Here is a 44,028-nt window from a genome sequence, read left to right on the forward strand (position 1 = left end):
GCCCCAGATAAACAGCTGAATTAGTTTGAAATAGATGACCTGGAATAATGTGCTAGTTTACAATATTGTAAGGAAAATAATATTGAACTTGTAGAAATATTTATAGAGGAACCTGCATCTGGGGAGAGTTTTTCAAATAGACCCAAATTTAAAGAAATGTTTTATAATGTTTTCCAAGAGGAGAATAATATTGATTCAATCATCGTATTTAAGCAGGATCGCATATCACGTAATTCTCTAGATTCCCAATATATCTATAGACGTTTAAAAAACGCTAACAAGAATTTAATCTCTATTGCTGATAATATCGACACAAACGATCCTAACTCAAAATTAATATACCAGATATTGGGACTTATAGCAGAAGTCGAAAAGGATCTAATTGGCTTTCGTACGTCACTAGGGATGGAGAAAACATTTGAAAATGGCTACTTTAACGGTGGGAGAGTATTTGGTTACGATTTAATCAACAAGAAATTAGTAGTTGATGAAGAGGAAGCAAAAGTAGTTAAATACATTTTCGATTGCTACTCCAATAAAATGTGGGGTTATAGAAAAATAGCTAGTAATTTAAATATGCAAGGTATCAAAACCAAAAAAGATAATCATTGGTCAATTACTGCTGTTAAAACCATTCTCAACAATAAAATCTACATTGGATATGTTAAATGGAAAGGTAATTATAAAGAAGGCAATCATTATCCAATTATCAGTGAGGAGCTTTGGGAAAGAACCCAAAAACTTCTATCGCTTCGTAGTTATACCCAAGAAAAATTACACAACGGATCATTTCCATTATCAGGTCTATTAAAGTGTCCTACTTGTGGAGGCGCAATGGTACAAGGGAATGCAAACAAAAAATACAAATATTACGTGTGTGGCCGTTTTAAAAACAGCGGCTCTAAAGCATGTAATTCGAATCTTGTAAAAAAGGAATATGCGGAACAAGAGGTATTATCGCAGGTTATGAATTACCTTAACAATCTAAACCTCTCTGTACCATTACAAACAGTTGTTATCGATAATCTAAAAAGTGAACTTGAACCAATTGAAGACGAACTTAAATCACTAGAAAAAAGTTTAAGAGAACTAAAAAGAGAGAAACAGGAACTCTTGCAGCTCTATACGAAGAAAATAGTAGACATAGATACACTTAGTGATGAAATGAAAAGAGTTCAAAATCAAGAAAGTGAACAAAAGGAATTTAAAATACTACTAACAAAGCAGATAGAATTAAAGAACAACAATGACTTATTACCAGTAATTAACCACATTACTAATGATTTTAATTCATTTTATAACCTATTAGATGACTATGATAAAAAAGAATTACTCCGGTTTCTTATCAAGGAAATTCAAGTAAATTCTGGAGAAAAGCCTAAAGATCGAACAATCAAGAAAATAGTATACGAGTTTGATCAAGAGTTATTTGAGGAGATAAGTGGTGAGGTTGTTTAACAACTTGTGGGGATTTTACTGTAGATGTGTATAATTCTTTGTCTGAAACGAAATTAGCAGTCTATTTTCAAACGAATAGACTGCTATATTATTAGCTTTTTACTTATCCTCTTCTACATATGTGATTACGGTAATTGATTTTACCACCCTTGCCATGTCCTTTACCAGTTGTTCGCCGATGAATTCACCACTTGTTGCAACAATTTCACCAATGGGGTCACGTCAAGAAAGTGCGGAATTACAACGTTAAAGATTATGAGAGATAAACGCCTAATCCCTCCTTATTTTTCGCAAGGAATTAGGCTTTTATCTTAAACATTCGCGTTTCTTGAATAACAAATTTTAAACTTAAATATTTAATCCAATCGTTGCTGAAACAACACCTGCAATAATAGAAGTTATGACATAAATTACGGCTAATTTTACTTTGTTTGATTGTATTAAAGTAATGGTTTCGTTGCCAAAGGTGGAGAAGGTCGTATATGCACCACAAAAACCCACGCCACCAAAAAGCCATAACCACTCGCCAATTTGGTTTGCAAGGTGAAGCTGAGCCAGTAACCCAAGTAAAAATGACCCTGTAATATTAATAATCCAAGTCCCTATTGGAAATGGATATAATTCTTGTGATTTTTTACTAATCAAATTTCCTAATATAAATCTAGCCACAGCACCTAAAGAACCACCTATTCCGATTATCCAAATCATGTGACATCACCTAATTTCCTTTAATAAAGCTAATTTGTGACCTAAATAAGTCAACAGTAAGCCCAATATTGTGGTAGCCAAAACATAGAATAATCCCCAAAAGACAAGACCTTGTTGAAATAAGTTAATGGTTTCTACCGAAAAGGTGGAGAAAGTTGTAAAAGAGCCAACAAACCCGGTTCCAAATATCAGAGCAAATTCGGCTCTAACCTTTTTCTTTTGATTTACATATGTGAGAAACCATCCTAAAACGAAACATCCAGTGAGGTTGATGATAAAAGTTCCTAAAGGAAATCCGTTGTCTATATGTATCCATTCACCTAAAGCAAACCTTGACATAGCCCCAAAGAAACCACCAATCATCACTAATAAAAAATTCACTTGAATCACCTACCTTGTCATAAAAATAAAAAACTCCTGCCAAAAGACATAGGTATCCCCTATTATCTTTGGCAGGAGTCATTAGGCCTTCACATAGGCGGTTATGGTGAACTCCATCACCTATTTAATCAAAAATTATAGATATATTATTCCCTACTTTCAAAAAAATATCAACTATAATAAAATCTTTCTTTCGTTTATTAGACTTAATGTTAACTAAATGTAAAAATCTTTATAGTTTAGTAAAAGGTATTGAATCACAAAATAAAGTATGTTACTTTTTTATAAGTATCGAAATCCGATATCAATTTACAATATCATATTTCGATAATGAAGGGAGTCGATTAAGCTGGAAGATAAAGTACTGAGAAAGCTCTTCTTAGGATTTATCCATATCCACATTCTACACCATGCCAAGGAACATCCTATTTATGGTGCTTGGATGCACGAAGAACTTCAGGGACACGGATATGAAATTAGCGCAGGAACTTTATATCCAATCCTTCACAGTATGGAAAAAGACGGGCTTTTACTGAAGGAAGAGCGAAACGTGGGAGGAAAAATAAGGAAATATTATACAGCAACTGGCAAAGGGGAGGAAATTCTTGATCAAGCCCGTGCAAGAGCCTATGAATTGTTTAAAGAAATTAAAGATTAGATAAGGTGGTGCAACCATGAATCAAAAAAAAGACAATAAGTTAAAAACATGGTTAGAAATCTTAATCGTTTCTACCAGACTTGGACTGACTTCATTTGGAGGACCTATTGCACATTTAGGTTATTTTCATGAAGAATACATTCGAAGAAGAAAGTGGATGGATGAAAAAAGCTATGCAGATCTAGTTGCACTCTGCCAGTTTTTACCCGGCCCTGCAAGTAGTCAGGTTGGAATTGGTATTGGTGTCATGCGTGGTGGAGTATTAGGGGGGATTATTTCCTTTCTAGGTTTCACACTCCCTTCCGTGATTGCACTAATTATCTTTGCCTCACTACTTCATACGTTTGGAATAGAGGATGCAGGATGGATAAGTGGATTAAAAATCGTTGCAGTTGTTGTTGTTGCTCATGCAGTTTTAGGAATGGCTAAAAAGTTAACACCAGATCTCCAAAGGAAAACCATTGCATTATTTGCATTAGTAGTTACATTATTATGGCAAACAGCATACTCACAGATTGGAGTAATTTTATTAGCTGGAGTTGTTGGTTTCCTTCTTTACAGACAGCAAACTGTCGGTGATGAACAAGCAGTTACACATTTCCCTATTTCACGTCGTTTTGGATATTTTTGTTTAACCTTATTCTTTGGATTACTGATAGTTCTACCAATACTACGTAACCTTACATCGGTAGAGTGGGTCGCTATGCTAGATAGTTTTTATCGCTCTGGATCTCTTGTTTTCGGTGGTGGTCATGTTGTATTACCTCTATTGGAACAAGAATTTGTTCCTACAGGTTGGTTAACCGAACAGGAATTCCTTGCAGGATATGGTGCAGCCCAAGCAGTACCGGGGCCACTATTTACGTTTGCAGCATATATTGGTGCTGTTGTTAATGGATGGCAAGGTGGTTTGTTTGCTACGTTCGCAATCTTTTTACCCGCATTCCTTCTAATTTTAGGTACATTACCATTCTGGGATGCCTTACGTAGTAACCCGAAAATTAAAGGGGCATTAATTGGAGTAAATGCCTCAGTCGTAGGTATCTTAATATCCGCTCTTTACAATCCGATTTGGACTAGTTCTATCCATGCACCAATCGATTTTGCGCTAGCTGCAATTCTATTTAGTATGTTGGTGTATTGGAAATTACCGCCTTGGATTATTGTATTGTCTGGGGCCGTTGGTGGTTTACTAATCTCATATATATAAAATCGAGGAGAGGAGAAATGTATGAAACTTTCTAGTTTAATTCCCACATTGCTAGGTCTTGTAAGTTTATTTTTCATCTCTTTAGGTCTATGGTTTGGAAGTACGTACAATTACGCTCCATTCCTTGGTTTTGTTCTAGGAATAATTTTCTTCCTGCTAGCTGGGCAAGTTTCGGGGAAATTGAAAAAACGAGAAGAAAAGCGAAATGAAGAAGAGAAGAGAAATGGAGGATTATCATGTCGGATTATAATGAACTAGTGAAAGATAGAATATTTATTGGTGGAGCTGATGATGTTCAAGATGCAATGAAAGAAAAGGATATAGATGTAGTGATTGATTTAAGATCTGAAACGAATAAGTCGAATAATGATTCGAAGCATCATACGGTTCACCAACCTATCCTTGATGATGCCGAAAATCAAGATGAATCTGTAAAGAAAGCTATTAATAGTGTTACTAAGGCATACAATGAAGGTAAAAATGTGTTTTTCCACTGTTCTGCGGGGAGAAATCGTACTGGTACGGTTGCTATTGGTACATTACTTGAGTTAAATCTCGCAAAAGACCTAGAGGAAGCAGAGGAGAAAACAAAATCAATTCGTTCTAAAATTGAAATCAAACCTGAAATGAAAGAAAGCATTAAGAATTTATATGATAAATAACAAGCAATTAATAAGGTTATTTCAAAACAAAGCAAAGGCTATCCCAAACTGATATAGGATAGCCTTTCTTTATTTTTTATTCAATGCCCTCCCTGTTAATTTAATCTTTCAAATCAGCCCTAATACACGTACAAAGGTCACTCCAAAAAAACATTTCTTCTAGCAAATTTACTATGATATTTAAAGTGCATTATAGTCTGTTTCCCCTTCTATTATTTACATTGTATTATAAAGGTAAAGGAGGACAAATATGACAACAGAAATAAAAAGTGTGGCAATTTATGCCCGTGTAAGTACAGAAGAACAAGCAAAAGAAGGTTTCAGTATAACCGCACAACTTCAAACACTTCGACAATATGCTCAAGTTTATAACATGGAAGTTATAGATGAATATGTCGATGAGGGAATTAGTGGTAAGTCCGTAAAAGGACGACCAGAAATGAAGAGATTAATCAAAAATGTAGAAAATGAAAAATTTGATGCTGTAATAGTATGGAAAATTTCTCGACTTTCAAGAAATATGTTGGACACACTCACGATTCTAGATAAGTTTGAAAAATACGATGTGAAATTTATATCTTACTCTGAGAACTTTGATACCAGTAGTCCTATAGGTCGTCTAGTACTTCAAATTATGGCTTCTATAGCTGAAATGGAGCGTAATACTTTAGCAGAAAACGTAAAACTAGGAATGAAACAACGAGCATTAGAAGGACGATGGAATGGTGGTATTGTATTTGGGTATGACACTATTAAGAAGGAACTTGTTATCAATGAAAGGGAAGCAGAAGTAGTACAGCTAATCTATCATATGTATGCGGATGGTAAAGGACTAAGAGCAATTTCTAACCACTTAAATAAAGCAGGGTATAAGACGAAACGTAACCGGTATTTTTCCATCAATAGTGTAGCACAAATCCTAGACAATGTAGTATATAACGGTAAAATCAGCTGGCTAAAAGTTGAGAACTGGGACACCAAACGAAGAAAAGGAAAAAACCCTAATCCCATCCTTGTTGAAGGAAAGCATGAAGCTATTATTTCGAATGAATTATGGAACGTTGTACAAGCAAGAAGAAAAAGTAAATCGTTTAAGCAACGCCAATCAAATGAGCCATTTTTACTTAGTAAGCTATTACGTTGTCCAGATTGTGGTCAAGGAATGGTCCCTTCTATCACAACATACACCCTAAAAGATGGAACGAAACGAAAACATCGTTATTACGTCTGTAGTGACTTTCATAATAAAGGATCTGCTGCTTGTAAAGCTAATTCCATTAAAGCATATGAAGCAGAGGATACAGTTATCAAGAAAATTGAACAATTTAGTTCTAATAGGAAGAGGTTATATAAGAAGCTTACGGACATTAGCTCTAGTTCTGCTCATTCGATAAGCCAACTGAATAAGGAGCTAGGTGACATTGAAAAACAATTAAAAGAAATTGAACAATTACAAGGGAAGTATATGGAAGCCTTTGAGAAAAACACTCTCCCTGTAGATATTTTACAAGAAAGATTACAAAAGGTCTCCAATGATAAAAGGGGGTTAGAACAAAAGAAAAATGAGATTATAATACAATTAGGTTCTATCGATTCAAAAGTAATCCAACCAGAATTAATCGAAAAATTACTAAAAAAATTCCTATCTGTTTATAGGAAGTCATCTAGGGAAAATCAAAAACAATTACTTCAGTTGTTAATTGATAATATCACAATCAAGGAAATAGATAAATCCAGATCGATTAATAACATAGAACTTGATTTTGACTTTACTGAAATGAACATCTCGAAAACCTTTACGCTAATTCACTTGCTATATCGTGAAACGGATAATGAACACACATTTTCAATACCCGCTTCCGATAAAGAATTACCACCTTATCTACAACAATTTTTGCCTCTATTTGTGGTACGGTTCCCCCCTAATAATCCTAAACCCCCGATAAACCTGTTCCAACAACACCAATCGCATCAACTGATGAGGAAACGTCAGCTTCGAAAAGGACAGCGCAAAATCACTCCGCTTCTGCACTTCATCACTAATCCCAAGCGACCCACCAATCACAAAAGCAACCTTACTCTTACCATACGTCGCAAGCTCATCCATTTTTGCGGCAAGACCTTCCGATGTCAGCATCTTTCCTTCAATCTCAAGCGTGATGACATACGTATCGGGTTTAATTGCACCAAGGATTCGTTCGCCTTCCTTACGTTTCACCGTTTCCATCTCCGCTTCACTCATCGTTTCCGGTGCTTTCTCATCAGCTAGTTCGACAATGGAAACGTCGGCATAGCTTGATAGGCGCTTCAGATATTCCTGAATGCCTTGCTTGAGATATTTTTCCTTTAATTTACCGACAGAAATGATCGTTATTTTCATCTTCGTTCTTCCTCTCTATTTCCACGCGTAGTCACTCTTATTATCTATCATATCCTGTTTCAGCCAAGATAGTAACGCATCTGTTTCATCACGTTTAAAGGTAGGGTACGCAGCCGCCTTCTCTAAAGTAGAAGGAGACAAAACCGCTTTTATATTCTCCACTCCGTCAAGAAGAATCCGATCCTCTTTCTCTGACAAAAGCACTAGCTTAGGAAATGGCTGATCCTTAAATCCTTCCACGATGAGTACATCTATTTTCATAAAAGCATAAAAATCAATAAGCTGCTCCAGTGATAAATCAGGAGCTGAAAATTGAAAAACTCCTTCTCCTTCGACTCCTGCGATAGCCGCTCCGGCCTTGCGATGTTTTTCACTATCGGTATTACTAAATCCAAGGGAGATGCCACCATGCCCATGGTGCTTAAGGGAACCTACTTTTAGGCCTGTTTCTGTGAACATTTCAATTATTTTGGTCGAAAGGTTTGTTTTACCGCTATTTTTGTATCCGGTAATTTGGATGATTTTCATACTGTTTCCCTCCTGATTCCTGCTGTAAAGCTATTTTCCCTTTAGTTAAAGAAGTATTTTGTTTACTTTTATTAAAAACGGTTAATATACATAGTATCACTTTAAAGGAGTAATGCGTTTATCGCGGACCTGAAAGATAGATTGGTGGTCCAGATTGAGAATAAGCGATTGAAAATGTACGAGGCCTATACGAATGATGCCACTTATGAAAAACTAATAAATATATCACAGGAACTTGACCAATTGCTTAATCAATTAGCGACACTCAATCAAAAGAGAAAATAAGAAAAATAACTTCGTTGTAGGAATCATGTAACAGACTAGAGAATCGGCCTACATAGAAAATAAACCGAACAAACATCTTGATTTGTTCGGTTTTTTCCTGACTATTTTTCAACTCCATGACAAACTAGGAAAATTGACAGGTATGTATTACTATTTTACAATCTGCACTTTCCGAATGGTACGATCTTCTACGTTGAGGATTTTAAAGGTAAGATTGTCGCGTTCGAGTGTGTCGCCGGCTTTTGGAAAGTCTTTGAACTCACTTAGTAAGTAGGCGGCAAGGACATCTTCTTCCTCTGGGATTTCGGTCTGGAATATCGTATTTAAGCGGTGTAACGTGACTTTCCCGTCACAGACTACTTTCGTCGGTGTGAGCTTTTCAATCAATACTTCACTTTCCTCATCCATCTCATCATGAATCTCAAGTCCAATCATTCCCTCAATAATATCCTCGTGGGTGATGATGCCCTCTGTTCCGCCATATTCGTCCAGCACGATAGCTAAATGTCTGCGCTCTTTCGTCATCATTCGGAAAATCTCCTCAATCGGCTGAAATTCATAGACGATTAGTGGTTCGGAATCAATAAATTCCTCCAATTTTCGGCTCGGGTTCACAGACCAAGAGAGTAAGTATTTCGTATGCATGATTCCGACAATATTATCGATATCTTCATCATATACGGGAAAACGAGTAAATCGGTTATCAATTGCAAAATCGCGCACTTCTTCATAGGTGGATGAGATCGGCAAGGCGACAATATCCACACGAGGGGTTTTCATGACGTCACGGACATTTAAATTGTAGAAGTCAAGTACACCCTTAATCCGGTATGATTCATCCGCCCGGAATGTCCCTTCCAGTCCGGCGAGATCCACTAGTGTCCGGAGCTCATCTTTTGACATAGAGGCTTCCTCTACTCCTTCTTTATGAAAACGGTTGGCGATAAGTTGCGATATTTTCTCAAGTAACCAGATAATCGGTTTTAGTATTTTGATAATGCCTTGAATAATCGGGGATACAGCTGATGCAATTTCCTGCGGGATCGCTCGTGCTATTGTTTTTGGAATGATTTCAGCAAAAATAATAATCGCCAAAATAACAAAAGTAACAGCAAGAATCGTGTTCATATTCGTATCCAATGTCCAGTAAACGACAAGGGCAATGATGGAAAGATCGACAATATTATTGCCGATCACGTTCACGATATACAATTCACCCGGATTTTCAATAATTCGCAGGAGCTTCTGTGCTTTTCGGTCCTCATTTTTTGCCTGGGTCTGTAATTTTACCTGATTTAACGAGGCAAACGCTGTCTCACTCACAGAGAAGAAAATCGACAGAACGAATAGTAGAACGATGATCGCAATGATCACTTATTTTTCCTCCTTCAAGATACTTAAATCACGTCTAGGTAAAGAAAAGAAAACCCGGTCCCGAAGGAATGTGCTTTCTTGTGTTCAAAAAGGAGGATAAAAAGGACCGAGAAGTTCGAGGCGGCGCAGCTTTGAGTGGCGGAACGTATGCAGTTGATACGTGAGCATACGAAAAGCAAGCCAACGAAGAAATTCGAAGTGTCATTTTTACCGGACTTTTTGAACATCCTCTATTAGAATAAATTTTGAATGAATAGGCGAATGACATCTGCTCCGGCAACAAATGTACCTAAGGCACTGCCAAGGTTCGCCAATACGATGACAAGCAGGACGCGGGTTACTTTATTATCCCAAAATCCTTTAACACTTGTCACGTCATCCGCTAACGTTTCAAAATCTCGGACGATTGGCTTTTTCATCCATGCTTGGACTAATCCGGCAAACCAACCAGCTGCAAGAAACGGATTTAATGATGTAAATGGTGCTGCAACGATGGCCGTGAGTACGGCAAGTGGATGTCCAAGCGCAATAATCGTCCCAATACCTGCAAGCGACCCATTCCAGAGCAGCCAGCTCCAGACTTGCTGCATACCAGCATCTGGGTTTTGGAAAAAGGTCAACACAACGAGGGCGATAATAACAATTGGGATTGTCCAGCCGATGATTTTTGGGGCCTTTGATTTCGGCGGCCGCTTCGTCAACGCCTTCAGATCTTGATCTTTATGTATTTCTTTTGTAATTCCAGGGACATGTGCCGCTCCTAGCACAGCAACGACCTTGTCACCTGGTGCTTCTTTAATCTTCTGTGCCAAGTATTGGTCGCGTTCATCGATCAATGGTTTTTTAAGTTTCGGGAAGCTCTCGGTAATCTCTTGGAGCATCGCATTGATTGTATCCTGCTGCTTCATCTTCTCCAGTTCTTCTTCGGTAATTGTTTCATTACTGAAGATGCTAAAAATGATTTGGCTAAGCAGAGTTGCTTTTCCTTTGAAGCCGATATTTCCCCAGATTCGTGAAAAGGTGACTTGAATATTCCGGTCGGCGAGGACCAATTCCGCTCCGACATCTTTAGCTGATTCAATTCCTTGAATCATTTCCTGACCTGCATTGATGCCAAACTGTTTTGCCATCCGTTTTTGGAAAGAGGAAATGGCTAGGTTCATAAGCAGTAAGGATGCCTTCTTTTGCTTAATGACTTTAAAAATATCCGTATCCTGCCATTTGTTCCCATCGGATATCGATTGATAGCGCTGTTCGTCCAGTTCAATACAGACGGCGTCGGGTTTTTCTTGTTCAATAACATCTTTTACCTGTTCGGCACTCTGTTTGGAAACATGGGCCGTTCCGATTAGGATGATTTCTTTTCCGTTTATTTCTAATCGCGTTATATTATCCACAAGTATAGATTCCTTCCTTTAATTAATCCTAGGCATGATTATAAAACGAAACTCATTCAGTGGAAGTCTTTGCTTTTTCCCCTGAATGTTAATGGAGTAAATCAGGGTGTTAGTGGCCGTTTCTTTCGCTAAAATAGATTTGATTTCTTTCCTTATATCATAACGAAAGATTTACGGACAATGGCACCGTGAAAAAATGTTTATTACTTCTATAATAAACTAGCGTTGCTTGAAATTGAAATAAAATGTGCTTTTTTAAACGGTTCTTTTTTAAATTAGGTCTTTCTTTTTAAGAAGGAAATTTGTATGATTGAGATTAAACAGATAGCTTGGTAAAGGGTATCGGCATAAAGAGGGGGAGTAAGATGCTTGAATTAGCGTTGGATGAAGAAATTACATTAAGGCATATTCAGGAATCAGATGCGACTGAATTGTTTAATCTGACGGAAAAATCACGTACGGAGCTTCGGGAGTGGTTACCATGGGTCGACGGGACACGGACAAGGCGAGATAGTTTAAAATTTATTCAGCATACGCTTGACGCTTACAATGCAAAAAGGGCATTGAACTGTGGAATTATTTATAAAGGAAGGCTTTGCGGGATGATTGGATTTAATTTGGTTGACTGGTCAAACCGTGTCGGTCATATTGGCTACTGGCTCGCTACAGATATGGTAGGGCGCGGAATTATGAGCCGGGCGGTGAGCGGGTTGATGCACTACGGTTTTTATGAGCTTGATTTGAATCGGATGGAGATTCGTGCAGCTGTCGAGAATCGGAGAAGCCGGGCGATTCCAGAACGGCTCGGATTTAAGGAAGAAGGAACAATTCGTGAGGCTGAGTGGCTATATGATCATTTTGTCCACCATGTTGTCTACGGCATGCTGCGATCGGAATGGGAATAGAAAGTCTGACCTGTCCCAGGGTTTTGACGATTGTTGTCGAACGAATTATCGGTCCGTTTCTTGAAATTTGATGTCGATGACTTCCTCTGTTTTTTTCGTATAGCGGATGTCGATATAGACACCGAATTCCCGATCTTTCCCGCGAAGCCAAAGTTTAAATTTTTCCGTCGTCTCGCCGTTTCTTGTAATCGCACCGATATGCAAGTAATCGATGATTTTAGCATCCGGATATTTTTCCTTCGTTTTCTTCATGGCAACTTGGCCCCATTTGGCATAAGGAGGGGCTTCTTCTGCCGTAGCAAATTCGCTTGGTGATTGATTTGTCACGATACCAATTGAGAAAAGCATGAGGGGAATAGTGAGTAGTAATTTCCACATATCATCAGCTCCTTTTTTATATAGGTTGTGTTTTTTAGAGACAATTTATGAGGAAAAAATAGAAAAAGCATATCCATCTCTATTTAAAGAGAGGTGGATATGCTTTTTCTTAATTCATTTGGACGTTATGGAGCCTTGCAAAAATGCCATTTTGTACAATTAATTCGTCATGGGTTCCTTGTTCTTCAATTCCATTTTTCGTAACAACCATGATACGGTCTGCATTTTTAATCGTTGCAAGACGGTGGGCGATAACAAGTGTTGTCCGATTTTCCGCTAACTCATTCAGAGATTCTTGAATAATCCGCTCGGTCTCTGTATCAAGTGCAGATGTCGCTTCATCGAGAATAAGGATAGGCGGATTTTTGAGGAACATACGAGCAATCGCGATCCGCTGCTTCTGTCCACCAGAAAGCTTGAGTCCACGCTCACCGATCTGTGTTTCATAACCGTTTGGAAGTTCTGCAATGAATTCTTCCATATGAGCACGGCGGGCTGCTTCATAAATTTCCTCATCGCTCGCATCAAGATTACCATAAGCGATATTTTCCTTTAGTGTCCCTGTAAATAGGAAAACATCTTGCTGAACGACGCCGATATTTTTACGAAGAGACTCTTTCGTCATATCGCGGATATCCATACCATCTATAAAAATACTGCCGTCATCCACATCGTAAAAACGCGGAATCAAGGAAGATATCGTCGTTTTACCGGCACCTGATGGACCTACGAAAGCCACAGTTTCTCCTGCGTGTACGTTTAAATTTAAATTATCGAGTACAGCTGGCTTATTTTCCTCATAACCAAAGGTCACATTTTTAAATTCAATATTACCTTGAAGTTTTTCGACTTCCACTGCGTCTGGTCTATTCTTCACATCCGGGTCCACATCAAGCATTTCGGTGAATCGTTTAAAACCAGCCATACCTTTCGGATACAGCTCAAGAAGGGCAGTGATTTTATTGATCGGGGTTGTGAGTACGTTCGTTAAAAGAATAAAACTGACTAGTTCCCCGTACGTTAAGAGGTTATTGAAGGTGAGCCAGGCGCCAAATACGAGCACAAGCAGCGTCATAAGCCGCATGAGCAGATAGATGTTCGAGTGAACCGTCGCCATCACGCGGTACGCTCCCAGTTTTGCGCGGCGGAACTTTTTATTATTTTCATTGAACTGGTCCATTTCAAACTGTTCATTCGTGAATGCTTGAACGACACGCACACCGGAAACAGCATCTTCCACACGGGCGTTCACATCCGCAATATCCTCATACATCTTTTTCCACGAACGATTCATGCGAATATTCCCGTATGAAATGAGGAATATGAGGATTGGAATGGTAATTAATACAATAAGTGCGAGCATTGGGTTAATCGTGAACATAATAAAGAATGCACCGAGAAATGTCATAATCGAAATGAAAAAGTCCTCTGGCCCATGGTGGGCAAGTTCTCCGAGATCAAAGAGATCTGTCGTAATCCGGCTAATCATATGGCCGGTCTTCGTATTATCGAAAAAGCGGAAAGACTGCTTCTGTACATGATGGAATAATTCATTCCGCATATCCGTTTCGATATTTACTCCTAGCTTATGGCCAAAGTAAGTTACAACATATTGAAGCAGGGTGCTGACGATGTAAACAACCAAAAGCAACGCACCAACTGTTAGTATGATATTCCAGTCGTCACCCATCAAGAGGTCATCGATAAACCACTGGACGGCGAGTGGAAAAGCAAGCTCGAGAATAGCCACAATCATCGCTGCCGAGAAGTCGACAATAAATAGCCGTTTATGTGGCTTATAATAAGAGAAAAAACGTCGTATCAACGTGATGCACTTCCTTTTCCTTTTTTATTGTATAAGAAACTATAAAGTAAAAATGCTGTGATAACTTTTGTATGGAGGGCTAGCCACGTCCGGCGCAAGCGCCTTTGTTAAAAAGTCTACTTGAAATTATATGCTTTGTTAGAGGGAGATTCAAGAAAGAAGGTTATTGGTTGTGAGTAAGTGAAAAGTTGTTGCATGTTATTCACGTTGGGGAAAGTTTTCCCGTGGATAAATCGTGGATAAGCAGTTTTTCCTGTTGAAACCATGTGATTATCCCCAAAGTTATCCACATATGCACAAGTGTTCCTACTTATTTTGTTACGCAACAAGTTTTTACTACTATATATAGATTCTGCGTGGAATTTTATCCACGGAATGTTAATAAGTTCGCTTTTTCTGTGGATAATAGGGTGTGTTTGACAGAAAGTTCAGTGGATAAGGTGCAGTAATTTGGATTACTGCACCTCTTTTTTCTGGGACAAATGCTCTGACCCCATGTCCCACTACTGAGCGGTGAGGGTTGCTTCGGTTTCGTGTAGCTGGCCGCCGCGGTAGTAGGTGATGGTTAGGGTGTCGCCGATTTCTTTTTCTTGGAAGAGGATTTTTCTTAGATCAATGACATTCGTAATTGGTTCGCCGTTTAGTTCAACGATAACATCGAGCCGCTCGAGTCCGCTTTGATCGGCAGGGGACAGTGGCTGGACACTCCAAATATATACACCCCCGGTTACATCACTTGGCAATGATAATGTATTTTCCCATTCTTGATGGGGGATTTCATCTAACGAATAAACTTCAACTCCAAGGAAGGGGCGCTCGACTACTCCCGTTGTTTCAAGCTCTTGCATGATTGGCAAGGCATGGTCAATCGGAATTGCAAATCCAAGTCCTTCTACAGCTGCTTCATTTATCTTCATCGAATTAATGCCAATGAGCTGGCCGTAAATGTTGATAAGTGCGCCTCCACTATTTCCCGGGTTAATCGCGGCATCTGTTTGGATAACCTCTGCTTGCCAGTCAGGGCGCCCGTCCATGTCAAAGTCTTGGGGGATTGTTCGCTCTGTACCGCTAATTACACCTTGCGTAACCGTGCTGGAAAACATAAGCCCAAGAGGGTTGCCAATGGCGATTGCCGGCTCACCAACCTTTACATTGCCGGATACGCCAATTTCAATTGCCTCCTGAACGTTATCACTTGGCATCCGAATTACTGCTAGATCACTGAATAAATCACTGCCAACGACTTCCGCATCGAGATGGGTATCATCATAGAGGACGATCTCAATCTGATCGGCTCCTTCCACGACATGGTGATTCGTTACAATATACGCATTTCCATCTTCTATTTTATAAATAACTCCTGAACCAGTTCCAGCTTCAACGGAACCTTCCTCCAGCCAATAATGATTCTCCTTTTGAATATTTGTTACACCGACAACGGCCGGGGTAACCCGATCCACGACCTCCGTTATTTGGGTGGAGACGTCGACGCTTACAGATGTATTTTGCGGCTGTCCATCTAGCCCGTCATGAATTGTTTCTGTCATTCGGTCTGTTGTTGTTTGGGGAATCAGATTTGCTTTCATTAGTTCGGGAAGCGCGACTGAGACAATTAAAATACCGATAATGACACCTAAAAGCAGGGGAGTGAGCCAGTATAATTTCCTGCGCTCCCTCGATTTATAATAACCCATGCCCTAACCTCCTCTATATCTCTCTTTACTTACATGTAGTATTACCAAAAATCGCTTCTTCATAACGCCTTTTAGACTGGGACATTTGGGGTCAGAGCATTTGTCCCAGTGGGACAAGTGCTCTGACCCCAATGTCCCTGCAAAAAAACAGGCCAAGCAGGGGATTCCTGCTTAGCCTGTTCATATTACACTACATCATATAATTGGGTTGGTTCTTTTGGATCGGTGTCACATAGTTCGATATGGATGCCGCGTTCTTCCAATATACGGGAGACGGACATGCGGGCAAGGTCTTTCATATTATTGTCCAAGCTCAAGTGAGCAAGATAGATCCGCTTCGTATTATTGTTAATGACGTCAGCTAGTGCGAGCCCTGAATCTTCATTGGACACATGACCAGAATCGCCTAGGATGCGTTGTTTTACACTCCATGGATATCTTCCCATCCGCAGCATGTCCACATCATGATTCGCTTCAAAAATATAAGCATCTGCATCTTCCACTGTTTTCTTAATCCGTTCTGACACATAACCTAAATCCGTAACAAGCGCTACTTTTTTTCCGCCACTATGAAACGTGTAAAATTGTGGTTCCGCAGCGTCGTGGGAGACACCGAAAGATTCAATGTCCATATCACCAAAGGTTTGAACTTCTTCCCGGTTAAAAACAAACTTTTGGTCAACAGTAAGCTTTCCGATCGAATGCTCCATCGCCTTCCACGTCTTTTCATTTGCATAGATCGGCAAATTATATTTCCGCGCAATTATCCCAAGCCCTTTTATATGATCACTATGTTCATGGGTTACTAAAATGCGGGAAAGCTCGCTCGGGTCAAGATGAGCTTTTTCAAATAACAAATCAATCTGCTTCCCACTCAAACCCGCATCGACAAGGATTTTTTCCTTTTTCGATTCAATATAAAAAGCATTCCCTGTACTCCCTGATGCGAGTACACTAAAGCGTAAACTCATTCTGTTTCACTCCGATTATCTAACTCTAATCTTTCTTCTAGAATAGGTAAGAAATTTTCCCTTAAATCATTTTCCTCATCCAATATATTCACCCGCATCATATGTTCACCAATGACGTTCAGTAAAAATTCCGTCTGATTGCTTTCATAAATGAGGCCTTCTATCGCATTGACAAAATGATCGCGCTCCTCATTCACTGACACTTTCCATGTCGGGGCAAATACTTGAATACCTTCTGCGGTAATCCGAGAATAATAGCCGATTTCTATATCCGACACATTATCTCCACGATGTAAATAATTTGCTTTGAAAAGCTGACCGATCACCTGCGTCGGCTGGTTCAACTGCACTGGCTCACCTTGCACTTCTGCCTTTCCAAGAATCGTCTGGCTATAGTGGGTTACTTCATTATCATCGTTCAGAAAGACGAGTAGCAAGCCATTTTCATTATAGTAAATGGGCCGGTTTTCCTTCTCTTGGAAAAACATCAATATATTCAATTCCTCATTCCACTCGGCAAAAACATATTCGTCCCCGTAAAGCACGTGAGGGAGAACCGCCGCTTCCAGCGCATCTTTGGACTTATTCGGTGAAAGCTTAACCGGACTATCCAATTGACTTATAATTAAATTATTATTAAAAACTTCTATCGTCTGACCTTCTAATTCATCCAATTCCTCAAGATCCTTATCTGATAATTCCCGTTGGACGACCGATATATAGGCAAGTTCGGTTACATCAACCGCTTTTGAATCATCGGTTATTTGTTCTGAAGCGAGCTGGTCTTCAATCGGTAATTCCTGATTGTCGAGATATCCGACATCTTGCTGTCGGTCGATAAAGGCAAAGATCAAATATATATTGAGGATGAGGAAGCTAAGGATGAATAATGTCTTAATATTTCCCCACTGCATCCTTAGTTCCCTCCCATTGGTTGCTTTTCTTCATCAAATATAATTTTTTGCCATGAATTATTTTCCTTTTTGTACCAAGCTGGAACCATCTCAAAGTATTCACTATCCTGTTCATCCTGCTGATATTTCAGTTCATAGCCTATTTTAACATCTTCTATATTCTCCATCGTAACATCCACATCGGATTCTAAAAGGTCAATGATGTTTTCTCCCGATGGCAGTTCATTTTCTCGCAGTTTGAATTCACTATCGAATAAATAAAGCGGCCGGTCATATTCAATCAGCTGCATACCATTTTGATAATTTCCCCATCTTTGCTGGATGGTGGCGAGCTTATGAATATTAAATACGGGATAACTTTTATAATACATTTGGTATGTTACTTGATTGTTATTCAAATTAACATCATCCAAGCGATAATCTTGGTTCAAGCGAGATGCATACGTCCAACCGCTATGATTATTAATATTGTTGATACTGCGATCAAGCAAATCCAGTTCACTAATAACACGATCCGGTTCGTCAGTTGACGGTGAAATATGACTAATATATTCCATCCGTTTGCCATTCTGATAGACACTCATCTGCCGGTTATCCGTAAAATAAGCTTCTCCAATCGTCTGTGAGTTGGTTTCCCGTACAACAGCAGGATTCGTGAATAGGATATTAACGAACAAAGCTGGTTGAATTTGAGTTGGTGTAATAGAATAGGAATCCATTTTTATCTTGCCGGCTGGAATATATACCGGGTTTGTCTGTTCATTTATAACAAGGTATTCCTGATATGTTTCTTTATCCAAGGTCTCCGTGTTGCGCCATAATTGATCATAGATCTCTGCATCATTAATCAAAGCGACGGCACGCTGGTCGGAAGTATCCGAACTAAACTCCAGCTGTAAGGACTTACTGTCATGAATAAAACTAATGTATATCCGCTTCATCGACCAATTCGGAAAAATAATATCATCTGACCCAAAATTAAACAGTGTGCCGAGCACTTTCATAGGAATTTCATCGGCAAATATGAGTTCTATTTTTTCCGGGGAGCGCTCAGTCGCTTCTTCACTATCAAGAACCTCATAATTGGAAATAACCCAATCTTGCATCTGATGAAACATTTGATCTTTGGATTTCGAATCTTGAAATCCAAAATAACCTGCGTCAGTGTGGAAAATAATATCTACAGGTTTAATCAGACTCCGCTTCGTTTCGTCATTTGATCCCCCTGCATCAATCTCACTATTTACAAACTCACTGCTAATCGTTTGGTTGGAGTTCGGTTGATAACTCCATAGCGTGTAAGATAAGAGAATACTGATTCCAATTAAGACAATGAGGATGAATGTTTTTACGGTTTCGAATTTCATCTGACGTCCCTCCGCTTCCTCTTAATGAGTGGGAGTGTAAAGTAAATCGTTGTCCCATGACCTTCTCTGCTTTTCGCCCAGATTCGTCCATGGTGAGCTTCGACGAGTTCTTTTGTAATGGCAAGTCCAAGGCCTGTACCACCAAGCTTCCTCGTTCTCGCCCGGTCCGCCCGGTAAAAGCGGTCGAATATTTTTTCCAATCGGTCGTAAGGAATTCCCATCCCTTCGTCTTGCACCGAGATGAGCAAGTAATGGCGTTTATTTTCTACCCGGAGAACAATTTTGCCGCCTTCTGGAGAATACTTAATCGCATTTGAAATAATGTTATCAAGTACTTGAGTCATCTTATCTTTATCAATCCATACTTGATAATTCTTATTCGGCAATTCCCGTTTGATTGTCGTCGTCTCCGGCAAATTCATTTCAAAACGGTCGATGATCTGGTGGAAGTAATCGATAAAATCTGTTTCTTCCTTGTGGAGCTGGTATTCCTCTGCATCCATTCTGGAAAGCTGGAGAAGATCATTCACCATCCGGATCATCCGGTCGGTTTCATTTTGGGTAACTTCAAGGAATTTCGGTGCGATTTCCTTATCTTCCCAAGCTCCGTCCGCCAATGCTTCGAGATAACTTTTCATCGTCGTAAGCGGTGTCCGCAATTCATGAGAAACATTGGAAACAAAATCCCTGCGCTCTTGTTCAACCTTTTCATCTTCCGTTACATCATTCAACACAGTAATAAAACCATTTATTGCATCTTGGTCATCTTTTACTGTGGAAAAGTTAGTTCGGATGAGAAACGGCTGGTGATCATCGCTGAAATCAATAATCATCGAGCTATTCTCCCGGAGTTCAGATATATCGACAAGCTTTTCATCAAGCTGTAAAACATCAAGTAAATCATCACCAATCAAATCGTCCGGATTTTTCCCGAGGAGAATTCCCGCAGCTTCATTGATTAACGTGATTGATCCTTCTTGATCGGTTGCAATAACACCGTCTGACATATTGGATAGCACTGAACTGAGCTTAAAGCGTTCTTCTTCAATTGTTGCATAGGAATGTCTCAGTCGGCTGTTCAAGTCATTGAATGCTTCTGAAAGCTGACCGATTTCGTCTTTTCCATATACATTTACTTTCTGGGTGAAGTCACCTTTCGCCATTGCTTGGGCTTGTCTGCGCATTTCCTTAATCGGCTTCGTGATCGAGCGGGCAACAAGCACCCCAATAATGGCAGAGATTGCAACCGCAAGTAATGCCCCTTGTAAAAAGATTTTATTAATTTCATCCAGCTGCTTATAAACGCCCTCTAAGGACGATTCCAAGTAAATCGCACCGACTACGTTGTTCTCATTATCAAGAATCGGGTCGACGCGAACATAAACATATTCTCCGTTTTCATTGATGAAATCATCTTCCTTTGTCATATCAAAGAAAAGCACCTGTTGGATGATATCTCTCGTAATCCGCTGATTGATTTCCACGAGATTATTGTTCGTACCGATGATTCTACTTTGGCTGTTTACGACAATTACGTTCGTAAGGTCATCGGTGCTGAGCTCATTAACAATATCTTGAACTTCTGCCTCCGGACTCATTCCCTCTTCCGTTTCCGTCTGTTCACGGTTGTAAACACGTTCGAGATTATAGCTAAGAAGTTCCATTCGGCTGGAGACATTGTCCTTAAAGCTTTCTTCCAGGTTTTTGGAAAGCTGCCCGGTAAAAAATGTTCCGATGAGCTGGACAGCAAGTATCAGCAAGAGAATATAAATAATAATGAATTTTAATTGTATCGAACGAAAAAATCCGACTTTATGCATCACAACTACTCCTGATCAGGATTACGTAAATAATAACCAACTCCGCGCCGTGTCACAATCCAGGCCGGGTTACTTGGGTTCTCCTCAATTTTCTCACGCAGTCTTCTCACCGTAACGTCAACCGTACGCACATCTCCGAAATAGTCATAACCCCATACGGTTTCAAGTAAATGTTCTCGGGTCATAACTTGTCCAATGTGACGTGCAAGGTAGTGTAATAATTCGAACTCCCGGTGGGTCAGTTCGATTTGTTCTCCATCACGGGAAACAACGTAAGCATCCGGGTAAACGGTAAGACTTCCGATAACGATGTTTTTCGTCGGTTTCTCGGTTTCTTCCGGTAACTGCTGTCTACGCAAGTTCGCCTTCACCCGGGCAATGAGCTCGCGGTTACTGAATGGTTTCGTCACATAGTCATCCGCACCAAGTTCCAGGCCGAGTACTTTATCGATTTCCGAGTCCTTTGCGGTCAGCATGATAATCGGCATACTCTTTGTTTTCCTTACTTCACGCAGTACTTCATTTCCATCTTTATTTGGCAGCATAATATCGAGGAGGATGAGTTCGGGGTCTTCCTCTTCCGCCATACGTATTGCCTCGTCACCGTCATTGGCGACAATCACTTGGTAGCCTTCCTTTTCTAAATTAAACTTTAATATATCTGCAATTGGTTGTTCATCATCTACAACTAATATTTTTTGATTCATTTTTGCCACATCCTTTTCATGTAACGCTTTCCTCTATTTTAACGTACTTTTGCCAATCTGTCTGTACCTATTTGGTCGGAGAGCGGGGCCAGTGGGGTCAGAGCATTTGTCCCAGTCAAATGGGACAAATGCTCTGACCCCACTGGCCCACTCCAAGTCAAAAAAGCACGAGGCTTGTGCTCGTGCTTTATGCTTGGACGGGTGCTTGGGGAATGTCTTGTTCACTGTAGCGATATTCCAAGTCAACGAATTTGTTGTATTCTTTTACAAAGGCAAGTTCAACGGTACCGGTTGGACCGTTACGTTGCTTGGAAATGATGATTTCGATGATGTTTTGCTTTTCCGATTCCGAGTCATAGTAGTCGTCACGATATAGGAAACCAACAATATCGGCATCTTGCTCAATACTTCCAGATTCCCGGAGGTCGGACATCATCGGGCGTTTATCCTGACGGGATTCGACACCACGGGAAAGCTGCGATAGTGCGATTAAAGGCACTTCCAACTCTCTTGCCAGTCCTTTTAGAGAACGAGATATTTCGGAAACTTCCTGCTGTCTGTTCTCCTGGGAGCCGCTGCTTCCTTGGATAAGCTGTAAATAGTCAATCATAATCATTCCAAGACCATGTTCTTGTTTTAACCGGCGACATTTCGAACGGATTTCACTGACACGAACACCCGGTGTATCATCAATAAAAATCCCGGCATTTGATAGAGAACCCATCGCCATTGTCAGCTTGCCCCAGTCGTCTGCTTGGAGCTGGCCGCTCCTAAGTCGTTGGGAATCAATATTTCCCTCAGCACAGAGCATCCGCTGTACGAGCTGGTCCGCTCCCATCTCAAGACTGAAGATCGCGACATTATTTGCTGTTTTTACCGCAACGTTCTGCGCGACGTTCAGAGCAAAAGCTGTCTTACCAACAGAAGGGCGGGCGGCAATAATAATCAAGTCGTTGCGCTGGAAGCCACTCGTAATTCGGTCCAGTTCCTGATAACCAGTTGGAACACCGGTTATGTCTCCCTGATTTTCATGGAGCTGCTCAATTTTATCGTAAACGTCGATGAGGACGTCTTTAATATTTTTAAAGCCTTCACTGTTTTTTCTTCCGGAAACTTCGAGGATGGTCTTCTCCGCTTCATTTAGAACGTCATCGACCTCGTCCTCCCGCTCGAATCCTGAAGTTACGATATCTGTCGCGGCACGAATGAGTCGGCGCAGCAATGCCTTCTCTTCTACAATACGGCTATAATACTCAATATTCGCAGCGGTCGGTACACTTTCAGCTACTTGGGTGAGATACGTAACTCCACCTGCTTCTTCCAGCTGCTTCCGGTCATTTAAATAAGTGGTAACGGTAATAACGTCTATTGGCTCACCGCGGTCTGCCAGTTGCAACATCGCAGCGAAGATCCGTTGATGGCTTGCCCGGTAAAAGTCTTCCGGCATCAAGATTTCTGAGGCACTGGAGAAGCTTTCAGGCTGCAGAAAAATTGCTCCGATAACCGACTGTTCCGCTTCAATATTATGCGGCGGTGTACGGTCGATTGGTCCTTGATCCATGGTAGTTCCTCCTCTCTTTGTTGATTCATGAAGTAAAAAAGGACTCACGTGAGATTCGTGAGTCGCAGGGCCGACTGATCAGAGTTTTCTGGGACAGTAGCTCTGACCCTAGTCCCACTATTTTTGTTCGGTGACGTGGACTTTGATTGAACCGGATACTTCTGGGTGGAGCTTGATTGGTACGGTTGTGTAGCCCAGAGCTCGGATTGGTTCGTCTAGTTCAATTTTTCGTCTGTCGATTTTATGTCCATAGTCTTTTGCTAACTTTTCTGCGATTTGTTTGTTTGTAATTGATCCGAATAGGCGTCCGCCTTCACCAGATTTTGCTTGCAATTCCACTGTTAAATCAGCAAGTTTATCTTTTAATTGAATCGCTTCTTCTTTTTCTTTCTGTTCTTGCTGGGCGTTCTTACGTTTCTTCGCATCAAGCGCCTTTAAATTTCCTGGTGTTGCTTCAATCGCCAATTTATTTTTTAAGAGATAGTTTCTTGCATAGCCTTCCGCTACGTCTTTTACTTCCCCTTGCTTTCCTTTACCTTTTACATCTTTTACAAAAATCACTTTCATTTCGTTTCTCTCCCTTCGAAATATTCATCAATGATATCTTTTAACAATAATTCAACGTCTTCAACGCTTGTATCTTCTATTTGGGTTGCGGCATTCGTTAAATGTCCACCGCCATTCATTCGTTCCATAATGATCTGGACATTGATTTGTCCTAGCGAACGGGCGCTAACACCAACCCGGCCGTCCTCCCGCTCGGAAATAACGAAGGAGGCTGTCACCCCTGTCATTGTCAAGAGCGTATCGGCAGCTTGTGCAATCAGTACAGGGCCGTACGTTTCTCCAGGCTCTGCAGCAACAATTGCAATTTTGTCTCGGTAGATTTCGGTCCGTTCGATTAACTTGCTCCGCTGTAAATAAACACGGAGATCTTCTTTAAGTAATTGTTGGACGAGTACCGTATCTGCCCCCTTTGCTCGTAAGTAAGAGGCTGCATCAAACGTACGAGAACCTGTCCTTAACGTAAAGCTTTTCGTATCTACTATAATACCAGATAACAAGGCGGTTGCTTCAAGCATTTTTAATTTAATTGTTTTGGGCTGATATTCCAATAACTCCGTCACAAGCTCGGCGGTAGAAGATGCATATGGTTCCATATAAACAAGTGTCGGATTATCAATAAACTCTTCTCCACGGCGATGGTGGTCAATAACCACTTTATATTCCGTCTTAGCGAGTAAAGCTGGCTCGGCGACCATAGACGGCTTATGCGTATCGACAATTACAATTAGACTCTGACTTGTAATGATATCTTCCGCTTTATCGGGGTCAATGAATCGTTCCCACAGTTCTTCATCTGCCTGGATCGCTTCGACTAACCGTTGTACACCTGTATCCACATCATCCGGATCAAAGACAATATAACCTTCGACACCATTTGCTTTTGCGATATTTAAAATCCCGATCGCTGCACCGACAGAGTCCATATCCGGTGATTTATGCCCCATAATAATGACTTTGTCGCTCACCTTCACAAGATCTGTCATTGCGTGGGAAATAACTCGCGCGCGGACACGGGTCCGCTTTTCCATTGGATTCGTCTTACCACCATAGAAACGAACCTTACCTGCTTCATCCCGAATTGCTACTTGATCCCCACCTCGGCCGAGTGCTAAGTCAAGACTAGATTGGGCAAGTTCACCAAGCTGTGGCAATGGAACGTCTCCTTGACCGACCCCGATACTTAGCGTGACATTCGTACTCTGTTCCCCGGTAATCTCCCGGATTTCATCCAGAATATCGAATTTCACTTCTTCTATCTGTCTTAAAATCTCTCTCGTTCCAATTGCGAGGAAACGTTCCTGGGAAGTGCGCTTCATATAAAGGCCATTCCGCTTCGCCCAATCATTAATGAGAGAGGTGACTTCTGAATTCAACAGACTTTTTGCCGTGTCATCCATCGGCAAGGTAATATCTTCATAATTATCGAGAAAAATGATAAACAAGACAGTCTTATCATTTTCATAAACGGTACGCAGTTGCTCCCGCTCCGTTTCATCAATGAAATAAACTAAGCGCTCATTTTTATTAATCTTTGTATGAAAATAGTATTCATCTAACTGAACAATCGTATCTTTTCTGTCTTCTTTAATGTCGGTAACTAATTCCTCGGACAAGAAATTAAGTGAAGAACCGATTACTTCGGCTTCATCCGTATTAAATTGTCGCATATAAGGATTCGCCCATTCGATTTTATAGTTCTCATCGTAAAGCACAATCCCAAAAGGAAGCTCACTTAAAGCCTCTTTGCCTACCATTTTTACGCGTGTTGAAATTAGCTTAATTTCATCTTGCAGCTCTTCCATTCGCTTATTTTCTCTTTGTATACTATAAGCTAATGAAGCGAGCAGCAGAACAGCCCCTACTATTCCAATTATCCACTCGTAATAAAAAAGGACGGCAAGCAAAATGGCGGATAGGATATAGATAATCCATATATGATTGTCTAATAATCGCTTCCTTTTCAACTCCGGCATAACTGTTCACTCCAATTTTGCTTCCATTAAAGGTTATTTATTTTTTTGAAGACGAGCCCTCAAATTTAACCCTATATCAATTATACCTAAGATTCTAACGAAATAAAGGAGAAATAATGGAAACAGGATGGTCAGCACAATACTTAAGATAGGAATTACCTTCGACCACTTCTTATAATGCGTAAAGAAGAAGATGAAAGAAAATCCTTGGATTACAAGCAGCATTTCTAAAATAATCAGTGCATTTTGTACACCGACATACATAATACTGTTCGGATCGGAACTGATCAAGGATGCGATAATGACGATTAAATAGAGCCAAATAATCGACGTCGGCAATTTTAAACTTCTAAATGGTGGAAAGTATAATTTTTTATTGTACATTCGGTTCAACAATTTATAACTAATCCACTGTGTTAGAAACGCTAAGAACACCGCGCTGATTGCAATGAAGGCTGGCATGAGCTTAATAAAGTACTGAATCTGCTCGATAAATAATGCCTCCATATCCACGGCTTCCCCTGATTCAAGACCTACCCCTTCCATAAGGGAAATATACCAATCCACTTGATCTGTTGCAATCGTTTCGATTTCCTGGACGAAATTCACACCCAGTAGAACTTGCGTGAAAGCAAGCGTAAATAACAGGCCCCCGATAAATCCTAACGTCCCGTAAGCCCATGTTTCATAAGCAGTCCGCTCTTTATTTATTGCATGTCCTATTAATAAACCTGCCGCTCCCATCATCAGTGTGAGCGGTAAGTAGATTACCGTCAGAATCATACTAATAAGAGAAGCGAAGACAACTACAAGCATTCCAGGCTTCACTCCATGTTTGGACGTATAGATGACAAAGGGAATTGGGAGTAGCACCATCATAAAGGTTGATAGAAAAGGTACTAAGGTACCGAACAGGAGAATAAGATATATTCCTGCTAGGAGTGCTCCTTCTGTCAGTTTTTTTGTATTGTTCATTTCTGGCATACACCTCAATTTTATATCTAATTATCACGGTACAACTATTCTTTAACTGCCCGCATCCAAGTAAGTGGAATCAAATCTACTCAGGCAGTAGAACACGGATAGTAACACCCTGATTAACTCCATTAGCATTCAGCTGGGCAATAAAACGCTCGCTGAATGAAGTTTTATTTTATGCTGTCCTCTTATCATAACATGAAAGCTATTTTTCTTTCGTGGTTAACGGTCGGAAATCTCAAACACGAACGAACAGATTTTTATTATTTTTATTGGGAAATCATTTTGTCACGTATTAACGGTCTGTAATACCCCCCACTTCTAAACATGAGAATAGCCTACATGTGAAGGTGGGGGAGGTACAGTCCGTAAATACCTGATTCGGTTCAACTAACATTCAGTGGGGAGGGAAGGAACCCCACTGAATGAAGTTTCACTTTATCCAAATGCCTCTATTTATTTCTTGTCGAAATTTCCCGAAATTATTTCCCGGGTAATAATTTACCGCATGATTTAACAGAACATTCATTCTAGTTGGATAGGTTTCCTTGGAAATAATTAATCACAATCAGAGCATTTCCTGCTGATTTCATCTATAATTAAGATGTATAAGTATGTTTAAATAAGGATGGAGCCAATGATTCTCATAGATGCATTTATTAATAGTTTAAAATTACCTAATAAAAATGCGATGTTCAAATTAAATCGAGTCGGAATGGATATCGTCGTATTCTACTTATTTATTTTGATTCTTATCGTCTCAATCCCACATCTTGTTCTGCAACTGCAAATGACAGATGGGCTTGCAGGTGGATTGCCAGTTATATTAAAATTAATCTATTTCTTTATGTTCTATTATTTACCACTGACAATCGCCGTATTCCTATTTATTTCCATCATGGCATATGTTGGGGTTGCAATTGCCAAACTGATGAAAAGGAAATTAAGGTATCAGATTATTTGGAAGCTGCTCGCTTTCACAACAACGATTCCTTTCTTTGCATATATGTTACTTGCATCACTTTTTCCAATCCGTGACAAGTACCTGCTACTAGCAATTGTTTATTCTTTCATTATGCTCATCTTCATGATCCTGAAATATCCAAAACGAAGAATAAGGAAGAAAGCTAAATAGAAATTTCTAGTTGGGGGTGTCCGTAAATTCAACCAAGGCAATTATTTATCTATATTATTTCAGTCTCACTTAATGCGTTAGGAAATAGTTTCATGATTGTAGCAAACTTTGGAAGTGCTCCCTGGACTTCCGCCGGAGAAAACTTAGCATATATCTTACCATTTTCCGTTGGGGTCTGTGTCATTATATTACATATGTTTTCCTTCCTGCTTAGTTACTTGATGAAAGTTAGACTCAGTTTGAAAATGATTGCTCAAAGTCTCATCCTCGCTTTTATATTTGGAGGCTTTATTGATTTATTCTTATACCTTCATCAGTTGGTCTACATTCCGGGTGATATGTTCATGCGTGGTTTGTACTTGTTTGTCGGCCTTAACTTCATTGCAATCGGAGTTAGTATTTATTTTCAAGCTGGATCTATTTACTTACCGACGGATTATTTATTGAAAGCATTCGGCAAGTTAATGAAAAATTATACAGTAGGAAATATCTTTTTTACAGCCGTACCGTTAGTAATTAGTATCGTCATTATTTTATATCGTTCAGAAATGACTGGGATCGGTATTGGTACTTTATTCTTCATGTTTGGGCTCGGATTTTTAATGGATATGTATAACCGGCTAATCCGTATCCGGAACATGGAAGTAAGAAGTAGTGATTAAGAAAGATAAAAACACCTCAAAACGAAGCGAAATCGTTTTGAGGTGTTTATTTTTATCTTACTCCGCAACAAACGGCAGAAGTGCCATTTGGCGAGCACGTTTGATAGCTACTGTTAGTTTACGCTGATATTTTGCAGAAGTTCCAGTTACACGACGAGGAAGAATTTTTCCACGTTCGGAAATGAAACGTCTTAATAAATCAACATCTTTATAGTCGATATGGGTAATACCGTTAGCTGTGAAATAACAAACTTTACGACGTCTACCACCACGTCCACGACGAGCTGCCATGAGCGATTACCTCCTTTGCTTTATTGTTTATTGTATTATTGATGTTCATCACGAACAGTTAAGTTAATTTTACAAGTGATTCTAATTACTATTAAAATGGCAAGTCATCATCCGAAATGTCAATTGGTTCTCCATTATTGCGGAATGGATCTTCCGTTGCTTGACCTTGACTCGGACCCTGGCCTTGATTTTGGTTCGGGCTTGGTTGGAACTGGCCTTGTCCACCAAACTGACTTTGATTTTGATTTTGAAATTGGTTCTGGTTCGGCTGGTATCCTGGTGCACCACCGCCTCTATCTTGAGAAGCATTTTTTGACTCCAGGAATTGAATGCTGTCTGCAACAACTTCAGTTACATAAACGGTTTTACCATCCTGACCTTCATACGTACGTGATTGCAAACGGCCATCAACACCGATCAAACTGCCTTTTCTCATAAAGTTTGCAAGGTTTTCCGCTTGGCGGCGCCACACGACACCATTAATAAAATCTGCCTCACGTTCTCCCTGCTGATTAGAAAAAGGACGGTTCACTGCGATATTGAAGTTAGCCACTGCTATTCCGTTTGGTGTATAACGTAAATCAGGATCCCTTGTTAACCTGCCTACTAATACGACACGATTTAACATCAGAACCACTCCTTATTATTGTTCATCTCGAATTGTCATATGACGGACAATATCATCAGAGAACTTAGCTAGACGGTCGAATTCGTTAACTGCTTCTTCACCGCCAGTGAAGTTAATGACAACATAATATCCATCGCGGTACTCATTGATTTCATAAGCAAGACGACGCTTGCCCATCTCATCAACTTTTGTGATCTCCGCGCCATTATCTGTAAGAATTTTGTTGAAACGCTCAATTAAGTTTGTTTGCGCCTCTTCTTCAATGTCTGGGCGGATGATATACATGGTTTCATATTTGTTCATCCGTTACACCTCCTTTTGGTCTTAGCGGCTTCCAGAATAACTCTGGGAGCAAGGAGCAATTTATAAAATATAATTACTCACAATAAGATATTATACCAAACTATTTTTCATTAAACAAGGTTTCGAGATCCTTTTTTTACGTTTATCCTAGAGCATTACACATTAAAGCGGAAATGGATCACATCGCCGTCCTGAACAATATAATCTTTTCCTTCTAAACGGATTCTCCCGTTTTCTCTTGCAATTGCCATTGAACCTGCTTCTAACAAATCATCATAAGATACCGTCTCAGCACGGATAAATCCTCTCTCAAAGTCTGTATGGATAATTCCTGCTGCTTGCGGTGCTTTAATTCCTTTTCTAAACGTCCAAGCGCGCACTTCCTGCTCACCTGCAGTAAAGTATGTGCCGAAGCCTAATAAATTGTAGGAGGCTTTGATAAGCTTATCAAGGCCTGACTCTGCAATGCCCAGTTCTTCTAGGAACATGTCCTTTTCGTCAGGATCCAGTTCAGCAATCTCTTCTTCAATTTTTGCACAAACGACTATGACTTCTGCATTTTCTTGCGCGGCATATTCTTTCACCTTTTGCACATTTTCATTCGCATCAGGGTCAGCAACTTCATCTTCTTTCACATTTGCAACATATAGGATTGGTTTGTTTGTAAGGAGATGCAGTCCTTTTACAATTTTATCCTGATCTTCATTGAATTCGACTGTACGTGCTGGCTGGTCATTTTCGAGTGCTTCTTTTAGCTTGGACAATACTTCGAATTCCTGTAGTGAATCTTTATCCTTCTGTCTAGCCAGCTTTTCCACCCGCTGATAACGTTTCTCTACAGTTTCCAAGTCTGCTAAGATTAATTCTAAGTTAATGATCTCGATATCATCAATCGGATCGACTTTTCCAGATACATGGGTAATATTCTCATCTTCAAAACAACGGACGACCTGACAAATAGCATCCACTTGACGAATATGGGATAGGAATTGGTTACCAAGTCCCTCTCCCTTACTTGCCCCTTTTACAATTCCAGCGATATCCGTAAATTCAAATGCGGTCGGTACCGTTTTCTTCGGTTTTACAAGTTCAGTTAATTTATCTAGACGCTCATCAGGTACTTCCACTACACCGACGTTTGGATCGATTGTTGCGAACGGATAGTTTGCTGCTTCAACCCCTGCCTGTGTAATAGCGTTGAATAATGTAGATTTTCCAACGTTCGGAAGCCCGACGATTCCTGCTGTAAGGCTCATTAAAATTCCACTCCTTAAGGATTTCTTTCGTGACGAACGCGTTCGTTACTCTAAGTATAGTATAAGTAATAGGAAAAGGAAAAAACTAAAAAAAGAAAAATAGGTAACAAATTGTACCTACTTTTATCATTTGCGTGCAATATTTACGTTTTCCTAGACTACTCTTCTATTATCATACTATCTAATTCAGATATTTATCAAATTTAATTCTTTTGCGGAAAAATTAGAGGGACAAATGTTCCAACCCTCTTGTCCCGAATTTATTCGGCTTTCTCGAGGACTTTTTTCAGTTTTTTGGTAAATTCCCGGCGAGGGATCATGACGCTGTGATCGCAACCTTGGCATTTGATTCGGATATCCATACCCATACGGATGATCTTCCAGCGGTTTTCTCCACAAGGATGCGGTTTTTTCATTTCGACAATATCATTTAATGCAAACTCTTTATCCGCCAATCTGATGCCTCCTTTTTCATTCGTACAACGTGAAATAGTCTATCTCTATTATACCTATGTTTTAGTGTTTGTTACAATTAATATTCACCTATTATCCTTCCCTATTGGATAAAGGAGTAATTTTACTAATATATATAAATTCAATATTCCGTATAGTGGGTAAATAAAAGCAACAAGTTGGGTAAAGCTGATGAGACTGAATGGGAGCATAATCACTAACATAATCGTAGCCATTTTTAATAAAGAAAAACCGTATTTTTTATTTACTCTAGTAATCATTCCGAGTAAGGTCGCTGCAGCCGTTGTGTATATTGCAAGCCAAAGCATGAGCATCATCACGACGATTACAACTTGTCCATAATTATTAATGATTAAATAAAGCGGGATAGCAGGTAATTCCACTTGTTTGGCAAGCTCCGTTAAGCTTGTATTATAAATAAACGTGATAAACCCAAGAATGAGACCACTTGAAATCGAAGCAATATATATTTCCCCTTTGGATTTAATTCGATTGCCGATTGCCCCCAGAACGGCAATTAACGGTAAAATATTTAATGCAGTAAATGGAAAAGCGGCCGTCCAGTTATCCTGACTATCCCAATTACTTTGAAATGATATCTCTTCTCCTTTTATGAAAACAAGTAAAATAACAAAAAGCGCAATTATCAATAATGGCATTAATAATTGATTAATATTTAATAATTCACCAATTCCTTTACTAAAAATAATCATAAGACCTGCAAAAATAAAGATAGTTCCCCACCAGAACGGGATTCCAAATGACTCAAACGTCGCCCCACTCCCAGCAATCATCACGACAGTTACACAAAAAAGATAAATGAAGATTAAATAATCATAAACAACTGCCAACTTCTTTCCTGTTAATTGATGAAGAACTGGCACATAATTCGTACTCTGTAATTTATAACTGATATTTAAAATCGTTATCGTACATAATATAAAGAAACCCGTGAACAAAAGAATAGCAAGTCCACTTCCCGCACCAAAAAATTGCCAGATTTCCCTCCCAGACGCATAACCAGCCCCCATTACTGCACCTGTTATTAGAAACATATTTTTCATCCCTGCACGAACCATCCTTATTCCTCCGCTCACGATGTATAGTTTTCAGAAAAATGCCATATACTATACCAATATGTTTTTGGAGGATAAGCTATGAATCAGAAACCGTCCGAGCAAAAGAATTTCAACTATCGAATTCACTATAATGAAGAACAAGTTATCGATAAAGTTAGCGAAAAGATTATTTCCTGGTTCCCTAGATTACCGCGCGAATACATTGTCGTCTGTATTGGAACCGACCGTTCGACTGGGGATGCGCTTGGACCTTTAACCGGCACATTACTGACCGCAAAAAAACCACAACACTTTAATATTTATGGCACCCTCCATCAACCGGTTCATGCGACAAATTTAATGGAATATATCGCTGAAATTAAGAATAAGCATCGACATCCATTCATTATTGCAGTCGATGCCTGTTTAGGGAGAAATACGTCGATTGGGCATTTAATAACAGGTATTGGACCTTTAAAGCCTGGTGCAGCTTTAAAGAAAGCACTACCGGAGATTGGGGATATTCATCTTACAGGGGTTGTGAACTCTGGTGGTTTTATGGATCACGCAGTTTTACAAAGCACAAGATTATCGATGGTGATGGACATGGCGGAAACGATCGCTGAATTACTTAATATCATCGATCAACAACTAAGTCCTAGTTTTATCCGCCCTGCTGTTCTACGCAATCATCCGGAAAGAAATCAAATGATTTAATATCATTTACCCTACTCTTCCTTGATTTCAACTTTATTTATTTGTATTCTCTTGTTAGAGTCATAGATAATAGTACACTTTATTATCTAAAAAACTCTGACTGGAGGTTTTATCATCAATATAGAATGGGTAGTTATCGTTTCATTAATCATGAACGGTGTTCTTCTTCTGCTTATTTATGGACAAAGTAAACAAATAAATCGATTGGAGGAGCAGAACAAACAATCGCTTCACATAGAGAATGATGAGGAATTCATTCAATCGGTAAAAGAAAAGATTGCCACGGTTGGCGATGTGAAAACTGTAAAGTATGTACGTGAGGAAAAAGGTCTCTCGTTAATTGACGCTAAAAAATTCGTAGATCAGTTAAAATAGACAAAAAATAGAGCCACATTGTATAGTGACTCTATTTTTGTCTATCTTATGTAATCTAAAACAATTGAAAAGCATAATAAATCAGTACAACAAGTAATAGTGCAGGCATTAAGTTGGCAACTCGGATTTCTTTGATTTTCAATAAATTTAAACCGATTGCAACAATCAGCAAACCCCCGACCGATGTTATTTCAAGTATTAATCCTTCCAGCATAGCTTCTGGCACCCACTTTTCAATCTGGGTAGCAAATAAAGTAATCGCACCTTGGTATAGTATAAGCGGGATAACGGAAAAGAGAACGCCAAATCCTAATGTCGTCGTTAAAACGAGTGCTGTAAAACCATCAATAATACCTTTTGTAATAAGAACTTCATGGTCTCCCCTTATTCCACTATCAAGTGCTCCAATTATCGCCATCGCACCGATACAGAAAATCATCGTTCCTGTAATAAATCCTTGAGAAACACTGATTGTATCATCTTTTGTCGTGAATTTACTTCCTAACCACATACCCAATCTGTTTAAAGCATCCTCTATCCGAAAGAACTCCCCTATTATTGCACCAAACAATAAAGAAATGAGGACAATTACAATATTCTCAGTGGAAAAGGCCATTTGTAAACCAATCAAGATAACAGCAAGCCCAATCCCGTGCATAACCGTTTCTTTATATTTCTCTGGAATGCGAGTAAAAAACATCCCAAAAATACTTCCGATTACAATTAATAATCCATTCACAATTGTTCCAAACAGTACCATCATTTACACCTTCATGTTATTTACTTGTTCCACGTGGAACATAAAAAGAAATGCTTACACCTATCCGAATGTTTCACGTGGAACATCTTTAATGATCAGTTCACTTTTAAAGATTGCCTTTGGGCTGACCGCCTTTGATCCTTACGTGATTTTCATTTAAATGGATAAAGAAGGACCAACAATGGAGTCGTTGGTCCTTCCTCTTATTTTTCAAGAAATTCGATGATGCGTTGCAAATCATCATCATTGTAAAATTCAATTTCAATTTTACCTTTTTTCTTTCCTTGTTTTATCGTGACAGATGTTCCTAACCGATCACGCAGAATTGCTTCTCGTTCTTGAATAAATACGTTTTTCTTCGGTTTTTCCTTGCGCACCTGCTTCTTCTCATTTAATTCTATGACAAGTTTTTCCACTTGCCTTACATTCAGCTTCTCTTTACGGATTTTATCAACAAGCTGCATTAATTTACCTTTATCTTTTAAACCAATTAATGCTTTGCCATGGCCCATGGACAACTCACCATTATTAATATAAGCAACAACTTGTTCCGGCAAAGATAATAATCGAACAGTATTAGCAATGTGGGACCTGCTCTTCCCAAGACGTTTTGACAATTCTTCTTGAGTGATTTTGAGCTCATCCATTAGATTGCGATAAGCATGGGCTTCTTCTATCGGAGTCAAATCTTCCCGCTGCAAGTTCTCTAGCAAAGCAAGTTCCATCATTCGCTCATCGGAAAGTTCTTTTACGACGACTGGAATAGTTTCCATGCCAGCTTCTTTCGCTGCACGAAATCGTCTCTCCCCTACTACGATTTCATAACCTTTGATGCTTTTTCGTACAATTAAAGGCTGGATAATTCCGTATTCTAAAATACTTGTCTTTAATTCTTCAATCGCATCCGCATGAAATGTTTTCCTTGGTTGATACGGATTTGGGCGACATTCACTGATTGCTATTTCTTCGACCCTATGTTCTTCTTGCTCACCCATATCGGGAAAGTACACTTCTAGACCTCTACCCAACCCTTTCGCCACTCTGCATCACTTCCTTTGCTAATTCAAGATACACTTCTGCTCCCTTTGACTTCGGATCATAGTTTATAATTGGCTGGCCGTGACTCGGTGCTTCACTCAATCTTATATTTCGTGGAATGATAGATTTATACACCTTTTCCTGGAAATATTTTTTCACTTCGGCTACGACTTCAATTCCAAGGTTTGTTCGTGCATCAAGCATTGTTAGTAAAACACCTTCAATCATCAAATGCTTGTTTAAATGCTTCTGTACAAGTCTAATGGTGTTTAAGAGCTGACTTAACCCTTCTAAAGCGTAATACTCACATTGTACTGGAATGATGACGGAGTTGGAGGCGGTTAATGCGTTAAGCGTAAGAAGACCTAATGATGGTGGACAATCGATAATGATATAATCATATTCCTCTTGAAGTTGTTCTAATGCTTTACTCAACCGCATTTCTCTCGACATAATCTGTACTAACTCTATTTCTGCTCCAGCAAGTTGAATCGTTGCAGGTATTATATCTAAGTTGACCATATCAGTGGAAACAATTACATCTTCTGCAGGAACTTCTTCAACAAGTACGTTATAAATACAGTGCGACACATCGGCTTTATTAACCCCTACCCCACTTGTTGCATTACCTTGTGGGTCTGTATCGATCAGAAGAACTTTATTTCCTAAAGAAGCCAGTCCCGCGCTCAAGTTGACTGAAGATGTAGTTTTTCCGACGCCACCTTTTTGATTTGCGATGGACATTATTTTTCCCATGTTGACACCTACCTAAAAAATATACTATTTATTTTATCATTAAATACTAGAGTTAGACTATTAATTTATTAATCTTATAGAAATTGATTCGAACTTACTAGTGAATAATCGAGTGGATTAAGCTGCTTAAATTCTTGCAGAAATACCCATCTCAAGCGAAAAGATGGGTATTCTAAATGGATACAAGCAATTTACAAGTATCATTACTGATTATTTTTCGGAATTTTAATCGTAATTTGATAGTAGTCATCCATCTCCTGCTCATTCGATTCGACTTTGACTCCGGTATCGGAAACCATCGAGAGGGATTGACGGATCGTGTTCATTGCAATGCGGATATCTTTATTAATTCCTTTTAATTGGGCCCGTTTCCGTTTCGGGGCTTCATTTTTCTCATTCAATGCAGCTATTCTTTCTTCCGTCTGTTTCACATTCAGGTCTTGTTCGATAATCAACTGCAGAATTTCCAATTGCTTTGTTTCGTCTTTCACTTTAATAAGCGCCCGTGCATGTCTTTCAGTTATCACTTTTTGTAAAAGCGCTTCTTGAACAGGTTCAGGTAACTTTAACAACCTTAATTTATTTGCGATCGTTGATTGATTTTTACCTAAACGTTGTGCAAGTGCTTCTTGTGTCAAGGAATGAAGCTCCAATAATTGGGCATATGCCCTTGCCTCCTCAATAACTGTAAGCTCCTCCCGCTGAAGGTTCTCAATTAAAGCTACAGAAGCCGTTTCCGTATCGGACATTTCACGAATGATTGCTGGTATTTGCTCCCATTCCAGGAAAGTTACCGCTCGCCATCTACGCTCACCAGCAATGAGTTCGTATCGTTCCCCATCCAGCTTTCTTACAACAATTGGCTGAATCATTCCATGCGTGTGAATGGTTTGCGCTAATTCTTGTATCTTTTCATCATCGAAAATCGTTCTTGGTTGAAATCGGTTTGGTTCAATTTTTTCAACTTCTAATTCGATGACTTCATTAGGGTGGAATTCTGTTTCTTCAGCCTTCGAATTCGATTTATCCCCTATTCCAAAAAACCGATTAAAAGGACTCACCACTAGTTGACACCACCTTACATACTTTTACGCTAAATTAGTGCATGATGTTAAAATGTTCCACGTGAAACATTTTATCTTACTCTATGAGTCTCTGATCTCTCTATCTTCTAATATTCTACCATAATTACGTAATAAAAGGACCTATTTCGTAATATTTATACGTGTTCCATTAATAAAGTACAATCTAACCGTATCCCTATCTGGAAAAAAAGAATTGCCCACTAATGTTCATCAGCGGGCAAAAGTTTTATTCGATTGGATTTTTATTCGGTGTGCCAGGTTTGCGTGGATATTTCTTCGGTGTTTTTCTACGTTTTTCAATCCAATAGATTGTTCTTTCGCTATCTTCTTGTGGCAATGTGAACGTTTTTTGATCAATTGTTTTGCCACCGAATAATTCAATTGCATTTTTTGCAATTTCGAGTTCCTCTTCAGCCTGAGCTCCTTTTAAAGCAACGAATATACCGTTTTTCTTCACTAGTGGTAAGCAAAGTTCACTTAATACGGACATTCTTGCAACAGCGCGGGCCGTTACAATATCATAATTCTCCCGGAACTTTGCATTCTTCCCGAAACTCTCTGCGCGATCATGGTAAAAAGATACGCCTTCAAGATCTAGCGCAGTAGCAAGATGATTCAGGAAGACAATTCGTTTTTGTAAGGAATCCACGATTGTTACTTTCAATTGCGGGAAGCAAATTTTTAATGGAATGCTGGGAAATCCCGCTCCAGCACCTATATCGCAAATTGTTTGTTCACCGGAAAAATCTTGATAGAATGCAGGAGTAATTGAATCATAAAAATGCTTCAAATAAACCTCCTCTTCAGCGGTAATTGCTGTAAGGTTCACTTTTTCATTCCATTCCACCAAGGTTTCGTAATAAATAGCGAATTGATTCATCTGTTCAGCGGTTAATTCAATCCCCTGCTCCGAGAGTGCTTGTCGAAACTGTTCTGGATTCATCTAAAGATTACGCTCCTTTACACTCGTGTTAACGTGCTTGTTTAGTTAGCAACTCTTGCTATATTCCCTTGTTCAATATAAACAAGCAAAATTGAAATGTCGGCTGGGTTTACGCCGGATATCCGGGATGCTTGCCCAACTGATAATGGCCGAATTCTCTTCAGCTTCTCTTTCGCTTCTGAAGCAAGGCCATTGATTTCGTCATAATCGATATCCTCAGGGATTTTCTTATCTTCCATCTTCATCATTCGCTCGACTTGTTCGTTCGACTTTTTAATATATCCTTCATATTTGATCCGAATATAGACCTGTTCACGTGCTTCTTCATCTAATGCCTCGTTCGATTCAATTATTTGATCGATAAAGTTATAGTTTACTTCCGGACGTTTCAACAAGTCATATGCATTTGTTGCATCTTTTAATGGTGTTGAATGGATTGTCTCAAGTAGATGATTCGCTTGTTCTGGTTTAATAATAATTTTTTTCAATCGTTTCAGCTCTTCTTTTACGAGTCGTTTCTTTTCCATTAATTTGTTATAGCGTTCTTCAGAGATCAAGCCGATTTCATAACCGATTTCTGTTAATCTCATATCCGCATTGTCATGACGGAGAAGCAAGCGATATTCGGCACGGGATGTTAATAAACGGTATGGTTCATTCGTCCCTTTTGTTACGAGGTCGTCAATAAGTACACCGATATAGCCCTGCGAACGGTCAAGAATAACGGGTTCTTTTCCAAGGACCTTTGAAGCAGCGTTAATTCCTGCCATTATTCCTTGACCAGCCGCCTCTTCATATCCGGATGTACCGTTAATTTGCCCAGCGGTAAAGAGACCTGGGATGCTCTTCGTTTCAAGTGTCGGCCATAATTGTGTTGGTGTGACGACATCATACTCAATTGCATAGCCTGGACGCATAATTTCTGCTTTCTCCAGTCCTGGGATTGTTTTAATCATTTCATACTGAATGTTTTCCGGTAGAGAAGTCGATAACCCTTGAACATAAACTTCTTCCGTATCTCTTCCTTCAGGTTCAAGGAAAATTTGATGACGGGGTTTATCGTCAAAACGGACAATTTTATCCTCGATCGATGGACAATAACGTGCACCTGTCCCTCGCTTCACACCAGAATACATGGAGGAAAGTCCTAAATTATTGTTAATGATTCCATGTGTGTTTTCATTCGTGTGTGTTAACCAGCATGGTAGCTGGTCGATAATTTTCGTCGTTGTTTCATAAGAGAAATTACGCGGATTCTCATCTCCTGGTTGAATTTCCGTTTTCGAGTAATCAATCGTATGACTATTTACCCGTGGAGGGGTACCTGTTTTGAATCGCTTCAGTTTAAAACCAAGTTCCTCCAGATTTTCGGAAAGATTCACGGAAACACGCTGATTATTTGGACCACTTTCATATTCCAAATGACCCATTAATACTTTTCCGCGCATAAAAGTTCCTGTTGTAATGATAACTGCTTCAGCACGGTATTCCGCTTCCGTTTCCGTCACAACACCTTTACAAATACCGTCCTCAATGATTAGTGAATCAACCATTCCTTGACGAAGGGTTAAGTTTTCCTGATTCTCTACCAGTTTTCTCATTTCCTTCATGTAGACGGTTTTGTCAGCTTGTGCCCGTAAAGCTTGTACAGCAGGTCCTTTTCTTGTATTTAACATTCGCATTTGAATGGATGCTTTATCAATTACCTTCCCCATGACACCACCGAGGGCATCTATTTCGCGAACAACAATCCCTTTTGCCGGTCCGCCGATGGAAGGATTACATGGCATAAATGCAAGCATATCAATATTAAGAGTTAGCATCAGCGTTTTTGCGCCTCTTTTTGCTGCAGCAACTGCCGCTTCAACCCCGGCATGGCCTGCCCCAACAACGATTATATCGTAATTTCCTGCGTTAAAACTCATTTCATTCACCCTTTCTATGCTCAAAAGTGGAAGCGCCCTTGCAGGCTAAAAACGCGATTCGTTTCGCAACGCCTGGGACTGCGATTACTCGTCCCACCGAAGAGCGTTTGCACTAGCACATCCTGTGCGTCGTAGCGACGTACGGACTTCCTATTTTACCCGTACGAGATAAAGGAAACATGCCCCTTTAGGGGTCTGTTGAGCTTTAGCCCGTAATTAAGCGGCCTTCCTTTAGTTTCGAGCTGATGTTGAATTATCGCGTCATGAGGTGAAGGAAGTCTCGCTAGTCGCTGGGCGCTGGAACTGGACGTGGCCTAAAATATTTTCATCCACAATTGAACATTTATATGATTTTTATACTATCCTCTAAACAAGGTTTTATTTTCCTAAACAGAATTGAGAAAACAACTGGTCGATGAGACTGTCGCTTGCTGTATCTCCAACAATTTCACCTAAAATCTCCCACGTTCTCGTTACATCAATCTGAACAATATCAAGTGGCATTCCTAGTTCAATTCCTTCCATGGCATCCTCAAGCGCCTGCTTTGCTTGCTTAAGGAGCTGGATATGGCGAATATTGGAGACATAAGTCATATCGCCTGTATCGATTTCACCTTCGAAAAAGGTTGACGCAATTGCTTTTTCTAACTTATCTACTCCTTCTTCCACTACTAAAGAAGTCGTAATTACTGGACGGTCTCCCGCTAATTCCTTCACCTTTTCAAGGTCAACTTTTTGTTCCAAATCAGTCTTATTGACGATTACAATATAATCAAGTCCTTGTACCGTTTCGAATAATTTCATATCCTCTTCTGTTAACTCTTCATTGAAGTTTAATACGAAAAGGATTAAATCCGATTCTTGCAATACTTGACGGGAACGCTCGACACCGATTTTTTCAACAATATCTTCTGTCTCTCTAATACCTGCAGTATCAACGAGACGAAGCGGTACACCGCGGACATTCACATATTCTTCAATTATATCACGAGTTGTTCCTGGAACATCGGTGACAATTGCTTTATTTTCCTGAACGAGGGTATTCATCAAAGAGGATTTTCCAACGTTTGGACGGCCTATGATCGCAGTAGCAATCCCTTCACGGAGTATTTTCCCTTGATTGGCCACTTCAAGCAGCTCATTGATCCGCTTGTGGACTTCTCTTGAATTCGTCCGCATCATTTCATGACTCATCTCTTCAACATCATCATATTCCGGATAATCGATATTTACTTCCACATGAGCAACGGTTTCGAGAAGTTCCTGACGTAATTCAGTAATCAGTTTCGATAATCTCCCGTCCATTTGCTTCACTGCAACAGACATTGCTTTATCTGTTTTCGCGCGGATCAAGTCCATGACAGCTTCCGCTTGCGATAAATCTATTCTTCCATTAAGAAAAGCACGTTTTGTAAATTCCCCGGGCTCTGCCAGACGTGCTCCTTTTGACAATATAATATCTAATACTTTATTAACTGCTACCATTCCACCATGGCAATTGATTTCTACTATATCTTCACGCGTAAAAGTTTTCGGTGCCCGCATAACAGAAACCATTACTTCATCTACAATGTCGCGCGTGTTAGGGTCGATAATTCTCCCATAATTAATTGTATGGGTTGCTACCTCACGAAGATCCTTACCTGTAAAAAGTTCATTTGTGATGGTGATTGCTTCCGGCCCGCTCAAACGCACGATCGCAATTGCACCTTCTCCAATTGGTGTTGAAATCGCAGTAATTGTATCTGTCGTCATTGCTACACCTCCAACTAGTTTTATCATTAAATTAGTGCATTATCTAGTAAACGTCACTAACAAAAAAGAATAACACAAATCACCAAGAAAATAAAGTTATCCACATCAACTTTTCTTGGATGATAACGATTTGAAGTTATTGCATACTATCCACATGTGGATAATCAAATTGGGACAAATGCTCTGACCCCATGTCCCAATTTTTAAGGCATAAAAAAATCACCCTGTTTTCAAGGGTGATTGCAAGTTTATTTATTTATGGCTTGATCACAATATGCCGGTGTGGTTCCTGTCCATCGGAATAGGTTGTGATGCCATCTGATTCTTGGAGTGCGCTATGAATGATTTTTCTTTCAAAAGCTGGCATCGGTTCGAGTGCGACTTTTTTATTTAAGCGTTTCGCTTTATCCGCCATTTTATGGGCGAGCGATTCAAGCGTTTCGCGTCTGCGCTCTCGGTACCCTTCCGCATCCAAGGTTACGGTATAATATGTTTCTTTCTGTTTATTGATTGCAAGATGAGCTAAATACTGTAAGGCATTGAGTGTTTGTCCGCGTTTCCCAATGAGAATTGCGATATTTTCGCCATCCATTTGGAAAGTTACATGATTCTCTTCTACCGTTGATGTAATTTCAACGTTAACATTCATATTTCTTGTAACTTCTTTCAAGAAATTCTCCGTTTCCTTAATTGGATCTAGTTTTACCTTAACTTTAACGATTGCCGGCTTTGCTCCAATTAAACCAAGAATTCCTTTTCTACCTTCATCGATAATCTCAATTTCAACACGGTCCTCAGTCGTGTCTAACTGCTGTAGAGCTGATTGTACAGCTTCTTCAACTGTTGAACCGCTAGCAGTTATTTCTCTCACTTTTTGTCTCCTCCAGTATCGGTATTCGTCATCATTGGTTTATTGATTAGTAATGTTTGTAAAACCATAAAGATATTACCTGTTACCCAGTATAGCGCAAGTGCTGCTGGGAAGAAGAACGACATAACACCAATCATGATTGGCATCATATAAAGCATTAAATTCATTTGCATTGCCATTTGTGGATTCTGCGATGCTGCTGTATTTGTTGACATCATAATCTTTTGCTGGAGGAATGTGAATCCAGCAACGAGAAATGGTAAAACATAGTCTGGTGAACCGAGTTCGAACCATAAGAAATTGTATTGACTGATTTCTGTTGTCCGTCTGATTGCATGGAACATCGCAATTAAGACCGGCATCTGAACAAAAATTGGTAAACACCCTGCCAGCGGATTCACACCATTTCGCTGGAACAGCTCCATCGTTTCCTGCTGTAGTTTTTGTTGGGTGTTAGCATCTTTGGAACTGTATTTTTTCTGCAGCTCTTGCAATTTCGGTTGGATTTCCTGCATTGCTTTTGAACTTTTTATTTGTTTTATACTTAATGGTAAAATTAATAGACGAATTAATATAGTAACGATAATAATTGAAAGACCATAACTATTATTGAAGATTTCAGCTAATTTTATGATGACCCATGAAAGCGGATATACAAAAATCGTGTTCCAAATTCCTTCACTTTCTGCAGTGATTGGTTGATCGATTTCATTACAGCCTGCAAGCATCAGCGCGAGTCCGATCATCGCAAATAGCAGTATATATTTTTTGCGCAACATTTTTCCTCCTTAGCTTGTACGTGAAACTCTATTTGCTATTTTATCCTAATTGCGAATAAGATTCTATGTTTAACTTGTTTTTTATTTATTTTTCAAAAGTCGCTGCTTATATAATAAATGGCTTAAACTTTTCTTCATTTCATAGAAGCCCATATTTTTCGTAGGTTGCCTCGCAATAATGACCATATCTACTGTCGGTTTAATGTCTGCTTCCAGTTCATGAAAGGCTTGGCGCAAATAGCGTTTAATCTGATTTCTTTTCACGGCATTACCGATTTTTTTCCCGACAGATAGGCCAATCCGAAAGTGTTCTTGTCCCGGTTTTTCGGCATAATAAATGACAAGCTGACGGTTTGCGAATGATTTTCCGTGCTTGAATATGTATTGAAATTCGTTATTTTTTTTAATCCTATATGCTTTTTTCATTACACTTCACCTTTATTGCTCTCTAGCTTGTCTTATATTTATGAAGCACTCATTTAAGGAAGTCCTCAAATGAGCGCTTCCACTTTTCTA

45 protein-coding genes, 2 pseudogenes and 1 riboswitch are annotated in these 44,028 nt (G+C 39.6%); of the genes and pseudogenes, 13 read left to right on the plus strand and 34 right to left on the minus strand.

Going from position 1 to position 44,028, the window contains the following annotated elements; all coding sequences use genetic code 11:
- Nucleotides 1–69: 69 nt before the first annotated feature.
- Both WKU33_RS14600 and WKU33_RS14605 read left to right on the plus strand, forming a co-directional pair.
- A pseudogene (locus WKU33_RS14600) lies at nucleotides 70–417 on the plus strand (recombinase family protein); the annotation flags it as partial.
- Nucleotides 406–1,458, plus strand: a complete 1,053-nt coding sequence (locus tag WKU33_RS14605; protein ID WP_340455352.1) for a recombinase family protein — start codon at nucleotides 406–408, stop codon at nucleotides 1,456–1,458. The pseudogene WKU33_RS14600 and the gene WKU33_RS14605, both read left to right, overlap by 12 nt.
- 348 nt (nucleotides 1,459–1,806) lie before the next feature.
- Here the strand turns inward: WKU33_RS14605 and crcB (WKU33_RS14610) are convergent, their stop codons facing one another.
- Nucleotides 1,807–2,166, minus strand: a complete 360-nt coding sequence (gene crcB, locus WKU33_RS14610) for a fluoride efflux transporter CrcB (RefSeq protein WP_340455324.1) — start codon at nucleotides 2,164–2,166, stop codon at nucleotides 1,807–1,809.
- Between the two features lie 6 nt (nucleotides 2,167–2,172).
- Nucleotides 2,173–2,547, minus strand: coding sequence for a fluoride efflux transporter CrcB (crcB, locus tag WKU33_RS14615; protein ID WP_340455326.1), 375 nt, complete (start codon nucleotides 2,545–2,547; stop codon nucleotides 2,173–2,175).
- Nucleotides 2,548–2,612: 65 nt separating this feature from the next.
- Nucleotides 2,613–2,677: riboswitch (Fluoride riboswitch) on the minus strand.
- A gap of 219 nt (nucleotides 2,678–2,896) precedes the next feature.
- Here crcB (WKU33_RS14615) and WKU33_RS14620 point away from each other — a divergent pair.
- The 5 genes and pseudogenes from WKU33_RS14620 to WKU33_RS14640 form a co-directional block, all read left to right on the plus strand.
- Entirely contained in the window at nucleotides 2,897–3,205 is a 309-nt protein-coding gene (locus WKU33_RS14620) for a PadR family transcriptional regulator (protein ID WP_340455354.1), read from the plus strand.
- Between the two features lie 16 nt (nucleotides 3,206–3,221).
- Nucleotides 3,222–4,415 carry a chromate transporter gene (locus WKU33_RS14625; RefSeq protein WP_340455328.1) on the plus strand — a complete coding sequence of 398 codons (1,194 nt, stop codon included), beginning with the start codon at nucleotides 3,222–3,224 and terminating at the stop codon, nucleotides 4,413–4,415.
- Between the two features lie 21 nt (nucleotides 4,416–4,436).
- Nucleotides 4,437–4,673, plus strand: a complete 237-nt coding sequence (locus tag WKU33_RS14630; protein WP_340455330.1) for a hypothetical protein — start codon at nucleotides 4,437–4,439, stop codon at nucleotides 4,671–4,673.
- Nucleotides 4,652–5,077 (plus strand): protein-tyrosine phosphatase family protein, encoded by a 426-nt coding sequence (locus tag WKU33_RS14635; RefSeq protein WP_340455332.1) that lies wholly within the window; start codon nucleotides 4,652–4,654, stop codon nucleotides 5,075–5,077. Before WKU33_RS14630 ends, WKU33_RS14635 begins: the two co-directional genes overlap by 22 nt.
- A gap of 250 nt (nucleotides 5,078–5,327) precedes the next feature.
- A pseudogene (locus tag WKU33_RS14640) lies at nucleotides 5,328–6,383 on the plus strand (recombinase family protein); the annotation flags it as partial.
- A 594-nt stretch (nucleotides 6,384–6,977) separates the two neighbouring features.
- Here WKU33_RS14640 and rlmH read toward each other — a convergent pair.
- Both rlmH and mobB read right to left on the minus strand, forming a co-directional pair.
- Nucleotides 6,978–7,457, minus strand: a complete 480-nt coding sequence (gene rlmH / locus WKU33_RS14645) for a 23S rRNA (pseudouridine(1915)-N(3))-methyltransferase RlmH (protein WP_336252863.1) — start codon at nucleotides 7,455–7,457, stop codon at nucleotides 6,978–6,980.
- A gap of 15 nt (nucleotides 7,458–7,472) precedes the next feature.
- The gene (mobB, locus tag WKU33_RS14650) at nucleotides 7,473–7,985 is read right to left on the minus strand and encodes a molybdopterin-guanine dinucleotide biosynthesis protein B (protein WP_340455335.1); all 513 of its coding nucleotides are present in this window, start codon (nucleotides 7,983–7,985) and stop codon (nucleotides 7,473–7,475) included.
- A 144-nt stretch (nucleotides 7,986–8,129) separates the two neighbouring features.
- Between mobB and WKU33_RS14655 the strand changes: the two genes are divergently transcribed.
- On the plus strand, nucleotides 8,130–8,270 hold the full coding sequence (locus WKU33_RS14655; protein ID WP_232334324.1) for an aspartyl-phosphate phosphatase Spo0E family protein: 141 nt from the start codon (nucleotides 8,130–8,132) through the stop codon (nucleotides 8,268–8,270).
- A gap of 150 nt (nucleotides 8,271–8,420) precedes the next feature.
- Here the strand turns inward: WKU33_RS14655 and WKU33_RS14660 are convergent, their stop codons facing one another.
- On the minus strand, nucleotides 8,421–9,644 hold the full coding sequence (locus WKU33_RS14660) for a hemolysin family protein (protein ID WP_340455337.1): 1,224 nt from the start codon (nucleotides 9,642–9,644) through the stop codon (nucleotides 8,421–8,423).
- A 233-nt stretch (nucleotides 9,645–9,877) separates the two neighbouring features.
- Nucleotides 9,878–11,047, minus strand: coding sequence for a TraB/GumN family protein (locus tag WKU33_RS14665; RefSeq protein ID WP_336252869.1), 1,170 nt, complete (start codon nucleotides 11,045–11,047; stop codon nucleotides 9,878–9,880).
- A 359-nt stretch (nucleotides 11,048–11,406) separates the two neighbouring features.
- Between WKU33_RS14665 and WKU33_RS14670 the strand changes: the two genes are divergently transcribed.
- Nucleotides 11,407–11,946, plus strand: a complete 540-nt coding sequence (locus tag WKU33_RS14670) for a GNAT family N-acetyltransferase (protein WP_156855372.1) — start codon at nucleotides 11,407–11,409, stop codon at nucleotides 11,944–11,946.
- Nucleotides 11,947–11,991: 45 nt separating this feature from the next.
- Here WKU33_RS14670 and WKU33_RS14675 read toward each other — a convergent pair whose 3' ends face one another.
- The 12 genes from WKU33_RS14675 to WKU33_RS14730 all read right to left on the minus strand — a co-directional run bounded on the left by WKU33_RS14675 (nucleotide 11,992) and on the right by WKU33_RS14730 (nucleotide 26,698).
- Complete coding sequence (locus WKU33_RS14675) at nucleotides 11,992–12,324, minus strand: DUF3889 domain-containing protein (RefSeq protein ID WP_340455339.1); 333 nt, start codon at nucleotides 12,322–12,324, stop codon at nucleotides 11,992–11,994.
- Between the two features lie 109 nt (nucleotides 12,325–12,433).
- Nucleotides 12,434–14,149: an ABC transporter ATP-binding protein gene (locus WKU33_RS14680; protein WP_336252868.1), complete on the minus strand. Its 1,716-nt coding sequence runs from the start codon at nucleotides 14,147–14,149 to the stop codon at nucleotides 12,434–12,436.
- Nucleotides 14,150–14,652: 503 nt separating this feature from the next.
- Nucleotides 14,653–15,843, minus strand: coding sequence for a S1C family serine protease (locus WKU33_RS14685; RefSeq protein ID WP_156855369.1), 1,191 nt, complete (start codon nucleotides 15,841–15,843; stop codon nucleotides 14,653–14,655).
- A gap of 185 nt (nucleotides 15,844–16,028) precedes the next feature.
- The gene (locus WKU33_RS14690) at nucleotides 16,029–16,814 is read right to left on the minus strand and encodes an MBL fold metallo-hydrolase (RefSeq protein WP_340455340.1); all 786 of its coding nucleotides are present in this window, start codon (nucleotides 16,812–16,814) and stop codon (nucleotides 16,029–16,031) included.
- Nucleotides 16,811–17,728 carry a two-component system regulatory protein YycI gene (locus tag WKU33_RS14695; RefSeq protein WP_156855367.1) on the minus strand — a complete coding sequence of 306 codons (918 nt, stop codon included), beginning with the start codon at nucleotides 17,726–17,728 and terminating at the stop codon, nucleotides 16,811–16,813. Before WKU33_RS14695 ends, WKU33_RS14690 begins: the two co-directional genes overlap by 4 nt.
- Before the next feature lie 2 nt (nucleotides 17,729–17,730).
- Nucleotides 17,731–19,095, minus strand: coding sequence for a YycH family regulatory protein (locus WKU33_RS14700; RefSeq protein WP_336253407.1), 1,365 nt, complete (start codon nucleotides 19,093–19,095; stop codon nucleotides 17,731–17,733).
- Nucleotides 19,092–20,915, minus strand: a complete 1,824-nt coding sequence (gene walK, locus WKU33_RS14705; protein WP_156855365.1) for a cell wall metabolism sensor histidine kinase WalK — start codon at nucleotides 20,913–20,915, stop codon at nucleotides 19,092–19,094. The genes WKU33_RS14700 and walK overlap by 4 nt, the downstream gene beginning before the upstream one ends.
- A gap of 5 nt (nucleotides 20,916–20,920) precedes the next feature.
- Entirely contained in the window at nucleotides 20,921–21,622 is a 702-nt protein-coding gene (gene yycF / locus WKU33_RS14710) for a response regulator YycF (protein ID WP_156855364.1), read from the minus strand.
- Nucleotides 21,623–21,809: 187 nt separating this feature from the next.
- Nucleotides 21,810–23,183, minus strand: a complete 1,374-nt coding sequence (gene dnaB, locus WKU33_RS14715; protein WP_156855353.1) for a replicative DNA helicase — start codon at nucleotides 23,181–23,183, stop codon at nucleotides 21,810–21,812.
- Between the two features lie 117 nt (nucleotides 23,184–23,300).
- Complete coding sequence (gene rplI, locus WKU33_RS14720; RefSeq protein ID WP_156855352.1) at nucleotides 23,301–23,750, minus strand: 50S ribosomal protein L9; 450 nt, start codon at nucleotides 23,748–23,750, stop codon at nucleotides 23,301–23,303.
- Entirely contained in the window at nucleotides 23,747–25,723 is a 1,977-nt protein-coding gene (locus WKU33_RS14725) for a DHH family phosphoesterase (protein ID WP_156855351.1), read from the minus strand. The genes rplI and WKU33_RS14725 overlap by 4 nt, the downstream gene beginning before the upstream one ends.
- Nucleotides 25,724–25,756: 33 nt before the next feature.
- Nucleotides 25,757–26,698 (minus strand): YybS family protein, encoded by a 942-nt coding sequence (locus WKU33_RS14730; protein ID WP_188856947.1) that lies wholly within the window; start codon nucleotides 26,696–26,698, stop codon nucleotides 25,757–25,759.
- 640 nt (nucleotides 26,699–27,338) lie between these two features.
- On the opposite strand from WKU33_RS14730, the gene WKU33_RS14735 reads away from it, so the two are divergent.
- Both WKU33_RS14735 and WKU33_RS14740 read left to right on the plus strand, forming a co-directional pair.
- On the plus strand, nucleotides 27,339–27,836 hold the full coding sequence (locus WKU33_RS14735) for a DUF1189 family protein (RefSeq protein ID WP_156855349.1): 498 nt from the start codon (nucleotides 27,339–27,341) through the stop codon (nucleotides 27,834–27,836).
- A 92-nt stretch (nucleotides 27,837–27,928) separates the two neighbouring features.
- Nucleotides 27,929–28,498, plus strand: a complete 570-nt coding sequence (locus WKU33_RS14740; RefSeq protein WP_229782654.1) for a hypothetical protein — start codon at nucleotides 27,929–27,931, stop codon at nucleotides 28,496–28,498.
- A gap of 57 nt (nucleotides 28,499–28,555) precedes the next feature.
- Here the strand turns inward: WKU33_RS14740 and rpsR are convergent, their stop codons facing one another.
- The 6 genes from rpsR to WKU33_RS14770 all read right to left on the minus strand — a co-directional run bounded on the left by rpsR (nucleotide 28,556) and on the right by WKU33_RS14770 (nucleotide 32,529).
- Complete coding sequence (gene rpsR, locus WKU33_RS14745; RefSeq protein ID WP_188856948.1) at nucleotides 28,556–28,789, minus strand: 30S ribosomal protein S18; 234 nt, start codon at nucleotides 28,787–28,789, stop codon at nucleotides 28,556–28,558.
- A 91-nt stretch (nucleotides 28,790–28,880) separates the two neighbouring features.
- On the minus strand, nucleotides 28,881–29,417 hold the full coding sequence (gene ssb, locus WKU33_RS14750; RefSeq protein WP_188856949.1) for a single-stranded DNA-binding protein: 537 nt from the start codon (nucleotides 29,415–29,417) through the stop codon (nucleotides 28,881–28,883).
- Between the two features lie 15 nt (nucleotides 29,418–29,432).
- A complete protein-coding gene (rpsF, locus tag WKU33_RS14755; RefSeq protein ID WP_156855345.1) occupies nucleotides 29,433–29,720 on the minus strand; it encodes a 30S ribosomal protein S6 in 288 nt (95 codons plus the stop codon).
- A 155-nt stretch (nucleotides 29,721–29,875) separates the two neighbouring features.
- Nucleotides 29,876–30,976, minus strand: coding sequence for a redox-regulated ATPase YchF (gene ychF, locus WKU33_RS14760; protein WP_340455346.1), 1,101 nt, complete (start codon nucleotides 30,974–30,976; stop codon nucleotides 29,876–29,878).
- Nucleotides 30,977–31,236: 260 nt separating this feature from the next.
- Complete coding sequence (locus WKU33_RS14765) at nucleotides 31,237–31,431, minus strand: DUF951 domain-containing protein (protein WP_156855343.1); 195 nt, start codon at nucleotides 31,429–31,431, stop codon at nucleotides 31,237–31,239.
- Between the two features lie 84 nt (nucleotides 31,432–31,515).
- Nucleotides 31,516–32,529, minus strand: coding sequence for a YkvI family membrane protein (locus tag WKU33_RS14770; protein WP_340455349.1), 1,014 nt, complete (start codon nucleotides 32,527–32,529; stop codon nucleotides 31,516–31,518).
- A gap of 78 nt (nucleotides 32,530–32,607) precedes the next feature.
- On the opposite strand from WKU33_RS14770, the gene yyaC reads away from it, so the two are divergent.
- Nucleotides 32,608–33,225: a spore protease YyaC gene (gene yyaC / locus WKU33_RS14775; RefSeq protein ID WP_156855341.1), complete on the plus strand. Its 618-nt coding sequence runs from the start codon at nucleotides 32,608–32,610 to the stop codon at nucleotides 33,223–33,225.
- A gap of 150 nt (nucleotides 33,226–33,375) precedes the next feature.
- A complete protein-coding gene (locus tag WKU33_RS14780) occupies nucleotides 33,376–33,600 on the plus strand; it encodes a hypothetical protein (RefSeq protein ID WP_156855340.1) in 225 nt (74 codons plus the stop codon).
- A gap of 55 nt (nucleotides 33,601–33,655) precedes the next feature.
- On the opposite strand, the gene WKU33_RS14785 is transcribed toward WKU33_RS14780, so the two are convergent.
- The 10 genes from WKU33_RS14785 to rnpA all read right to left on the minus strand — a co-directional run bounded on the left by WKU33_RS14785 (nucleotide 33,656) and on the right by rnpA (nucleotide 43,938).
- On the minus strand, nucleotides 33,656–34,360 hold the full coding sequence (locus WKU33_RS14785) for a DUF554 domain-containing protein (RefSeq protein WP_156855363.1): 705 nt from the start codon (nucleotides 34,358–34,360) through the stop codon (nucleotides 33,656–33,658).
- 203 nt (nucleotides 34,361–34,563) lie between these two features.
- Complete coding sequence (locus WKU33_RS14790) at nucleotides 34,564–35,400, minus strand: ParB/RepB/Spo0J family partition protein (RefSeq protein WP_156855339.1); 837 nt, start codon at nucleotides 35,398–35,400, stop codon at nucleotides 34,564–34,566.
- Nucleotides 35,381–36,154: a ParA family protein gene (locus tag WKU33_RS14795; RefSeq protein WP_156855338.1), complete on the minus strand. Its 774-nt coding sequence runs from the start codon at nucleotides 36,152–36,154 to the stop codon at nucleotides 35,381–35,383. Before WKU33_RS14795 ends, WKU33_RS14790 begins: the two co-directional genes overlap by 20 nt.
- A gap of 203 nt (nucleotides 36,155–36,357) precedes the next feature.
- Complete coding sequence (gene noc, locus WKU33_RS14800) at nucleotides 36,358–37,218, minus strand: nucleoid occlusion protein (protein WP_156855337.1); 861 nt, start codon at nucleotides 37,216–37,218, stop codon at nucleotides 36,358–36,360.
- A 247-nt stretch (nucleotides 37,219–37,465) separates the two neighbouring features.
- Nucleotides 37,466–38,182, minus strand: a complete 717-nt coding sequence (rsmG, locus tag WKU33_RS14805; RefSeq protein ID WP_156855336.1) for a 16S rRNA (guanine(527)-N(7))-methyltransferase RsmG — start codon at nucleotides 38,180–38,182, stop codon at nucleotides 37,466–37,468.
- Between the two features lie 41 nt (nucleotides 38,183–38,223).
- A complete protein-coding gene (gene mnmG / locus WKU33_RS14810) occupies nucleotides 38,224–40,107 on the minus strand; it encodes a tRNA uridine-5-carboxymethylaminomethyl(34) synthesis enzyme MnmG (RefSeq protein WP_156855335.1) in 1,884 nt (627 codons plus the stop codon).
- A 378-nt stretch (nucleotides 40,108–40,485) separates the two neighbouring features.
- Complete coding sequence (gene mnmE, locus WKU33_RS14815) at nucleotides 40,486–41,862, minus strand: tRNA uridine-5-carboxymethylaminomethyl(34) synthesis GTPase MnmE (protein ID WP_156855334.1); 1,377 nt, start codon at nucleotides 41,860–41,862, stop codon at nucleotides 40,486–40,488.
- Nucleotides 41,863–42,118: 256 nt separating this feature from the next.
- Nucleotides 42,119–42,733 (minus strand): RNA-binding cell elongation regulator Jag/EloR, encoded by a 615-nt coding sequence (gene jag, locus WKU33_RS14820; RefSeq protein ID WP_156855333.1) that lies wholly within the window; start codon nucleotides 42,731–42,733, stop codon nucleotides 42,119–42,121.
- The gene (gene yidC / locus WKU33_RS14825; RefSeq protein WP_188856956.1) at nucleotides 42,730–43,509 is read right to left on the minus strand and encodes a membrane protein insertase YidC; all 780 of its coding nucleotides are present in this window, start codon (nucleotides 43,507–43,509) and stop codon (nucleotides 42,730–42,732) included. The genes jag and yidC overlap by 4 nt, the downstream gene beginning before the upstream one ends.
- Nucleotides 43,510–43,593: 84 nt before the next feature.
- On the minus strand, nucleotides 43,594–43,938 hold the full coding sequence (gene rnpA / locus WKU33_RS14830; RefSeq protein ID WP_156855332.1) for a ribonuclease P protein component: 345 nt from the start codon (nucleotides 43,936–43,938) through the stop codon (nucleotides 43,594–43,596).
- Nucleotides 43,939–44,028 lie beyond the last annotated feature (90 nt).

Source organism: Oceanobacillus sp. HCA-5259 (assembly GCF_037892815.1).
In the GTDB taxonomy this organism is placed as follows: domain Bacteria; phylum Bacillota; class Bacilli; order Bacillales; family Amphibacillaceae; genus Oceanobacillus; species Oceanobacillus indicireducens.

Coding starts and splice junctions, on each gene's coding strand:
- WKU33_RS14605 (WP_340455352.1), top strand. CDS start 406: ATGGAGAAAACATTTGAAAATGGCTACTTTAACGGTGGGAGAGTATTT.
- crcB (WP_340455324.1), bottom strand. CDS start 2,166: ATGATTTGGATAATCGGAATAGGTGGTTCTTTAGGTGCTGTGGCTAGA.
- WKU33_RS14625 (WP_340455328.1), top strand. CDS start 3,222: ATGAATCAAAAAAAAGACAATAAGTTAAAAACATGGTTAGAAATCTTA.
- WKU33_RS14630 (WP_340455330.1), top strand. CDS start 4,437: ATGAAACTTTCTAGTTTAATTCCCACATTGCTAGGTCTTGTAAGTTTA.
- WKU33_RS14635 (WP_340455332.1), top strand. CDS start 4,652: ATGTCGGATTATAATGAACTAGTGAAAGATAGAATATTTATTGGTGGA.
- rlmH (WP_336252863.1), bottom strand. CDS start 7,457: ATGAAAATAACGATCATTTCTGTCGGTAAATTAAAGGAAAAATATCTC.
- mobB (WP_340455335.1), bottom strand. CDS start 7,985: ATGAAAATCATCCAAATTACCGGATACAAAAATAGCGGTAAAACAAAC.
- WKU33_RS14670 (WP_156855372.1), top strand. CDS start 11,407: ATGCTTGAATTAGCGTTGGATGAAGAAATTACATTAAGGCATATTCAG.
- WKU33_RS14675 (WP_340455339.1), bottom strand. CDS start 12,324: ATGTGGAAATTACTACTCACTATTCCCCTCATGCTTTTCTCAATTGGT.
- WKU33_RS14685 (WP_156855369.1), bottom strand. CDS start 15,843: ATGGGTTATTATAAATCGAGGGAGCGCAGGAAATTATACTGGCTCACT.
- WKU33_RS14690 (WP_340455340.1), bottom strand. CDS start 16,814: ATGAGTTTACGCTTTAGTGTACTCGCATCAGGGAGTACAGGGAATGCT.
- WKU33_RS14695 (WP_156855367.1), bottom strand. CDS start 17,728: ATGCAGTGGGGAAATATTAAGACATTATTCATCCTTAGCTTCCTCATC.
- WKU33_RS14700 (WP_336253407.1), bottom strand. CDS start 19,095: ATGAAATTCGAAACCGTAAAAACATTCATCCTCATTGTCTTAATTGGA.
- walK (WP_156855365.1), bottom strand. CDS start 20,915: ATGCATAAAGTCGGATTTTTTCGTTCGATACAATTAAAATTCATTATT.
- yycF (WP_156855364.1), bottom strand. CDS start 21,622: ATGAATCAAAAAATATTAGTTGTAGATGATGAACAACCAATTGCAGAT.
- dnaB (WP_156855353.1), bottom strand. CDS start 23,183: ATGGATCAAGGACCAATCGACCGTACACCGCCGCATAATATTGAAGCG.
- rplI (WP_156855352.1), bottom strand. CDS start 23,750: ATGAAAGTGATTTTTGTAAAAGATGTAAAAGGTAAAGGAAAGCAAGGG.
- WKU33_RS14725 (WP_156855351.1), bottom strand. CDS start 25,723: ATGCCGGAGTTGAAAAGGAAGCGATTATTAGACAATCATATATGGATT.
- WKU33_RS14730 (WP_188856947.1), bottom strand. CDS start 26,698: ATGAACAATACAAAAAAACTGACAGAAGGAGCACTCCTAGCAGGAATA.
- WKU33_RS14735 (WP_156855349.1), top strand. CDS start 27,339: ATGATTCTCATAGATGCATTTATTAATAGTTTAAAATTACCTAATAAA.
- WKU33_RS14740 (WP_229782654.1), top strand. CDS start 27,929: ATGATTGTAGCAAACTTTGGAAGTGCTCCCTGGACTTCCGCCGGAGAA.
- rpsR (WP_188856948.1), bottom strand. CDS start 28,789: ATGGCAGCTCGTCGTGGACGTGGTGGTAGACGTCGTAAAGTTTGTTAT.
- ssb (WP_188856949.1), bottom strand. CDS start 29,417: ATGTTAAATCGTGTCGTATTAGTAGGCAGGTTAACAAGGGATCCTGAT.
- rpsF (WP_156855345.1), bottom strand. CDS start 29,720: ATGAACAAATATGAAACCATGTATATCATCCGCCCAGACATTGAAGAA.
- ychF (WP_340455346.1), bottom strand. CDS start 30,976: ATGAGCCTTACAGCAGGAATCGTCGGGCTTCCGAACGTTGGAAAATCT.
- WKU33_RS14770 (WP_340455349.1), bottom strand. CDS start 32,529: ATGGTTCGTGCAGGGATGAAAAATATGTTTCTAATAACAGGTGCAGTA.
- yyaC (WP_156855341.1), top strand. CDS start 32,608: ATGAATCAGAAACCGTCCGAGCAAAAGAATTTCAACTATCGAATTCAC.
- WKU33_RS14780 (WP_156855340.1), top strand. CDS start 33,376: ATGAACGGTGTTCTTCTTCTGCTTATTTATGGACAAAGTAAACAAATA.
- WKU33_RS14785 (WP_156855363.1), bottom strand. CDS start 34,360: ATGGTACTGTTTGGAACAATTGTGAATGGATTATTAATTGTAATCGGA.
- WKU33_RS14795 (WP_156855338.1), bottom strand. CDS start 36,154: ATGGGAAAAATAATGTCCATCGCAAATCAAAAAGGTGGCGTCGGAAAA.
- rsmG (WP_156855336.1), bottom strand. CDS start 38,182: ATGAATCCAGAACAGTTTCGACAAGCACTCTCGGAGCAGGGGATTGAA.
- mnmG (WP_156855335.1), bottom strand. CDS start 40,107: ATGAGTTTTAACGCAGGAAATTACGATATAATCGTTGTTGGGGCAGGC.
- mnmE (WP_156855334.1), bottom strand. CDS start 41,862: ATGACGACAGATACAATTACTGCGATTTCAACACCAATTGGAGAAGGT.
- rnpA (WP_156855332.1), bottom strand. CDS start 43,938: ATGAAAAAAGCATATAGGATTAAAAAAAATAACGAATTTCAATACATA.